The 57671-nt window shown below is 38.0% G+C and carries 55 protein-coding genes, 1 pseudogene and 1 riboswitch (1 of these 57 only partly in view); of the genes and pseudogenes, 15 read left to right on the top strand and 41 right to left on the bottom strand.

Annotated features, from left to right (window positions below):
- Positions 1-604 carry the 5' portion of a macrolide efflux MFS transporter Mef(F) gene (locus CZ487_RS02875; RefSeq protein ID WP_077210738.1) on the bottom strand. 590 nt of this gene lie to the left of the window's left edge, so the window shows 604 of its 1194 coding nt (coding positions 1-604); it begins with the start codon at positions 602-604; its stop codon lies beyond the left edge, outside the window.
- A 659-nt stretch (positions 605-1263) separates the two neighbouring features.
- Complete coding sequence (locus tag CZ487_RS02870; RefSeq protein WP_077210737.1) at positions 1264-2094, bottom strand: nucleotidyltransferase domain-containing protein; 831 nt, start codon at positions 2092-2094, stop codon at positions 1264-1266.
- Between the two features lie 497 nt (positions 2095-2591).
- Between CZ487_RS02870 and CZ487_RS26480 the strand changes: the two genes are divergently transcribed.
- From CZ487_RS26480 to CZ487_RS02855, 6 genes are all read left to right on the top strand, one after another.
- Positions 2592-2732 carry a hypothetical protein gene (locus tag CZ487_RS26480; protein ID WP_154676005.1) on the top strand — a complete coding sequence of 47 codons (141 nt, stop codon included), beginning with the start codon at positions 2592-2594 and terminating at the stop codon, positions 2730-2732.
- A 52-nt stretch (positions 2733-2784) separates the two neighbouring features.
- Complete coding sequence (locus CZ487_RS26475) at positions 2785-2961, top strand: hypothetical protein (RefSeq protein ID WP_154676004.1); 177 nt, start codon at positions 2785-2787, stop codon at positions 2959-2961.
- Positions 2954-4354 (top strand): recombinase family protein, encoded by a 1401-nt coding sequence (locus CZ487_RS02865; protein WP_077210736.1) that lies wholly within the window; start codon positions 2954-2956, stop codon positions 4352-4354. Before CZ487_RS26475 ends, CZ487_RS02865 begins: the two co-directional genes overlap by 8 nt.
- On the top strand, positions 4351-5826 hold the full coding sequence (locus CZ487_RS02860; RefSeq protein WP_077210735.1) for a recombinase family protein: 1476 nt from the start codon (positions 4351-4353) through the stop codon (positions 5824-5826). Before CZ487_RS02865 ends, CZ487_RS02860 begins: the two co-directional genes overlap by 4 nt.
- A gap of 227 nt (positions 5827-6053) precedes the next feature.
- On the top strand, positions 6054-6215 hold the full coding sequence (locus tag CZ487_RS26470) for a hypothetical protein (RefSeq protein WP_154676003.1): 162 nt from the start codon (positions 6054-6056) through the stop codon (positions 6213-6215).
- Positions 6212-7696, top strand: a complete 1485-nt coding sequence (locus tag CZ487_RS02855; protein ID WP_077210734.1) for a recombinase family protein — start codon at positions 6212-6214, stop codon at positions 7694-7696. Before CZ487_RS26470 ends, CZ487_RS02855 begins: the two co-directional genes overlap by 4 nt.
- A gap of 139 nt (positions 7697-7835) precedes the next feature.
- Here CZ487_RS02855 and CZ487_RS02850 read toward each other — a convergent pair whose 3' ends face one another.
- Positions 7836-8714, bottom strand: coding sequence for a DUF6414 family protein (locus CZ487_RS02850; protein ID WP_077210733.1), 879 nt, complete (start codon positions 8712-8714; stop codon positions 7836-7838).
- Between the two features lie 80 nt (positions 8715-8794).
- On the opposite strand from CZ487_RS02850, the gene CZ487_RS02845 reads away from it, so the two are divergent.
- The gene (locus CZ487_RS02845; RefSeq protein ID WP_077210732.1) at positions 8795-9283 is read left to right on the top strand and encodes a hypothetical protein; all 489 of its coding nucleotides are present in this window, start codon (positions 8795-8797) and stop codon (positions 9281-9283) included.
- 160 nt (positions 9284-9443) lie between these two features.
- Here CZ487_RS02845 and CZ487_RS02840 read toward each other — a convergent pair whose 3' ends face one another.
- From CZ487_RS02840 to CZ487_RS02820, 5 genes are all read right to left on the bottom strand, one after another.
- Complete coding sequence (locus CZ487_RS02840) at positions 9444-10025, bottom strand: L-rhamnose mutarotase (protein ID WP_077210731.1); 582 nt, start codon at positions 10023-10025, stop codon at positions 9444-9446.
- A 20-nt stretch (positions 10026-10045) separates the two neighbouring features.
- Positions 10046-11341, bottom strand: a complete 1296-nt coding sequence (locus CZ487_RS02835) for a GIY-YIG nuclease family protein (RefSeq protein ID WP_077210730.1) — start codon at positions 11339-11341, stop codon at positions 10046-10048.
- A gap of 363 nt (positions 11342-11704) precedes the next feature.
- The gene (locus CZ487_RS02830) at positions 11705-12721 is read right to left on the bottom strand and encodes a hypothetical protein (protein WP_077210729.1); all 1017 of its coding nucleotides are present in this window, start codon (positions 12719-12721) and stop codon (positions 11705-11707) included.
- Between the two features lie 525 nt (positions 12722-13246).
- Entirely contained in the window at positions 13247-14188 is a 942-nt protein-coding gene (locus CZ487_RS02825; RefSeq protein WP_077210728.1) for an anti sigma factor C-terminal domain-containing protein, read from the bottom strand.
- A complete protein-coding gene (locus CZ487_RS02820) occupies positions 14181-14687 on the bottom strand; it encodes an RNA polymerase sigma factor (RefSeq protein WP_077210727.1) in 507 nt (168 codons plus the stop codon). The genes CZ487_RS02825 and CZ487_RS02820 overlap by 8 nt, the downstream gene beginning before the upstream one ends.
- A gap of 607 nt (positions 14688-15294) precedes the next feature.
- Between CZ487_RS02820 and CZ487_RS27015 the strand changes: the two genes are divergently transcribed.
- Together CZ487_RS27015 and CZ487_RS02815 are read left to right on the top strand one after the other, a co-directional pair.
- On the top strand, positions 15295-15459 hold the full coding sequence (locus tag CZ487_RS27015) for a hypothetical protein (protein ID WP_202617777.1): 165 nt from the start codon (positions 15295-15297) through the stop codon (positions 15457-15459).
- Positions 15456-16493, top strand: a pseudogene (locus CZ487_RS02815) (recombinase family protein); the annotation flags it as partial. The gene CZ487_RS27015 and the pseudogene CZ487_RS02815, both read left to right, overlap by 4 nt.
- Before the next feature lie 442 nt (positions 16494-16935).
- Here CZ487_RS02815 and rlmD read toward each other — a convergent pair.
- The 6 genes from rlmD to CZ487_RS02785 all read right to left on the bottom strand — a co-directional run bounded on the left by rlmD (position 16936) and on the right by CZ487_RS02785 (position 22529).
- Positions 16936-18309: a 23S rRNA (uracil(1939)-C(5))-methyltransferase RlmD gene (rlmD, locus tag CZ487_RS02810; protein ID WP_077210726.1), complete on the bottom strand. Its 1374-nt coding sequence runs from the start codon at positions 18307-18309 to the stop codon at positions 16936-16938.
- Between the two features lie 100 nt (positions 18310-18409).
- Positions 18410-19357 carry a diacylglycerol kinase gene (locus tag CZ487_RS02805; protein WP_077210725.1) on the bottom strand — a complete coding sequence of 316 codons (948 nt, stop codon included), beginning with the start codon at positions 19355-19357 and terminating at the stop codon, positions 18410-18412.
- Between the two features lie 151 nt (positions 19358-19508).
- On the bottom strand, positions 19509-20471 hold the full coding sequence (locus CZ487_RS02800; RefSeq protein WP_077210724.1) for a hypothetical protein: 963 nt from the start codon (positions 20469-20471) through the stop codon (positions 19509-19511).
- Complete coding sequence (locus CZ487_RS02795) at positions 20468-21538, bottom strand: hypothetical protein (RefSeq protein ID WP_077210723.1); 1071 nt, start codon at positions 21536-21538, stop codon at positions 20468-20470. The genes CZ487_RS02800 and CZ487_RS02795 overlap by 4 nt, the downstream gene beginning before the upstream one ends.
- On the bottom strand, positions 21538-21975 hold the full coding sequence (locus CZ487_RS02790; protein ID WP_077210722.1) for an anti-sigma factor: 438 nt from the start codon (positions 21973-21975) through the stop codon (positions 21538-21540). Before CZ487_RS02790 ends, CZ487_RS02795 begins: the two co-directional genes overlap by 1 nt.
- Positions 21972-22529: an RNA polymerase sigma factor gene (locus CZ487_RS02785; RefSeq protein ID WP_237562788.1), complete on the bottom strand. Its 558-nt coding sequence runs from the start codon at positions 22527-22529 to the stop codon at positions 21972-21974. Before CZ487_RS02785 ends, CZ487_RS02790 begins: the two co-directional genes overlap by 4 nt.
- Before the next feature lie 188 nt (positions 22530-22717).
- On the opposite strand from CZ487_RS02785, the gene plsY reads away from it, so the two are divergent.
- Positions 22718-23332, top strand: a complete 615-nt coding sequence (gene plsY / locus CZ487_RS02780) for a glycerol-3-phosphate 1-O-acyltransferase PlsY (RefSeq protein ID WP_077210721.1) — start codon at positions 22718-22720, stop codon at positions 23330-23332.
- A gap of 27 nt (positions 23333-23359) precedes the next feature.
- Here the strand turns inward: plsY and CZ487_RS02775 are convergent, their stop codons facing one another.
- From CZ487_RS02775 to aceA, 6 genes are all read right to left on the bottom strand, one after another.
- Positions 23360-23911, bottom strand: coding sequence for a thioredoxin family protein (locus CZ487_RS02775; RefSeq protein ID WP_077210720.1), 552 nt, complete (start codon positions 23909-23911; stop codon positions 23360-23362).
- A gap of 308 nt (positions 23912-24219) precedes the next feature.
- Positions 24220-25647, bottom strand: coding sequence for an Asp-tRNA(Asn)/Glu-tRNA(Gln) amidotransferase subunit GatB (gene gatB / locus CZ487_RS02770; RefSeq protein WP_077210719.1), 1428 nt, complete (start codon positions 25645-25647; stop codon positions 24220-24222).
- A 13-nt stretch (positions 25648-25660) separates the two neighbouring features.
- The gene (gatA, locus tag CZ487_RS02765) at positions 25661-27118 is read right to left on the bottom strand and encodes an Asp-tRNA(Asn)/Glu-tRNA(Gln) amidotransferase subunit GatA (protein WP_077210718.1); all 1458 of its coding nucleotides are present in this window, start codon (positions 27116-27118) and stop codon (positions 25661-25663) included.
- A 12-nt stretch (positions 27119-27130) separates the two neighbouring features.
- On the bottom strand, positions 27131-27421 hold the full coding sequence (gene gatC / locus CZ487_RS02760) for an Asp-tRNA(Asn)/Glu-tRNA(Gln) amidotransferase subunit GatC (protein WP_077210717.1): 291 nt from the start codon (positions 27419-27421) through the stop codon (positions 27131-27133).
- Positions 27422-27594: 173 nt separating this feature from the next.
- A complete protein-coding gene (locus tag CZ487_RS02755; protein ID WP_077210716.1) occupies positions 27595-28032 on the bottom strand; it encodes a YueI family protein in 438 nt (145 codons plus the stop codon).
- A gap of 236 nt (positions 28033-28268) precedes the next feature.
- On the bottom strand, positions 28269-29558 hold the full coding sequence (aceA, locus tag CZ487_RS02750; protein ID WP_077210715.1) for an isocitrate lyase: 1290 nt from the start codon (positions 29556-29558) through the stop codon (positions 28269-28271).
- A 249-nt stretch (positions 29559-29807) separates the two neighbouring features.
- On the opposite strand from aceA, the gene CZ487_RS02745 reads away from it, so the two are divergent.
- The 3 genes from CZ487_RS02745 (at position 29808) to putP (ending at position 32741) form a co-directional block, all read left to right on the top strand.
- Positions 29808-30767 carry a calcium/sodium antiporter gene (locus CZ487_RS02745; protein WP_077210714.1) on the top strand — a complete coding sequence of 320 codons (960 nt, stop codon included), beginning with the start codon at positions 29808-29810 and terminating at the stop codon, positions 30765-30767.
- 377 nt (positions 30768-31144) lie between these two features.
- A complete protein-coding gene (locus CZ487_RS27625; protein ID WP_272914183.1) occupies positions 31145-31276 on the top strand; it encodes a hypothetical protein in 132 nt (43 codons plus the stop codon).
- Positions 31266-32741 (top strand): sodium/proline symporter PutP, encoded by a 1476-nt coding sequence (gene putP, locus CZ487_RS02740; RefSeq protein ID WP_077210713.1) that lies wholly within the window; start codon positions 31266-31268, stop codon positions 32739-32741. The genes CZ487_RS27625 and putP overlap by 11 nt, the downstream gene beginning before the upstream one ends.
- 98 nt (positions 32742-32839) lie before the next feature.
- Here the strand turns inward: putP and CZ487_RS02735 are convergent, their stop codons facing one another.
- The 7 genes from CZ487_RS02735 to CZ487_RS02705 form a co-directional block, all read right to left on the bottom strand.
- Positions 32840-34009, bottom strand: coding sequence for a CamS family sex pheromone protein (locus tag CZ487_RS02735; RefSeq protein ID WP_077210712.1), 1170 nt, complete (start codon positions 34007-34009; stop codon positions 32840-32842).
- 15 nt (positions 34010-34024) lie between these two features.
- Positions 34025-36031 carry an NAD-dependent DNA ligase LigA gene (gene ligA / locus CZ487_RS02730; protein ID WP_077210711.1) on the bottom strand — a complete coding sequence of 669 codons (2007 nt, stop codon included), beginning with the start codon at positions 36029-36031 and terminating at the stop codon, positions 34025-34027.
- 18 nt (positions 36032-36049) lie between these two features.
- On the bottom strand, positions 36050-38266 hold the full coding sequence (gene pcrA / locus CZ487_RS02725) for a DNA helicase PcrA (protein WP_077210710.1): 2217 nt from the start codon (positions 38264-38266) through the stop codon (positions 36050-36052).
- Between the two features lie 59 nt (positions 38267-38325).
- Positions 38326-39024, bottom strand: coding sequence for a heptaprenylglyceryl phosphate synthase (pcrB, locus tag CZ487_RS02720; protein ID WP_077210709.1), 699 nt, complete (start codon positions 39022-39024; stop codon positions 38326-38328).
- 183 nt (positions 39025-39207) lie between these two features.
- Entirely contained in the window at positions 39208-39510 is a 303-nt protein-coding gene (locus CZ487_RS02715) for a YerC/YecD family TrpR-related protein (RefSeq protein ID WP_077210708.1), read from the bottom strand.
- A 33-nt stretch (positions 39511-39543) separates the two neighbouring features.
- Complete coding sequence (locus CZ487_RS02710; RefSeq protein ID WP_077210707.1) at positions 39544-40614, bottom strand: DUF3048 domain-containing protein; 1071 nt, start codon at positions 40612-40614, stop codon at positions 39544-39546.
- A gap of 126 nt (positions 40615-40740) precedes the next feature.
- The gene (locus CZ487_RS02705; protein ID WP_202617776.1) at positions 40741-42483 is read right to left on the bottom strand and encodes an adenine deaminase C-terminal domain-containing protein; all 1743 of its coding nucleotides are present in this window, start codon (positions 42481-42483) and stop codon (positions 40741-40743) included.
- 191 nt (positions 42484-42674) lie between these two features.
- On the opposite strand from CZ487_RS02705, the gene CZ487_RS02700 reads away from it, so the two are divergent.
- On the top strand, positions 42675-42983 hold the full coding sequence (locus tag CZ487_RS02700; RefSeq protein WP_077210705.1) for a YgaP family membrane protein: 309 nt from the start codon (positions 42675-42677) through the stop codon (positions 42981-42983).
- An 81-nt stretch (positions 42984-43064) separates the two neighbouring features.
- Complete coding sequence (locus CZ487_RS27835; RefSeq protein WP_337189724.1) at positions 43065-43181, top strand: EYxxD motif small membrane protein; 117 nt, start codon at positions 43065-43067, stop codon at positions 43179-43181.
- On the opposite strand, the gene purD is transcribed toward CZ487_RS27835, so the two are convergent.
- From purD to CZ487_RS02630, 14 genes are all read right to left on the bottom strand, one after another.
- Positions 43174-44430 (bottom strand): phosphoribosylamine--glycine ligase, encoded by a 1257-nt coding sequence (purD, locus tag CZ487_RS02695; RefSeq protein ID WP_077210704.1) that lies wholly within the window; start codon positions 44428-44430, stop codon positions 43174-43176. The genes CZ487_RS27835 and purD overlap by 8 nt on opposite strands.
- Positions 44431-44447: 17 nt before the next feature.
- Positions 44448-45986 (bottom strand): bifunctional phosphoribosylaminoimidazolecarboxamide formyltransferase/IMP cyclohydrolase, encoded by a 1539-nt coding sequence (gene purH, locus CZ487_RS02690; RefSeq protein ID WP_077210703.1) that lies wholly within the window; start codon positions 45984-45986, stop codon positions 44448-44450.
- The gene (purN, locus tag CZ487_RS02685) at positions 45983-46561 is read right to left on the bottom strand and encodes a phosphoribosylglycinamide formyltransferase (protein ID WP_077210702.1); all 579 of its coding nucleotides are present in this window, start codon (positions 46559-46561) and stop codon (positions 45983-45985) included. The genes purH and purN overlap by 4 nt, the downstream gene beginning before the upstream one ends.
- Positions 46558-47601: a phosphoribosylformylglycinamidine cyclo-ligase gene (gene purM / locus CZ487_RS02680; RefSeq protein WP_077210701.1), complete on the bottom strand. Its 1044-nt coding sequence runs from the start codon at positions 47599-47601 to the stop codon at positions 46558-46560. Before purM ends, purN begins: the two co-directional genes overlap by 4 nt.
- A 97-nt stretch (positions 47602-47698) precedes the next feature.
- Positions 47699-49111 (bottom strand): amidophosphoribosyltransferase, encoded by a 1413-nt coding sequence (gene purF / locus CZ487_RS02675; RefSeq protein ID WP_077210700.1) that lies wholly within the window; start codon positions 49109-49111, stop codon positions 47699-47701.
- Complete coding sequence (gene purL / locus CZ487_RS02670; RefSeq protein WP_077210699.1) at positions 49096-51318, bottom strand: phosphoribosylformylglycinamidine synthase subunit PurL; 2223 nt, start codon at positions 51316-51318, stop codon at positions 49096-49098. Before purL ends, purF begins: the two co-directional genes overlap by 16 nt.
- Positions 51299-51985 (bottom strand): phosphoribosylformylglycinamidine synthase subunit PurQ, encoded by a 687-nt coding sequence (gene purQ / locus CZ487_RS02665; protein ID WP_077210698.1) that lies wholly within the window; start codon positions 51983-51985, stop codon positions 51299-51301. Before purQ ends, purL begins: the two co-directional genes overlap by 20 nt.
- On the bottom strand, positions 51982-52236 hold the full coding sequence (gene purS / locus CZ487_RS02660) for a phosphoribosylformylglycinamidine synthase subunit PurS (RefSeq protein ID WP_077210697.1): 255 nt from the start codon (positions 52234-52236) through the stop codon (positions 51982-51984). The genes purQ and purS overlap by 4 nt, the downstream gene beginning before the upstream one ends.
- Positions 52224-52949 (bottom strand): phosphoribosylaminoimidazolesuccinocarboxamide synthase, encoded by a 726-nt coding sequence (gene purC, locus CZ487_RS02655; protein ID WP_077211831.1) that lies wholly within the window; start codon positions 52947-52949, stop codon positions 52224-52226. Before purC ends, purS begins: the two co-directional genes overlap by 13 nt.
- Positions 52950-53083: 134 nt before the next feature.
- On the bottom strand, positions 53084-54376 hold the full coding sequence (gene purB / locus CZ487_RS02650; protein ID WP_077210696.1) for an adenylosuccinate lyase: 1293 nt from the start codon (positions 54374-54376) through the stop codon (positions 53084-53086).
- A 3-nt stretch (positions 54377-54379) separates the two neighbouring features.
- Complete coding sequence (gene purK, locus CZ487_RS02645) at positions 54380-55534, bottom strand: 5-(carboxyamino)imidazole ribonucleotide synthase (protein ID WP_202617775.1); 1155 nt, start codon at positions 55532-55534, stop codon at positions 54380-54382.
- Entirely contained in the window at positions 55521-56009 is a 489-nt protein-coding gene (gene purE, locus CZ487_RS02640; protein ID WP_077210695.1) for a 5-(carboxyamino)imidazole ribonucleotide mutase, read from the bottom strand. Before purE ends, purK begins: the two co-directional genes overlap by 14 nt.
- A gap of 129 nt (positions 56010-56138) precedes the next feature.
- Positions 56139-56239: riboswitch (purine riboswitch) on the bottom strand.
- Positions 56240-56386: 147 nt separating this feature from the next.
- Positions 56387-56593, bottom strand: coding sequence for an NETI motif-containing protein (locus CZ487_RS02635; RefSeq protein WP_077210694.1), 207 nt, complete (start codon positions 56591-56593; stop codon positions 56387-56389).
- Positions 56590-57132 (bottom strand): DUF2179 domain-containing protein, encoded by a 543-nt coding sequence (locus CZ487_RS02630; RefSeq protein ID WP_077210693.1) that lies wholly within the window; start codon positions 57130-57132, stop codon positions 56590-56592. Before CZ487_RS02630 ends, CZ487_RS02635 begins: the two co-directional genes overlap by 4 nt.
- Between the last annotated feature and the right edge of the window lie 539 nt (positions 57133-57671).

Genomic DNA, 57671 nt, shown 5'->3' with positions numbered 1-57671 from the left:
AGGAATCAACAGTTTCTGATCTCTGTACATTTGGAATGTGAATAAATAGCAAAATACTACTAGCAATTACTGCCCCAAAGACATCTAGTAATAGAACCCACTCAATGGAGCTTATCGCTAGTAATGACATCCCCACTGCTGGACCAGCAATATTTGATATAGAAGCCACTGTCTGTCCCCATCCAGAAACTTTTGTCAAATGCTCTTCTGGGGCCATTAGTGGCATGGACGCTTGCATGGCCGGCATATGGAATGCAGTTGCTATGGAACGAATGATTAACACAAGTATGACCAAAAGAATACTTGGTTCCAAAAAATACATCGATACAAATAAAGCGAAACTTCCAAGTGCAACCATCATGTCTGCAGAGAACATGATCCATTTTCGTGAATACCGATCCGTAATAGTTCCTGCAAACGGACCTAACAAGGCTTGTGGCATAAATCCAGCCAGACCTGCCAGCGTTAAAATCAGTGGCGAACCTCCTGTTGTATCTGTTAACCACCAAATGATACTAAATTGAACAGCAGCACTGCTTAATAATGAAAAGAACTGCCCTGTAAAAATCGCTAAAAATTTCCGTTTCCAATTCTTATTTTCCATTTTCCCTACCTCCAAAAATAAAAAAATCACAAGCATCTGCCTGTGATCTTAGAGTAAAGGGAAAGAGACCCATCCTTATTTTTTGTGGCTTGTAGAAAGTCATCACCAAACAAACCTAGCTCTAGCACGAGCATGGCTAAGAAGGTGAAAAAAGATAAAAATAAAGAAAGGCAGAACAAGTCGCCTTTCTCATCATGACATATTTCCATCCCAAATAAATCAAGCAGTATATTGCCTACATCAAAATAGTTAGACAAACCGCAAGTATGGATTGGGTGAATTTTTGAAATGAAGATTATTAAAAAAGGACAGACTATTCCCGTTTACTCTGTATACACAAACAGAGCCTTTGAACGTATTTAATTACTTGTTCAAAGATAGGGAACGTAGTCTCATAGAATGTGTCATTTTTTAATAATCCTCCTAATAGTTTATAAAATACATTATTGATTATATATTTTTAACAAAAAAAAGTCAAGTTAACTAAGACTATTACTTCTTGCACTGTACTGACTACCCTTTGGTATAAGTACCAGTATTTCAAAACTTAATATATATTTTATCATAAATTTCTTCTGTTATGTGTTATTTCGGATAATGGCCCGATTCATGAAGAAAGACGCTCTCCTATTACAGAAAAGCGCCCTTTCGTGGAAGTTTTATAATGCTTCTGTTTCAGAAATTAATTCTTTTAAGTTTTTTACAGCTTCGTTTGTCTTATCGCTATCTGTTGAAAGAAGAGAAACAATTTCATCGATTCGTTTTTTGTAATTCATAGGCTTTATCGGAAAATCTTGAATCATGGCTACAGCCTTCTTTTCATTGATACAGTACACCTCGTTTTTCGCAAAGAGAACTTGATTCAAGCAAGAAATACTTCGAAAACAATGACCCATCACATATGAAATATCATCTTTATTGGCATTAGCCTCCATAAACATAAGGGAAAAAGAAGCTTCAAAAGAAAAATATTGAATCATCGCTTCTTTAAATTTCTCGGGATAGGGTTCCGTTTTCTTTTTTAATTCACCTAATATGCCTTCAGGGTCAGATAAAACATTACAAATAGCTATTTCACCCATATACATGGCATTCAAATAACCATGAGGGTGTCCTGTTTGATAATGAATGGATACTAAACCTGACAGACAGTCATCAATAACTTTACTGACTCGTTTAATATCACGAAAAATAAGATCTACATGGTAACCATGTACAACTAACCAGCCACCACCATTTATCCATTCGCCCCATTCACCTAAGAAAGTGATTAATTGATCACTTTTTACATCATTAAGCTTTAGTGCAGCTTTCTCAATTTCATTAGTGTTAAACCCTTTTGATTCATCATAGTAAATTCCAATATCTATATCAGAATCTGGACTATGAGTTCCCCTTGCCCTAGATCCACCTAAAACAACTCCAATTACACCAGGTAGTCCTTCTAATTCTTTTTTTATGTCTTGAATTGTATCATCGACAGTTACCATTTGTTTCACTCCAATCTTATACAATAAAGTGGCCCGATTGTTGAAAAGGATTTGAAGACGATTCTCCGAGTCTGCCCCGCTAGCCATCCATAAATAAGAAATTTACCCCAAAGACTGAAAGAGCATTACGTTTTTCCTTGATGGCTTAAGTACACCCCTTTACAACTTTACATAATCTTTCTATAAAAAGATAAAGAAATATGCTCCTAACTCGTAAATTTATAAACATAATACACTCGGCTAAAACTAAAATCCTCTCAATTATATTCCCCTCCACATATTACCTATTGATTTTTCTTCTCTAATGGTTACGTTACTTCCTGCCGGTGGATGAACTACCGAAACAAAAAATCAGGAGGAATATTGACCATGACTAATAACAGCAAGAACGAGAACCCTCATCTCAAACAACTCCAACGAACTGTTCGATCAGGTTTACTCTCTGAATTTATTTTTAATAGTTTTCTAGAATTTCAGCAGCAAAGGGGGGATTTACAATGGAACAGAAACATATCAACCACCCCTTCCCCGGACAAGAAACTGGGATAATCCGTATTTTGATTAAACAAAGTGAACACGAGGAGTCCTTCCAATTGAGCTTGGATTTATTTGATGAAGAGCAAAATGAAGATTCTTAAAGTATAAAACTACCATTCTCCCGTCAATGATGATGGGAGGAGGTGGAAAATTATGAGAAGGAAAATACAAGTTCGAACAATTTCTGAAAGTAACGATGCTACGAATGTTTGGATTCAACATCTTGTGAACCGAATTATCATCGAGCAATTGAACCTTCCAAATCGTTTACAAGCAAAGTTGCTATATGAAACATTATTGAAATCCACAAGAGGTGAAAAAAATGAATGAAGTAAAATATCATGTCTTCTTCCGTCGTGTTAGTACGCCTGGACAAGACATTGCTATGCAAGTGGCAGCTGATGCTCCATTTCGTGAAAAACTTTTACCTGAGGAAATTTTAGTTTTTGAAGAAAATGCAGTGTCAGCAAATAAATTATCCATTCAAGAACGACCTGAAATGAAAAAGGTAATTTCCTTAATTAAACAAGACAAGGTTCATACTATCTATGCTTTTGACCGTACTCGTTTGTATCGTGATTCATATGAAGCTCAAGCATTTAATGATTTACGAAAGAAACACAACGTTCAATTACTACTTACATCCACTGATAACGGGAACATTCAAGCTACTGAGGATATTTTCCTTGAAGGTTTATTAAACATTTTTAGTGATATTGAAGGTAAAAACATCGCAAGAAGAACTACAGAGGCTCGGCGAATGTATCCACCGAAAAAGTATGGGTATTTTAAAAATGTAGAAACAAAGCAATATACGAAAGATCCTAACAAACAACAACAATTAGAACAGTTCTTTGTTTCTTTGAACGAAATAACAACTACTGAGGAACTGGCTAAATTCCTTCCTATTTATCGAAAACTTTTTAAACGGCCTAACAAAAAACTGATTGAAATGGCCCGTGATCCTTTTTATGCAGGATACGACTTAAGCAGAGGAAACAATAAGTTACGTCATGTTAATCCCTATATCAGTCTTGAGACTTTTAACCATATACAAGAAACAAAAGGGGAAATTTTCGATTCTTATCTTGAGCAAGTTAGCACGTTAAAAGAACAAAACTCATATGTCCCAATCTGTGGCTATTGTAAAAATCCATTAAACTACAAGATTGATGAAATAAATAATCAAAGCTTTTACTCATGTTCAAAGAAACATAAGAAAGTGTCAGTTACTTCTAGTGAAATGGCAGATATAGTTCGAATGGTACTACATGAAGTAATTACTCATTTTGATTCTAAGAGCCTTCTTAAGCAATCATTTTTAAAATTTGGAGAATTACGAAATGAATTGGTGAGTCAACTTGAAGTATTGGAAAATCAGCTAACTTCCACAATGGAGAAAATTGTACTAAATGCAGGTTACACAACTAACTGGAAAGAACATTCCGAATATCAAAAGATTGTTTTATTAAAAAAGGAGAAAGAAAATCTATTAAATCTTCTTTATGAGAAAAAAACACTATTACAGGAAAACAAAGAGGTTGTTGAAGCTGTAAAGGATTACCTTCATGACTATTCAGACATAAACCCTTCTTTTATGTATTCAATGTTTATTAATAAACTTTATATTTTTCATGAAGAAGTTGCTGTAGAAATTTCCAAATTTGATTATTTAACAGATTTAGAAACTGTACTTATATACAAAGGAGATGCTACTGCATGAAATTAGCATTTGGATATATTCGTCGATCATCTTACAAACAACAAGAAAACAACAGTGTAGAGATTCAGAAATCACATATCCAAGAATTTGCCCACCGCAATGGAATGGAAGTACCTGACGAATTCATTTTTATCGAAGACGTAACAAGTGCCTTTTCTAAAAGAGCAAGTAAAAGAAAAGAATTGATGCGGCTGTTACATCAAATTGTTGAATCAGGTATACCTCGTGTGATTTTTTATGAGGAATCTCGTATGGATCGTACTGGCTATTCTTTCGTTCTCGACTTTTATCGACCGCTTCAAGAAAAACTTCCAAATATCGAAGTTTATACAACAAATGCAAATGAACCATTCAACCCTGGTGATCCAAGAACACAAATCTCTCTACTTTTATACAGACAAGAATCAGAAATAAAGTCAGACCGTGCAATTGGAAGTCTGATAGCAGATCTTCAAAATCCAGAAATATGTCGCCCAGGCTCAAAAGTACCTTATGGCTATGTACAGCATAATAAGAAGCTAATTCCAAACGAAAATGCAGATATCGTGACCTTCATTTTCTATTTACAAAGTTGGGGAATATCTATGTCCAAGATTGCCTCCATATTAAACGAGGCATCTATCCCCTCACCTCAAGGCAAGTCATGGGGATCTAGCACTGTTGAAAGCATTTTAAAGAACCCCGTTTATACGGGAATGCTTGTCTGGAATATCCATAAAGATAAAAAGCAAACATTTGAATTTAGGGACTTTCATAAACCTCTAATTAATCAGTTCTTAGTGTTGCTAAATGAAAACAACATTAAACTTCAACAAAAATTTGGACGGTTAGATACACCATTCATCTTTTTGAATAAACTCTCCTGCGCTCAGTGCCATCAAACCCTTGTTACTCAAAATGGGTCCACAACAAGAAAAGGGAAAAAGTATTACTACCAATATTACGTTTGTAAACATTGTAGTTACAAATTAGACCTTAATGAAGTTCATGAAGACCTGTTACCCAAAATTCTTAAATACGTACAAGAACTTGTATCTAGTGAAAACATCAAAACAACAACAACCGATTATCTTCATAAAATTCAAGTTTTTTTAGAAGAAAATATTAAAGAAATAGAAGATCAGCTTGACAAATTAATATCAAAAGGTTCTATTGCTAATGAACACAACGACAGAGAGTTTGCGCTATATGTTAAAACTGTTGAATCACGATTGGAAACTTCATTAGAATCACTTCTAAATAGTCGCGACATTCTAGAAGAACTTTATGAAGCAGTTCACACAAATTTATTCTTCGACCGATTTAAACAAATTCTTGATTCTGAACTCGGAGAATCTGAAAAACGACTTATCATTCTTTACTTTGTTGACAAAGTATTAGTTCACCAAAATCGACCATTACAACCTGTGTTTCGAGAGAATGTATTTGAAAGCTTTAATCTAGTTCCTACTAGACAAAGTACCGAATCATAAATCAAGTAAACAAGATAAATTACCGAACACTCTACATGAACTCTACATTACTACAATTATACAAATCACAAATCCCTTGATTATAAGGGATTTTAATTAGGACGTGTTCGGTTTTCTATCCAGAATGGTATACCAATATGGATAAAAAACAGAAATCCACTACTATTATTGGACAAACAACCGAATTTTATACAACAACATAGAGAAAACATCAAGGGGGAAATGAAATGAAAGTTGTTCGCACATATGCATCACCAGATAAAGCGGTGAATGTAAAACTGATTCTACAACAGCTAATTGAATTAAACATAGAAAAGAAAGTAAATACTAAAGGGGTAAACCCACCAGCATCTCATAATAAAATTACTCTAGGCGGTGATTGTGCATGAGATGCGCAGTATATGCACGTGTTTCAACAAATCTAGAATCGCAAGCAACATCCATCGAAAACCAAATCGACATCTTTAATAATTACGCTTCCCAAAAGAATTGGGAAATCGTAAAAGTCTATACAGATAAACAGACAGGTACAAAAGAAAACCGTCCTGGTTTGAAATCATTAATCGAAGACGGTAAAAATGGCGTATATGATGTGATCTTAGCAAAAGAATTATCTCGACTCGCTCGAAACGGTAGACTTTCATACGAGCTTCGCGATATCTGTCACTTCAATAACCTTCACATTATTTGCTTAGACAACTCCATAAACACTTTAGAAGGAAACGATCAAAACTTTGGTTTATTCGCTTGGCTGTATGAAACCGAGTCTGCAAATAGTAGTCGTCGTAACAAACAAGCAAAGAAAGTAAAGGCGCAACGCGGGCTTTATATTGGCTCACATCCTCCATACGGTTATCGAGTTGATAACGGTGTTCTAAAATTAAAAGAAGATGACACAACTAATGTTGTGAAACGAATATTCCGTGATTACCTAGATGGTATAGGGATGGAAACAATCGCAAAAAACCTTACAAATGAAAAGGTACCTACGCCCGCGAAAATCGCCAATAAATCAAACGCTTCAAAACAATGGCATGGTTCAACAATCAAACACATTCTATGTAACAGACATTACATCGGGGATCTTGTACAGGGTCGTTCCGAAATGATAACAGTTACCTCATCTCAAAGAAGAGAAGTAGATAAAGAAAATCAAATCATCCATGAAAATACCCATGAAGCAATCATCGAGAAAGAAACTTTCAATAAAGTGCAGGAACTATTACGAAAACGTACGAAAACTGGTACTGCACCACAAAAGCATCTATTCACAAACCTTCTTTACTGCGAGGATTGTCAAAAAGGTATGTGGTACAAGCAAAATCAAAAAGGCTACCGTTGTGGCGGTAACCTAAGACATGGTGAAGTATTCTGCGTTAATAAAACGATAGTACGTGAAAAAGCACTAGTACACGTCATCATGGAAGACTTAAAACCATTATACAATACACTTAAAGAAGAGAGTTTCTTAAAAAGCTTAGTGAAAAAACTCGAAAGTAAAAAACATCAAATTCAAAAAGAGCTTGAAAACGTACAAGCTGAAATTGATAATTTAAAGCAAAACAAATTGAAATACCTCAATTTGTATACTGAGAATGTTATCTCAAAAGATGAATTAATTGAGGCACGTGAACTAACAGATGCAAATATAAATGAATTACAACTAAAGAAAACTCAACTAATTGAAAAAATGAACGAGTGTGATAATGAAAATTATGCCGTTCATATTGGTGAGAAACTAAAGGATGTTATTTCATTAGATGAATTAACTCCACAAGTTCTTCATTCATTAGTTGAGAAAATCACTTGTACTCACGAAGGCGAAATTCATATTCAATACTCCTTCGTGAATCCATTACAAGTTGCATAACGAGGCAACTAACACTGATTAGTTGCCTTCTTTTAAAATGAGTTGCGAGACACACTCAACATGTGTAGAGTGCTAGGTGTAGACAAACCATAGCAAATATTCTTGAGCAGTGGATTTCACCTTTAATTTGAATTACGAATCAAGAATAAACAGCTATAGGTATTACCAACAAAGAAGGTGCAGAGATTTTGGATTCAATATCTGGAAAGTCAAGTTGTTCATCAACTCCGTTATTCATTGTTCTAAACAAGCCATCGAGTGTATTTTGTTTGAACAAATTGAATCCAGTATTTCTGAATAGATTAATATTATCATCTGAGTCATTAACCACCTTAACGACCTTTCCAATAACTGTATAATTCCCATCAATGATTTCATTCAAATTATTATGAACAAAATAATCCATATAGACAGGAATTACGGCCTTTAAATTTTCAGAGGTATTTATCGTACAAATTAAATCTAAAATACCGTTTTCCACCAAGCCTTTCTTCATTACCTTAATCTGTTTAAGAATTTCCTGATCGTTATTCTTTTTACTACCCTTTTTTTCTTGAAAACTCGTTGCCATGACACCTATTTGTTCAACTGAATCCAATAATGAAACTAATGGGTTTTTTTCCAATACACTATTGAACCTTACGAAACTACCTGTTTTTAGTTGTTGTAGATCCTCACTGCTTAATACATCCTTGATTAATTCTTTTTCATTCAAAAATGATACTAACTTTGAAAATAATGACGTTGGGGTATGTACTCTTTCTTCATTAGCACTCTTCTCATCCCTACTATTATTTTCCTTTCCAAATGCAGCTTTAATTTTTGTTTTTACTCCATAAAGCCCAAATCCACCTTCACCATCAACACTACCAGTTGTCTTGCTACCTTTTGTTGTTGAGATGTTTAGATTAGTTACTTGTGCAAATCCATCCTCTATTACCGCCAACAAATCAAAAACAATCTTTTGATTAAGATAGGTTGTAATAGGCAAAACAAATTCCTTTTCGGTTTCTTTCATTGCATTTCCTCCCCGTTGGAATAATAAGACTCTTTCTATCTATAATACTATATCTTCATAAAAGGAAAGGAGTTGTTCACATGGACAAAGACACATTCTTTACAACGAAACCATCAAAAAGAGTAGAAGAAGTGAACCTTCTATTACAAAAGTATGATTTAAAGAAAGTAGCTGAGATGTTCGGTATCCCATACAGCACATTTACAAAAGAAATGAGGGCCGGAGATTACTTTTACCACCAATCGGACAAACAGTATTACCCATTCGTAAGATCAGAAGACGAGCGGTTAAAAGCGGAACAGAAGGATGAATCAGCCGAACTAGCCTTTATCAAGGAACACTTTGACGCTTTAAAAGGTTTGCTCAAAATGTACCAATCCAATAAATTGTTGATGCTTGATGAAAGGATTTACAATAAAGTAGCAAAGTATGAAAATAAGAGCCTCAAAATGAACACAGAGCTTTATGAAGAATTCAAGAAATTCTGTGAGGAATATTACCCTCAATACAAAATCCAAGATTTAATTTGTCAATCTATATTGGATTTTCAGAGCAATTACAGAAGGTAACGAGAAAAGAGCCAGTAGGCTCTTTTTCTAAGGGTTCGGTTTTGAGGTACACTATTTACAAAGAGAATTTAAAGCAAACTATAAATTTGCATAGAAAAAACGCACAGATCGAAGAAACTCAGAATATAGCCTTTTAATGTTTTACTTAACAAAGCCCCTATCAGTTTAATATATACATCTTTAATTTTTGAACTAACTCTTTGTATTTAACAAAAAAGTTTCCAATCGGCAGCACAGCGAAATATGAAGAGACTTGAGCATTAGCCAGTAAACATTCATCATAAATTAAACTAATATTTACTTCCTTTTTTGGTTCTATACCTCTTTGAACTAGCGAGTTCGCCAAATCCCAATATAACTTTTGCCCCATTTCATCGACAGACCTTTCTATTGCAAAACGACCTGCAAAGCTGTTCCACCACACTTTAAATGTTTCATAAATCTCATTAAAATTCATTAAACTATCCTCATCATTTACAAACAGCCATTGAAAAAATAAATTATTTTCTTCATAAAATATCTTTAAATCGTTTTTATTGTCTTCAGATATTCTTTGTGAAATCTCATTCCACAGTTCATCATACTTTAATTCAAAGTCTTCTTTAAACGCTATTCTTGTTGATAAATAAGGAAATCTTAAATCCTCTTCATTTCGATTTTGATTAAGGAAAATATTTTGTATGTAAATCAAAAAGTTCAAAGCAAAGGATGTATCTGTCTTCATTATTAATGAATTTTCCAAGTCTTGCACTCCCTTCCGAATTATTTAGTTTTCTGTTTTAATAAAAGAGCTTTTGCTCGACGTTCCTTATATTTCATTATGAGTACCTCGTTTGTTTTATTTTCTTCTGAATGCAACCGTTCAATCGCTTCATCGATTATCGCAATTTCGTTGTCATAGTCTTTAAGTTTTCGATAGGCCATTGCATACGAATTATATAATGCTGGAGCATTGTAGCCTTTGTATCGTGCTATATCAAATAACTCAATGGCCCGTTCAAGATTGCCATCTTTTCGTTCCTTATCACCATCATCCCAATACGGCTTCCCTTCGTCAAAGCCTTTAGACCAGTCGTGCAAGTTTTTTATATCTTTTAAGGGAGCTCGATTGTGGATTGGATTAATTGTGATTCCTTCTATTGGATCAGGTTCAAGTTCACCAAACTTTTCTTTTAAAAACTTCCAGACATCAATTAAATGATAAGTAGGTATATTTCGTCCGAGCTTTTCTAATGCTTGTTCTTGGTCTAAATTATAATTCGTTACATAATCGTCGCCAATATATATCCAAGCAGTAACCGATTTTGCATACTGGCTTTTAAGTATTTTGTTTTCATTTTTTGACAAAAAAGTTTTTGTTTCACTTTGATACTTGTCTAAATTCCCTCCGAAAATAATGTCAATCTCATTTCGTATATTTCGTGAGATAAAAACTACTGCTTTTAAATTTTCGTACTTAACATCATCAAACGGTCGAGATTTCACTCCAAAGTAATGGTCTTCTATCTCACTTGCATAAAGATGCGGAGCTGTTTCAAATTGTAGCTCAGTCGTATTAGGACTACGATCATGCCCGTTATCTCTCTTAGTGAAAAGTGGGATTATGCGGTTCGTTAGTCTATCATTTGTTTCATTGAGTATTCTAGTCATTTCTTGAGATTCTAACTCTATTGCTTGTTCTTCTGTTAGCCCAGTTCCCACAAAGCGAACATCAGTATCATACATTTTACGGATTTTTTCAGCTTCATATGCTCTTTCGTGAAACTCTTTATAACGATTTCCACGCCCTTTTCCGACATAGAAAATTTCGCTAGTATTTTTAATAAACCATTCATAAACATAAAAGTCTGTTGCTGTACTACCAGTAACAACGCCCACAGGCGATGAGGAAATAGATATTCCATTGCTTTCGTCAGATGAAATATTGAAAGATATACCCATCGGTTGTTTATTAATTTTTTCTCGTTCTTGTGATTCACTAATGTCTTTGTTTTCTTTCTGTTTGTCATTTTGCTTTTCTGATTTTTTATTTCCGAAAAGGTTGCTTAAAAACCCCATTTTGACATCTCCTCTTTGACTTAATAAATAAGAAATTTATATTTAATTAATAATGCAAAGGCAACGCTGGTAACAAAAGAATAATAATTATTTCTTCCGTAACTACATTTTATTAACACTTGCTTTAAATAAATCCCACCCTATATTTAAAAGGGTGGGGGTAATGAATTTGTTCTTAATCACTTACGGATATTTCCCTCGCCAATCAGCTCATCTACCAACTGACTGTTTCATTTATCTAATTGTATCAAAACAAATAAGCGTTTTGTTCAATTTGGTAAGAACATCCAGTTAAAGATTTTTTCTGTTTCGTTTGGAATCTAACTCTATAAGGGATTTTTCATTTGGAATACATTTTGGCATTCAAAGTTTGAATGGGTTTTTCAAGTAACTTGGAAATGTGGTGTGGTTTTGGGTGGAGAGATTTTTCGGGATGAGAACGGGGGATATTCCGATACTTTCAAGATCTCGAAGGTATTTTCGATAAGTGGGTTTAGACATATGTTTCTTAGGCGTATCAATACTGCCTTTGGAGATTTGAACGAGGAATGCTCGAAGGTCATCTTTTTTCTTTTTTGAGAAATGGCTGTTTTCAATGATTTTTTCTGCCTCGGTGATTTTATAGTAATCCCCTCGGTGAACAATAGGCAGAACGTGCTTTTCCATGTACTCTTTCCATAACTGATACGAAAAGTAGCTCCTTAATTCCTTTGGTCTGCTTTTTCCTTTGTCTTTTCTTTTCATGCTATTTAGATGGCTATTCTTCAGTCGCAGTTCGTATCTTACCACATTTTCTTCGTATGATTGAATTTCTTCACCATTTGCGATCCGTTCCACTTCTTTGTCATAAATGTTCAACTCAACACTTTTACATTTGTGGTATTGCGACGTATCGTATTTAATAGGGTTGCCATTTTCATCCTTACCCCATTTAATTTTTTCCTTGTAAGCATATTTAGCTGTGTATTTTTCAAGTAGAAGAAATAACAGCTCCCTGTCCTTTTGGTTTGGCATAGCAACATCCATTTTGTAGTCTATTCTCTTGAGTGCATGGGAGTCAAAGTACATGGAATGCCCAAAGTGGCGGATAAGGAATTTACGAATATTTGATTCTACCAAATCATAATCTTCCTCTAGGATCTCTGATTTGTCCAACAATTTAACAACATCTACCTTCAAATGTAGATTCCAATTACCATCCGCACGACAACTAATCCAGGTAATTGAATAGGCAGGGAATTTCATTTTTACTTCGCCCTTTACTTGTTTAACCGCAGCCCCAAAGTAATCATACTTGTTGAGGTTAACCCCGTACTTGGAAAATAAGTGTTGAATATCGGAATATTCTACGAGCAACATCATTTCAAATGTGTGTATCATTGTAAAACCATCTCCTTTATTTTAGTTCATGGGAACAAGGAAAGCCTTTGTTATCAAGGGTTTACTTAGTTTTGTTTTTCCCGTCCCTAACTAATTTATATGACTTCCCAACACATTGATAAGAACCAATGTAATTGTTAAGTAAAGCATCCTACTGTAGTTGTAAAGAAAATATTCATCAATGTACCCATAAAATCGTTCAACAACATTACAGCATGTGCATAATTGTAAAGGTTCAGTATTTTTCCTTTGTTCCTAGTAATTTATAAATTGTTTACAAGAAAATAACGTAAGGACTACATACATACGGATTCTGATTAGGAAATGGAAATTGTTAATAACACACAAACTAGCAAGAAAATTGACAATAGATTGCAATGAAAAAAGACTAGGTATTTGGAACCCCCCTAGCCTTTCTGCTATAAATATGTTTTATTATTCATTTAAAGCTGCCATCTTTACTTAATAAACAAAAGCATTACCGTTGTTATGGTAATGCCCATTGCTAAACCAATATTGCAATCACTAATAATTCTCAATGACTCCTCCTAGTGAAGAGGCTTTAATGATAGGATTTTTCATTATTTCAACGATTTCATCCTTTGTGCCATAAACGACTACTCCTAACATTTCTACATCTTCTGTCTTGATTTCTTTCATGGTATTATAGGCTTTCTTGTGTTCACTAAACGTACTCGTTTTCAGTAACTTAAGAAACTCATCATACTCATATGTCAAATCTGTCATTGAAGTATAGGAGTTATTTATAGAAAAACCTAATGCTTCACTCTCTCTAATAAACGTTGCAGACCAATCGTATTCCTTTGCTTCTTGTTGAAACGTGTTTAATTGGTTAGTGTTATAGGTATTTATCCAAAACCAAGTCATTTCAGGAAGCTGCATGAAAGGCAGTTCACTTTGCTTGTATGGCTTATCAAAAGAAAGAGCTACCTCATATATTTTATCCCCTTCCATATTTTCAATCAGTTCTTCATCATTTTTATATTTTTTATAATCAACCTTTGGATGAAAAAACAGCATTTCTCTCCAACCGTTTTCTTTATAGGAGAATTGCCAATCCTCTCCTGTAACTCCGATGCTACCACCTGAACCTCTTGAAACCAATACAGATGGATTCAGTCCGAATGAATATTGTTTTTGCTCAATTACAATTGATTTAATTTTCATGTCCTTTGAAATTTTATAATGGCTCATTCCTCCTAATATACCTCTTGAATCCACTGTTTCACTGATATAACCATTCGGTGTGCTTAGTCGTACATAAGCATCCCATTGCTTAAATGCTTTTTGACTAAAATATGCTGAAATAGCGAAATTGGCTATGTTAAGAATAACGAATACGATAATAGAAATGAAAACAATTGTTAGCAACGACTTCCTTTTACCTTTTTTAATAGCCTTTTTTATTTTCTTCTCATCAAAAATATCCTCAGAGTGTTCATTCATGTAGATTCCTCCATTTCTTTTGAAATTCTTTTCTTGCCCGAAATAAATACGTCCTAATCGTTTCTTCCTTCATTCCTAGTAATAATGAAATTTCCTTATAACTAAGTTCAAATTCATATTTTAATAGGAGAAGCTGTTTATAGATTTCTTGGATGCTTTCTAATGTAATGGTTATTTCGTGATTTTTTTCAATATTTAAGACGCTAGATTCCGTATCTTGGTCATTCGCAAAATTATTCCAGAAACGAATATCATCTATCGAAATCACTTGTTCCTTTCCTTTTTTCTTTAACATTTTTTTAAATTCATTCATGGAAATAGTGAAAATATATGAAAGAGCTTTATCCGAAGGAACACCACTACTATAAGCGATATATTTCATATAGCTTTCTTGAACAATATCTTCTGCATCTTCATGGCTACAACCGTTCTTTTTTAAATAAAAATAAATCATTTTTGCTTGTTTATTGTATATTTCCAACAAAAGCTGAGAATCCATAGCTCCTCCTTTCTAATGTCCTTCAATAATAAAGAGTCATATCCCCTAGAAAAGTTTACAGCAAAACTTAAAAATTTCGAAAAGTTTTTAATTGTAATGACATTGCAGTCAGCAAAACTTGGATTTCAACAAACTCTTCATCAGTAATTATTACCTTACCTGTTTTCACTTTTCATTTCCATTCAGTTTGGTTCCTAACATAATAGGATAAAAACTGACTTTATCTACATGATTCCTCTCATTCATTCCAATCCTTTTTGAAGCATTTGCCTTTTATATTCAAAAGTTAATAAGTCCTTTTCGTCAGGCATTGGATTTGGTCAACCCTCAGAAAGTATTACAGAAAAAGGTGCATCTACTTTGGACTGTTGATTATTTATTTTTAGATACAACCTCGAACTTAAAAACTTTGATTTTTGTAATTATCCTAATTATGATAGAAACATAGCAAGATTTTCATGATGAAAGGCAGTGATTCTATCTCAAAAGGTAAAACACCAATTATCATTCCCTCAAACACCCTCAAACCATATGACTTTGAAATTCTCCACTCAATTATTTTAAAATGAAAATCTACAATAAATAAAAACAACAGGAGGAAAACATCATGACCCTCGAAAGAATCTTCAATAATCAATCCCCCATTACCCTCGAAGACATTTTCCAATCCATCTTGAATGAAAAAATTGACGCACTCATTAAGGAATTCTATGATAATACTAAGGTGAATTCCACTGACTCTTCTAACAAGAAAGGAGAGGATGTGGCATGAGATCAGCAATTTACATTCGTGTCTCAACGAACAAAGAAGAACAAAAACAGTCCCTTGAAAATCAAAAAGAATTGTTTATGAATCTATTATCCGAGAAGGGATGGGACTTATTTGATATTTACTTAGACATTGAATCTGGAACGAAGTCAAATAAACGTCCTGCTCTAAAACGGATGATTGAAGATGCAAAAATGAAGAAGTTCGACATTATTTTGGCAAAGGAATTATCCAGATTAGCCAGAAATGGACAATTATCTTATGAAATAAAAAATCTAGCAGAAATTCAAGGTATACACATCCTTACCATGGATGGTGCAATTGACACACTTTCAGGAAATACTCAGATGTTTGGACTATACGCTTGGATGTATGAACAAGAATCCCAAAGAACAAGTGAACGTGTGAAAACTGCTCTACAAATCAGAGCAAAGATTGGTAAATTTAAGGGTTCCATTCCACCCTACGGATACTATGTCGAAAATGGAATTTTAAAGGTCAGAGTTGATTCTACTCCTGATGTCGTACGTCGAATATTCAACTCTTACCTTTTAGGTAAAGGATTTGATAGAATTGCACGGGAACTGTTAGAAGATGATTTACCGACTCCTTCTGAAATTGCAGGAAAGAGAAATGCAAGTTCACTTTGGCATGGATCTACAGTTAGAAAAATACTAGAAAATCAGCATTACATTGGTAATCTAGTTCAACAAAAGGAAACTTCTATTAGTGTAACAACTGAAAAACGCAAAAAGATTGATCCAGCAAATTATGTTGTCATCGAAAACACGCATGAGCCTATTATCTCCAAAGATGATTTTCATGTTGTTCAACAACTAATCTCTGAAAGAAAACGTAAACGTCCCTATGCTAAAAAGCATCTATTCACAAATATTTCGTTTTGTGCTGACTGTGGTAAGAGTATGCACTATAAAGCCAATCGTAAGGGATATATTTGTGGGTCATACAACAAGTATGGTCATACAAAATGTTCAGATCACCATGTAAGAGAAGATGGACTGATTGAAGCAATTTCAAATGATATAAAGCAAATGTTTTCAGCACTCTCAACAAAATCTATTCAAAAGGATATTGAGAAAAAGATTGCAAACTTCATTAACCGTGATCAAAAACAACTCACTAACATTCTCAAGGAGATAGAAAACATAAAGAAAGACAAAACGGCTGCACTTCGCATGAAAATACGGGGTGAAATCCAAGATGAAGAATACAGATTGCTCATTGAGGATAATGGTATCCAACTCGCTAAACTGAATGAGGATAAGATAAAATTAGAAAAGGGATTACTTCAACAAAAGCAAACGATTGATTTTACAAAACTAATCAAACAAATTGAACAGTTTGTTCAAAACCCTGTTCTTGACGAGGAAATGCTTCACAAACTAATAGAAAGAATTGAAATAAAAGAAGATGGGAGTCCGAGAATCCACTACCGATTCTCGGACCCTTATATATCTTCTATTTTTTTACGAGCAACACACAGCACTCCACGTGCGTCGTATGCGGAAACATATCAACAGGCTGTACTTCTTGCGTTTGGTAGCCGCCATCTTCCAGGATTCGCAAGTCCCGTGCTAATGTGGCTGGGTTACATGATACATAGACAACTCTTTTTGGTTTCATGTCAAGAATGGTCTTTAATAATGATTCATCACAGCCTTTGCGGGGCGGGTCGACTACAAGGACTTCTGCGGTGATGCCTTGCTCATACCATTTAGGAATGACCGTTTCTGCTTCACCAACAGCAAATTCCACATTCTCTATTCCATTTAACTCGGCATTCCTCTTTGCATCTTCAATCGCTTCAGGTACGATTTCAACTCCGTACACCTTCTTCGCCTTCTTTGCTAAAAACAAAGAGATCGTCCCAATCCCGCAATAAGCATCAATAACTTCCTCTTCCCCAGTCAAATCAGCATACGATAAGGCTTGCTCATAAAGGACCTTGGTTTGCTCAGGATTTACTTGGTAAAAAGAGCGAGATGAAATGGCGAATTTAACATCGCCAATGTAATCGTAAATGACTTCTTCTCCCCATAAAACCCTCGTCTCATCACCTAAAATCACATTGGTCTTTTTCGTATTCACATTTTGAATCACTGACTTTACACCATTTATACGCGAAACGATTTCCTCGACTATTCTCTTTCCATGGGGGAGGTCTGGGGTTCTCGTCACAATCACTACCATCACTTCACCTGTCACTAGCCCATGACGTGCCATGATATGGCGAATCGTACCCTTGTGACGTTTCTCATCATAAGCAGATACTCCATATTTTTCACATACTTCTTTAACCGTTTGAACGACTTCGTCATTAATATCCTGCTGGATGAGACAAGCGCGCATATCAATGATTTCATGACTTCTTTTTTGATAAAATCCCGCAATCAATCCACCTTCTCGTTCTCCGACAGGAACTTGCGCCTTATTCCGATAACGCCATGGATCCTCCATGCCGAGAACCGGATGAACCAACACATCATTAAGCTTCCCAATTCTCGTTAGAACATCACGAACTTGTTTTTCTTTCGCTTTTAGCTGCCCTTCATAGCTTAAGTGCTGCAGTTGACAGCCTCCGCATTCCTTGTAAATAGGACACGGTGCATCTACCCTGTCAGCACTTTTTTCATATATTTCAATGAGGCGCCCAAAGCTGTAGCCTTTATTTACTTTCGTAATTTTAATTTTAGCCTTCTCTCCTGGCAGGCCATTCGGTACAAAAATGGGGTATCCTTCCACCTTAGCGACTCCAGCACCATCATGTGTTAAATCTTCGAATTGTATATCATAGTATTCATTTTTTTGAACAGGTAAAGTTTGATTCATCATTTTCTTCCTTTTCATCGATATCCGTATTCTTTTTGACTAGAGAAATTGTATCACAATCCCTTTTAAAATCGAAATAACGCGACACAAAAAAAGAACTGAGCTATTCCAGTTCTTTTGATTTCTCTTCTAGTATTATTTTCGGCCGGTCTTCTTCCCGGATTTTATCAAGGGGAACAAATACCTCGATATGACGATACAGGTTAACGAATTCAGCCGGCAGCATACCGCCGAATTCACCATCTAAGTTTAATTGTACTTTCTCTTCTGAATGTACTTTAATCCGGTTAGCCTGTGTATAAATCACATGTGGATCGTGAATATGTTCGCCTCTTAAAGCTAATGTCGCAATCCGCACGAAATCTGCCAAGTTCGTCTTTTTCAAAATTAATAATGAGAACATCCCATCATTGATGGATGAATTCGGAGCAAGTTTTTCAAAGCCGCCAACAGAGTTGGTTAAACCGACTAAGAACAACAGTGCTTCCCCTTCAAAAAGCTTTCCATCATATTCAATACTCAATTCTGTTGCACGAAAGGATGGCAGCATTTCAATTCCTTTTAAATAATAAGCAAGCTGCCCAAGAACGGTTTTGAGTTTGCTGGGAACTTCATAGGTTAACTCAGTAATTCTTCCGCCGCCGCCAATGTTGATAAAATATTTATCATTCATACGTCCAATATCAACGGGAATGGTTTCTCCCTTAGCGATAATATCAGCAGCCGCTTCAATATCTCTCGGAATTTGCAATGCCCTAGCGAAGTCATTGGTGGTACCAGACGGAATAATGCCAAGTTTTGGTCTATATTCCTGCTCTGCTAAACCATTTACTACCTCGTTAATGGTACCATCGCCCCCGGCAGCGACTACCAGATCATACTTTCTCTCAACCGCAATTTTTGCTGCGGCTGTTGCATCTCCCGCCCCAGTTGTCGCATGACAAGAAGTTTCATAACCTGCAACTTCAAGCTTTTGTAATACTTCAGGTAAATGCTTTTTAAATATTTCTCTTCCAGAGGTTGGATTATAGATTATTCTCGCTCTTTTCATACCCATCATCCTATTTCAAAAAATACTAGCGCATCTTAATGTCCATAAAAAGTTTCTATTAGGAGTTTATTCCAACTCAATCATATCCTAAAGGTTATTGACTTGCAATTTTATCGTAACGATTTTGTTACTTGTTATTAAGAGGATGTCCTCAATTCACAGTGTTCAGGCTGACCTCATAGGCATCCACGATTGTAATATTATGTGTGCCTTTTCCCATTTTAAAACTACCGGTTTTAGGATTAACCACTATTGCATCTTCCTGATTTGCCTCTTCTGTTGTTTGATCACTATAATCCCATGTACCAGTCTGTCCAAGTAATTCGTGAACACCAATTGCAGAAACATGAACATCTGCATCATTATCTATGTACAAAGAAACATCAGATGCTCTTTCTACATACCAATCATTTCCTAGTGCTCTCGGCTTCATGATAATAGGATTGCCATTACTAATTATCTCGAGTTTCACATTCGTTGGGACAATGAGCGTTGCTTCCATTGATGCATAGCTATCCAATATCCCTATCGACTGGCTAGGTAATTTCTTCATGTTCAAATATAAAGTGTCCCCTTTTTTCTCATAACCAATATAGTCCTCTGCCTCTTGTACCAACTTTTCACCTTTGCCTATTGTGGCTGTGTACGTTCCAAACATTGAAACCTCTTTTTCAGATGTTCCTTCCACGATCATCGGGTAATGTTCTGTATGGACGACAACTCGTTTTATTCCTTCGGTTACAGGCTGCGTGAGATTAGGCAAGTCAAATGTCCTTTCCTCTCTAGACAAGCCTTTATCAATGATGTCCAGTAAACCGCTAGAGCTTAAAAATGAAAATCCGATTCCCATCATTCCGATAATGCCGACGAAGAAAATACTTAAGAAATCATATTTTAAAACGGGATTCTCTCGTTTTGCAAAAAATAGATAGAGGAGAATCTCTAAACCTAGCACAACAAATATAATTGGCCACCATGAAATCAACATATGTGCAAAATCTAACCCGATAAACTGCGACAATAGTAGAAAGATTCCTAAAAGGAGAAGAGCTCCGCCCATGGAGAATGTTCCCACACGCCAAGATCTCGTATTCATTTCTTTATCACTTGTCATTCTGTACTTTCTCCTCTCTTACTCCTATTTCCTAATAGAAGTTTGATTCCCCCAAAGATCAACAGGATTGAAACAATTGCTGTTTGGAAATAGCGGTCAAACCAGTATCTTAAGTCAATGTTAATGACTTCTGCCAGCATCGGTGAAACGGCAGGAATAATGATGTTTGTTGTCATATAATACAAACCTACTAAAATTAACCCAATCCCTACCCATTTCTGATGGTTAATTAAATAAGAAATAATCGGGATGTCTTCAATTGGCTCCTGACCATATTTTGAAGCTTTTTGAAGTCCATCAAAAAAGCTGTAAAACCAAATGATCGGGATTAAAAAGAGAAAGATTCCTAACCGTAGAATATCAAGAATATAAATAGAGAATAGAAACGCTGCCATTAATTGGATTCCACGGCGTTGGTAACCAAGATATAAATGTCCTGCACCAGGGAATATCGATAAGAAAGTTGCAATTGACTTACTCTTTTTCCCATCTTCTCTTTTCATTTCAATATCTTCTAAAATGGAACGATCCACTAACTCTTCTCCACGCTGCCTCTTATTTAATTGCTGCACAACATCAAAAAACCCATACAACCAAAGAACTGGCAAAATCGCTAGGAAAATTAAAAATTCTTCTCTCGAAGTTAATATTGAGACAAACAATACCATGATCGCGAGGCCAAGAAATGATGTTAACAGTGTAATTCCTCGATTCATTAGACCCAGCTGAAAATGCCCTACACCTGGAATAAAGGACAAGACAATCGTATAAAAACGTTCCTGCTCTTGTGTTTGATTCTTTTCAGAAACAATCACTTCTCCTTTTTGAAGAGTTCGCGACGCTGTAATTGCCGTATCGATTAGGTTTACGATGTAAAGAATCACTCCAAAAATGACTATCGCAAAAGCAATTCCTCTTGTTTGATATGATTGTACTAGTAAAAAAAATAACGCAATTAAACCAAACTCTCCCAGCATATAAGCAAAACCGCGAAGAGTTTTATTCAAATACAGCAAACCTCCTCCAGGGAAGAACGCTAATAAAAATGCTAAAATAGGATTTTTCATTACTTATTATCCTCCTTATTATTAAGCTCCAATGAATCCATCCAGGCAAACGTTTTGTTGATGATCCCATCTGTAAGTGTCGGAGCTTCTTCCTGTAACGTTGGTGTGTGGACAAGATCTGTATAACTCGTAATCGACTGAAACACACCCGTACTTATAAACAAAATCGTCATGGCAGCAGCCACTGCATAATGGAAAAGTGTACTGTGATAAAAAGGTACTCTCTGCGGCTGTACAACCTTTTCCATAATCAAGTTAGTAAACTCATCTTGATCCCCGAGCATCGGAAGTTCATTTTCAAGTTGAGCTACCGCATCCAGATAGACCTCCAAACATTGGTCGCAGCTGTATAAATGACTATCGTACTTATCACGAACATTCTCATCTACTTCATTTTTTACGTATTGCAGCCACTGTTCATAAGAGTAATGATTCACAAAAAATCGTCCTCCTTCCAACGTTTTTTCATCCAATTACGAGCTCGATATAGGCGAGTCTCGATTGTCTTCACCCCAACTTGCTTTTCCTCAGCCATTTCCTGATAGCTTTTTTCAGCTATATAAAAATCATAGATCGCTTCACGATAGTTATCTGGAAGCTCATGAAGTCTTTCATGAACCAGTCTGCGCTGTTCCTTACTTAGCACATCCTTTTCGAGATTCTTGCTTTTGGAAACCGGCAAATCAGCCGCTTCCATTACTTCCTCTCTCCGGCGATCCCGCTTACGTTTCACATCAATGGCATGATTTACTGCAATCCTTGTCATCCATGTTTTGAGTCCTTGGTTTTCATATTGAGGGAGAGAATAATAAATTTTAATAAAAGCTTCTTGCGCAGCATCTTCTGCATCCTTTTGATCTCGCAGCACAGCATAGATTGTCTTGAATAAATCATTTCGATATCTCTCAACTAATAGCCGAAATGCATGATCATTGCCGTTTAAAATTTTCTTTATAAGAATCTGATCGCTAATCTCTCTCCCCCCTTTCAAACAACTTCCACACTAATAGACGAACACTTCTTAATAAAACACTACACTTTTTTTATTTTTTTTTTAAAACTATAAATAAAAAGCTTTTGTTCAGATTTTAAAGAAACTTTTTCTTTGGTAGCAACGTCTAATAATTGTCTGATTATTCTAATTCTAGGATAGTGTACTTTACACCAAAGGATGATGTTATGGTTTTGTTATCATTTCTAGCAGCCTATTTAATTGGATCTATTCCGACCGCTTTAATCATTGGAAAACTCTTCTTTCATGTGGATATACGTGATCATGGAAGCAACAACCCAGGGGCTACCAATACATTAAGAGTGCTTGGAAAAAGGGCTGGAATTGCGGTATTGCTTGTAGATGTTGGAAAAGGGGCATTTGCAGCATCTCTACCATTCCTGTTAAACATTCAGCTTGATCCACTATATTTAGGACTCACGGCAGTAATTGGCCATTGTTTCTCTGTTTTCACAAAATTCCGAGGAGGCAAGGCGATTGCGACAACAGCAGGAGCCCTGCTAATTGCTAATCCTTGGATGCTATTGGTTTCTTACATTACATTTTTTGCTGTTATCTTCATTTCTAAGTATGTTTTTTTTGGATCAATATCAGTGGGAGTGGCTCTATTATTATTTTCCTTTTTTGAACCGGGCTATAAACATGAAATCATCTTTACTTTATTCTTGTTCCTATTAATCTTCCTTCACCGGTCCAACATTTCAAACTTTATATCTAATCAGGAGCCTAAAGTTAACGATAAGAAGTTAAAAAACGACCGCATCCCACCCAACAAAAAATAACGAGAAACATCTCGTTATTTTTTGTTGTTATATTAACTTTTTAATGATGCTGGTACTTACAGCTCTCCAAAGCTTCACATCTTCCTGGTATGCTTTAGTTAAAGTCTTAAACATTTCCTTTTGTTTTTCTCCAAAACTCTCTGAATCTTTAGGAGGTAATTGTTCTGTTAGGGAATCCACTAACCTTTGCACTTCTTCCGCTCTTGGACCCCAAACCGCTCTTTCCTGACCTTCGCTATCAATAAACACAAAAATAGGGATAGATCGCGATGTACCATTTGTTAAGTATTGATCCATTAATTCCAAGTTAGAATCTCTCAGCAGGAACCGAACCTCCATATTCATTTCTTCTGCTATTTTTAAAAGAATAGGGATATTTAACATCGCATCCCCGCACCAATCCTCTGTTAAGACAATAACCTTCATATCGGAAAGGCTTAATGGTGAGAGTTCTTTCTTTTCACCCTCATTGAGTTGAAACCGATCATATATAGAATCCATTTTATCGCCATTTACCTTCATTCCATTTCTGTATTGCTCCAACGTTAAGCCTTTACCAAACCAGTCAAGTAAGTCCATTTAATATTCCTCCCTTGATTTTCGACAAATGATGATCATTGTATTGTTACAATCTATCTTTTCCTAGGAAATAATCCATGATTATGTCGATATTTCACTTTATCGCAGGTTAACGGGCAGTAAGACCCCCACCTCAAGATTCTGTGTTCACATACGAAGATAGGCGGGGGATCAACTGCCCGTAAAAGCCCGATTAGTTCAACTAACCATCAGTGGGGATAAAGCCCGCCACTGATGGAAGTTTCACTTTATACAAAAAGCCGACAGGTACTGTATCTACCTATCAGCTTTTTTGTTAAGTATTGATTTTATCGCTTCTGAATCTCCTGCTGTAGAAGTTTGTTAACAATTTGAGGATTTGCTTGGCCTTTTGTTGCTTTCATTAGCTGTCCTACAAGGAAGCCAATGGCCTTATTTTTACCATTCTTAAAGTCCTCAATCGATTGTGGATTGTTATCAAGTACTTCTGTCACAATCTCAAGCAAAGCACCTTCATCCGAGATTTGAACAAGACCTTTATCTTTAACAATCTGTTCTGCATCTCCACCATTTTCGATCAGTTCCTTAAAGACCGTTTTAGCGATTTTAGATGAAATCGTACCATTTTCGATTAACTTAATCATCCCTGCTAATCCTTCTGGTGTCAGTGCAACTTCCTCAAGCTCTTTTTGCTCAGCATTCAAGTATCCTGAAACCTCGCCCATTAACCAGTTCGAAGCTTGCTTAGCTTCCGCACCTGCCGCAACGGTTGCTTCAAAGAAATCGGACATTTCTTTCGTGATCGTTAAGACAGCCGCATCATAAGCAGGCAAACCAAGTTCTTCGACATAACGCTGCTTACGTACATCTGGCAGCTCAGGAATCTCTGCTCGAACTCTATCCTTCCATTCCTCATCAATATAAAGATCCAATAAATCCGGTTCTGGGAAATAGCGGTAATCATCTGACCCTTCTTTTACACGCATTAGGATCGTTGTTCCTGTTGTTTCATCAAACCGGCGTGTTTCTTGTTCAATCACGCCGCCTGTCATCACAACAGATCTTTGACGCTTTTCTTCATACTCAAGACCTTTACGGACAAAATTGAAAGAGTTCAAGTTCTTTAACTCTGTTTTCGTTCCGAATTCTTCTTGTCCCACAGGTCTGATGGAGATGTTGGCGTCACAACGAAGGGAACCTTCTTCCATCTTACAATCAGAAACTCCTGTATATTGAATGATGGATTTCAACTTTTCAAGATAAGCATATGCTTCATTAGGAGTACGAATATCTGGTTCAGATACAATTTCAATTAAAGGTGTTCCTTGGCGGTTGTAATCACATAGAGAATAACCTTTGCCATGGTTCAACTTGCCTGCATCCTCTTCCATATGGATGCGGGTAATCCCAATTTTCTTTTTATAACCGTCCACTTCAATTTCAATCCAGCCGTGCTCCCCGATCGGTTTATCAAATTGCGAAATCTGATATGCCTTAGGATTATCCGGATAGAAATAGTTTTTACGGTCAAACTTCGTTTCTGTTGCTACTTGGCAGTTTAAGGCCATGGATGCTTTCATGGCATAGTCTACTACCTTTTTATTTAAAACAGGCAATACTCCCGGATAGCCTAAGTCAATTACACTTGTATTTGAATTCGGTTCAGCCCCAAAATGGTTTGGGCTTGAAGAGAATATTTTCGATTCTGTCTTTAATTCAACGTGGACTTCAAGTCCGATCACTGTTTCAAATTCCATTGTTTCTCACCCCTTACAATTGTGGTTTTTGTTTATGAAAATCAGTCGCTTGTTCAAATGCATGAGCCACACGATATACTGTACTTTCATCGAAATGTTTCCCGATTATTTGTAACCCAAGCGGCAGTCCATTTGATAAACCACACGGAACAGAAATTCCTGGTACACCTGCAAGGTTAACAGGAATCGTCAGGATATCGTTCATGTACATCGTTAATGGATCAGACGTCTTCTCGCCAATTTTAAAAGCAGGTGTAGGTGTAGTAGGCCCAACAATGACATCATACTTTTCAAACACATCTTCAAAGTCTTTTTTAATTAACGTTCTGACCTTCTGAGCTTTCTTATAGTAAGCATCATAGTATCCTGAGCTTAGCGCGAACGTACCAAGCATGATTCTTCTTTTTACTTCATCCCCAAAGCCTTCTGCTCTTGTATTTTTATAAAGATCCATCAAGTTGTCAGCATTAGGAGTACGGTAACCATAACGAACACCGTCAAAGCGCGCCAGGTTGGCAGACGCCTCTGATGAAGAAAGTAAATAATAGGTAGCTAAAGCATATTTAGAGTGCGGAAGTGATACTTCTTCCCAAGTTGCTCCTAGACTTTCAAGCACCTTAAGTGAGGCAAGCACAGATTGTTTAACTTCCTCATTAACGCCTTCTCCAAGATATTCTTTTGGTACGGCAATTTTCAGCCCTTTTACATCACCTGTTAAGGCTTGTACAAAATTAGGCACTTCAACATTCGCAGATGTTGAATCCATTGGATCAAGTCCTGAAATAGCCTGAAGTAAATAAGCATTATCTTCTACAGTACGTGTTACAGGACCAATTTGGTCTAATGAAGAAGCGAATGCTACTAAGCCAAAACGTGATACTCGGCCATAGGTTGGCTTTAGTCCAACGACTCCACAGAAGGAAGCTGGTTGACGGATTGATCCGCCTGTATCAGAACCAAGCGAAAATGGCACCTCTCCCGCTGCAACGGCTGCTGCAGATCCCCCTGATGAACCTCCAGGAACTGTATCAAGATTCCATGGGTTTTTCGTTTTCTTGAAACCTGAGTTTTCTGTTGAAGAACCCATCGCAAACTCATCCATATTTAACTTTCCAATTGTGATGGTTTCAGCTTGCTGAAGCTTTTGAACAACTGTAGCATCATAAATAGGATCAAAGTTTTCAAGAATTTTACTCGCACAAGTCGTACGTAAATCCCTTGTCACAATATTATCCTTAATCCCGATCGGCATTCCAAATAGAAGACCTTTTGATTCGTCGGTACCAAGCTTTTCATCCAATTTCTTAGCTGTGCTGCGTGCTTTTTCTTCATCTAGAGTCAGAAAGGCTTGAACTTGGGAATCAACCTGTCCAATCCGTTTATAGGATTCTTCAACGAGGTCAGAAACCTTAACCTCTTTTTTATGTAATAATTCATGTAAATCACTTAATTTATGATCGAATAAACTCATCTTTTCCCCTCCTTATTCGATGATTGATGGAACTCTAATTTGCCCGTCGACATGATCTGGTGCATTCTTCAGAACATCTTCACGAGGCAGTCCTTCCTTCGGTACATCTTCTCGCATAACATTTTTCATATCTAGTACGTGTGATGTTGGTTCCACATTATCTGTATCTAATTCATTTAGCTGTTCAGCAAATGTAATAATGGCATCAAGATGCTTTGTGAAATTTTGTGCTTCATCCTCTGTTATAGAAAGCCGTGCTAAGTTGGCAACATGCTTTACTTGATCTGTTGAAATCCTTGACATATACGTCACCTCCACTTTTGTTCGAACAATTACACAATAATTTGATAATATCAAATTTTACTGGAATAAAGCAACATAGATGAGGTTCTTTCGCTGTGAAAAATACACAATAAAATAAACAATTTTATTTCAGGGTTCTAATACACATAAAAAAGCGATATCCATCGATACCGCTATTTTTTAAAAAGACCAGTAAACTTCGAAAAAATCCCTTTTTTCTCTTCTTTCTGAGGTTGAATTATTTTTTTCTCCACATAAATATCTTCCTTATCAATCGCTTCATCTACTGCTAAAACAAGCCCTAATTCTGAATTATATTCCTTATTGGTAACCATTGTATACTCAATATCATATTTACTGCATATTTTTGTATATTTCGATAAATATTGATAGTTCATGTTTCCATTCAAAAACACTTGAGCATTCGGGTATTTCTTCATCTGCTCTTCCACCTGACTATAAGTTCCAGTTTCTCTAACCTGTCCCTGTGTAAGAGCAATCACGACCCTCTCCCGTAATGTGCCTAAAAATTTTCTTCTTTCATCAGGCTTTATTTCTTTTTGTCCATATATCCCTTCTTTTAAGTAATCTTCAACATTTGGACCGGCCATATTTTCTGCCTCCTCAGTTATGTTTACTACTATTTATGTATTAATGATGGAATCGGTGTTAAAAATGCATCTTTTCACTTTAGATCAAACGTTTGATCTAATCATATTAACAGCTTCCTATTTATACTTTCCTTAAATAAGCAAAAAAAGTCCTTCTCTTCTTAATGAAGAGAAGGATAAATAATTTGGAGATGATCGGTGAAATATTACAATCCTAGAATGATGTGATGGTAGAACTATTTTACTGTAGCAGCAGTAAATTGTTCTTCTTCAGTTGAACCTTTAAGTGCTGTTGTAGAAGATGTACCACCAGATACCACCATTGAAACCTGGTCAAAGTATCCTGTACCAACTTCTCTTTGGTGACGAGTAGCAGTGTACCCGTCCTTTTCACTTGCAAATTCAGCTTGTTGTAATTCTGAATATGCAGCCATACCACGATCTTTATAGCCAAGAGCAAGGTTGAACATGCTGTGGTTGAGAGCATGGAATCCAGCTAATGTAACGAACTGGAACTTGTAGCCCATTTTTCCAAGTTCAATTTGGAACTTAGCGATTGTTTCATCATCAAGCTTTGCTTTCCAGTTGAATGATGGAGAGCAGTTATAAGCAAGCAGTTTGCCTGGGAATTGCTCATGAATGGCATCTGCAAAACGCTGTGCCTCGTCAAGATTTGGTTCTGAAGTTTCACACCAGATTAGGTCAGCGTAAGGAGCATAAGCTAAACCGCGTGCAATCGCCTGATCCAAACCAGATTTTGTACGGAAGAATCCTTCCGGAGTACGTTCTCCTGTAATAAATGGTGCATCATAAGGGTCCACATCACTTGTAATTAAGTCAGCAGCGTTCGCATCTGTACGTGCGATTAATACAGTTGGAGTTCCCATTACGTCTGCAGCAAGACGAGCAGAAATTAAGTTTTTAACAGCTGTTTGCGTTGGAAGCAGTACTTTCCCTCCTAAATGTCCGCATTTCTTCTCTGAAGAAAGCTGATCTTCAAAGTGAACACCTGCAGCACCTGCTTCAATCATACCTTTCATTAATTCGAAAACGTTTAGCTGACCGCCAAATCCAGCTTCAGCATCCGCTACGATTGGAGCAAACCAATCAATGGAGTTATCCCCTTCCATGTGATGAATTTGGTCTGCACGCTGTAATGCTTGGTTAATGCGTTTTACAACACTTGGAACGCTGTTTGCAGGGTATAAGCTTTGATCCGGATACATATGTCCAGAAAGGTTTGCATCAGCCGCTACTTGCCAGCCGCTTAGGTAAATCGCTTTTAAACCAGCTTTTACTTGTTGAACCGCCTGGTTACCAGTTAATGCTCCAAGTGCATTAATAAAGTCTTCTGTATTAATGTAGTTCCATAATTTTTCCGAACCGCGTTTTGCTAATGTATGTTCAATATCAATTGATCCTCTTAATTTAATTACATCTTCTGCTGTGTAAGGTCTAGTAATCCCGTTCCAGCGTGAATCATTTTCCCAGCTCTCTTGTAACTTTTGAATTCTTTCTTGTGTCATTTTCCATTCTCCTCTCAAACTGTTAAAATAGTTAAATTTTTTATATGTCGTTCACTCAGTTGTTATAAAACACTAACGTTGTCTACATTTCGTATTATATAACAGTAATTTGAATAATGGAACCTCTTTTTTAAAATTTTTTAAAAAATTTTAAAGTTTGCTAAAAAGAGTGTATTTATGGGTAAAACTTATTTATTATTTCGTTTCATTTGTTCTATACTATTGAATAGAAAAGAGGTTGATATTTGAATGTTATCTTATGTTTTATTGATTGTAGGTTTGGCCTTATTAATTAAAGGTGCTGACTTTTTTGTTGAAGGTGCCTCTAAGATTGCAGCCTCCTTACATATCCCGCCCATTCTAATTGGTTTAACGATTGTTGCATTTGGAACTAGTTCACCCGAGGCAGCTGTTAGTATAGTTGCAGCGATGGAGGAGAATGCAGGAGTTGCTTTAGGAAATGTTTTGGGGAGCAATATCTTTAATATCACGTTAGTTATTGGCTTAACTGCTTTAATTAATCCTTTAAAAGTGGAAAGTGCAACCATTAAGAAGGAAATTCCTTTTACCCTTCTGGCAAGCGTTGCTTTACTTGTCCTAATGAGTGATGTCGCCCTTCAATTCATTGGTAATAATGCGATCACTCGCAGTGATGGATTGATCTTCTTACTGTTTTTTGCGATATTTATGTACTATGTTTTTGAAGTGGCAAGGAATAGCCGGGAACAGGCCCCAGATGAAAATTCTAATAAAGGCCAAGGAACTTGGGGCAAAAATATTGTTATGACAGTTGGCGGTCTTGTTGGGATTATTTTTGGCGGAGAATTGGTCGTTGACAGCAGTACGAAAATCGCGATTTCTCTAGGGATGAGTGAAACATTGGTAGGCTTAACGATTGTTGCTGTTGGTACATCGCTGCCTGAACTCATTACTTCAGTAACAGCAGCCATTAAGAAGCATAGTGAAATTGCGTTAGGCAATATCGTAGGAAGCAACATATTTAACATCTTATTTGTTCTTGGAGCTTCTTCCTTGATCTCTCCTTTGCCGGTAGATTCTAAGCTATTCTTCGATGTCATTTTGATGATCTTTTTTACAATTGTTCTCTTTTTCTTTTCAAGATCTCACTACAGGATCGGAAAATTTGAAGGGATATCACTCGTAATTGCCTATATTGCCTATATGGTATTTATCATCATCAGAAATTAAAAAAAGCTGCCCTCCTGCTCAGAATTGACTATTGAGCAGGTTTTTTAATCCATTTTTTCTAAAAATCTGGATAATTCATATTTTCTAAGATAAATATGACAGTTTTGTGAACACTTGAGCAAAATTAATTTTATGAATCTCAATGAATAGATATAACCTATATGAGCATATTAGGCAATTTTAATACGAAAATTTGAATTTTTATTCACTTATCAAAATAAAACCGAATAGTTTTTATATTCTAATAATTATTATGTGTTATGATATTTAACATGTCGTCCCGCTTTCGGTTGTCTGTAACGAATCTTTGAATAATCATATAATTGTATAGAACTGCATATCCATCTTACTAATTTCAATTTAAGGAGGTGATTACTGTGGATGTCGGCTTTAGTTTAACTGCTGCTACATGGGCATGGCTTTTAATTCCAATGCCACTATTAATTGTTTTATCACTCATTACGTATTTCACTGAAAAAGGAGAGGGTGTAAAGGAAAATGGATATTAACTTACCCACGTTAATTGCGATTATCATTTATCTAGTAGGAATGATCATCATTGGTGTTATGGCTGCTAGAATGACTAGTAACTTATCAGACTATGTTCTAGGAGGAAGACGCCTTGGTGCAGGAGTGGCCGCTTTAAGTGCCGGTGCATCAGATATGAGTAGTTGGCTCATGCTCGGTTTGCCTGGAGCTGTCTATGTAGGCGGAATGGGCGAAATTTGGCTGCCTATCGGGCTTGCCGTCGGTGCTTATCTCAACTGGCAATTTGTTGCCAAACCATTACGCGTCTATACAGAAGTAGCTAGTGACTCTATTACAGTACCAGACTACTTTGAAAACAGATTTCACGACACGTCAAAAATCCTTCGTGTAGTTTCCGCTGTCGTTATCCTGCTATTTTTCACATTCTACACATCATCTAGTTTAGTCGGTGGAGCGATTCTTTTAGAAAATTCATTTGGAATGGACTATACGGCTGCATTATGGATAGGAGCACTCATCATTGTAGCTTACACTTTCTTTGGTGGATTCTTGGCAGCGAGCTGGACAGATTTCATCCAAGGGATTTTAATGTTCTTAGCACTGATTATCATCCCAGTTGTCGCGATTCAAGAGCTTGGCGGATGGAATGAAACGGTGCAGAAAATTGGTAGCATTGATACCTCTTACTTAAATGTATACTCTGGGGCATCAACAATTGGCGTTATTTCTTTATTAGCATGGGGTCTTGGTTATTTTGGCCAGCCGCATATCCTTGTCCGCTTTATGGGGATTAAATCAACAAAGGATATCCCAAAAGCTCGTTTAATTGGGATGACGTGGATGGTACTTTCATTATTCGGTGCAGTCTTTGTTGGTTTTGCCGGAATTGCTTATTTTTCTGATTCACCGCTGGCAAATTCAGAAACAGTCTTTATTATGTTTTCACAAGTCCTATTTAATCCATGGGTAGCTGGATTTTTACTTGCAGCCATTCTCTCAGCAATCATGAGCACAGTCGATTCACAATTGCTCGTTTCTTCAAGTGCCTTAGCGCAAGACTTTTATAAGTCAATCTTTAGAAAGAACGCTTCCAAAAAGGAAGAAATGATTGTTGGCAGAATTGCTGTTCTTGGTATCGCCATCGTTGCGATTTTATTAGGATATAATCCTGAAAGTAAAGTATTAGAGCTTGTAAGTTACGCTTGGGCCGGATTTGGTGCTGCCTTCGGACCTGTCATTATCCTAAGCTTATTCTGGAAACGTATGACCAGAAACGGAGCATTAGCAGGAATTATTGTTGGAGCCGTAACGGTAATCGTATGGGCTCAATTATCAGGCGGTATATTCGATTTATATGAACTTGCCCCCGGCTTCTTATTTGGTGCAATTGCTATCTACATCGTCAGTCTTCTTGGCAAAGCTCCATCAAAAGAAGTATTGGAACAATTTGATTCCTATAAAGAAAAAACAAAACAAGGTTTATAATCTCTACAAAGCATCCTTCTTACTAAGAGGGATGCTTTTCTTTTTAGAACAGCCCGACCGATGACGTGAAAAAAAGGCAGAGACTCGTCTCTGCCTTATCATTCATATATGTGAACAAATGGTTCCTTTTGGTCAACATCCCGTACAATAAGTGATTCAGGTCCATTCACAGAGGTTACATTGACTTCAACGGCAATATAGTTTGGAAAGTGCTCCATGACCAGCCCTGTTATATATTGCGTGAACCCTATCGCTTCTGCCTTACCATAAAACTGTATAGGAATATTGATTTGAAGTTTTTGAAGCTCATTTTCCACATAGTAAGCCTCACCGATTACTCCATTAAAGTTCGGAAAATAATCTTCAACATCCTGTTTAAAATTCAAAAAGGTCGTTTCATTGTCTCGATGCTTTTCACGCGCTTCTGTTGAAGGGAATAGAATATACTCTTCGTTGACATTTTGCCAGCCGCCTAATTTAGCTGAACCCTTATCTGCGTGTGCGTAAGCGAAATAATTACCCGGAACAATCGCAGACTGACTTTCAAGCTCAAACAAAGCAATCGTAATCGGAACTTGTGATAAACCTTCCATTTGCCTTAAACGCTTAATTACCTCGTCAGCAATTTTCTTTCCTTCTTTTTCCAATGTTGCATGATCGATCTTTTTCTCATATGTTGGACCGTATTGTATTTCTTGAAAATAGTAAACAGAATTCAATGCAAGTCCAATGACGACCCCTTCAAGACGTGCTGTCCCTTCCGCATCTTTTAGTAAGTAGTTATGTTCAAGAATATGTGCTAAATAGATCGGATTCTCTTGGTGCCTCGTCTTAATATCACCCACGCCAGGATCTGCCGGATTTAAGCCAATGTTCTTATCCGCACTTAGTCCCTTTTCCTTTAACTGTTCATCTGTATACTTACGATTTAACCATAACCCTACTGTTTCTCGGTCTAAGTATTGTCCCTCTTGAAACAAATACTTTTGAGGATCAAAGTTACGCTGGGCAATTCTCATCAGCCCTGTTTCAAACTCATCAATATCATATCTTGTATTTATGTTTCCAACAATCATACCTCTTGCTTCAGAAGGTTTAAATGGCAAGATCGTCCGATAAAATTGATCGGAGATTTGATATTTGGGAATAATCGCTTTTTCCGTAGATTCATCCTGTTCTTGGACAATCTCCTGATCCTCTTGAAAATTAGGTGCACAACCTGTTAACAGAAGAAGAAAAGTTAAAACGACCATTGAGATTTTTCTCATGGTACTTTACACCTCTTACTTATTTAATTCTTCAAGCAGTTTCTCCTCGTTCCATACCTCTATACCCAATTCTTGTGCCTTTGTTAATTTTGATCCTGCCTCTTCGCCAGCAATGACAAGATCCGTTTTTTTACTGACACTTCCTGAGATTTTACCGCCTAACAGCTCAATCTTTTCTTTTGCATCATTTCTAGTCAATTGTTCCAGCTTTCCAGTTAGGACGACCGTTTTCCCCGCAAAAATAGAATCAGATTCTTCAGCAGATACTGGCTTAGGACCTTTATATCCCATATTAACACCAGCAAGTTTCAGTTCTTCAATCAATTCTTTTACTTCTTCAAGTTCAAAATAAGTTACGATTGAATCAGCCATTTTGTCCCCGATTTCATTAATTGCTATCAGATGCTCAAAGGTGGCTGCCGAGAGATGATCGATATGGTCAAATTCCTGTGCTAATGTTTTCGCTGCTTTAGCTCCAACATGGCGGATGCCAAGTCCGAAAAGGAGTTTTTCAAGTGAATTTTCTTTAGAAGCTTCAATGGCCTTCAGGAGATTATTAACAGATTTTTCTCCCATTCGTTCTAATCCGATCAACTGTTCATAAGTCAGCTTATAGAGATCAGCCACATCCTCAATTAGTTTTTCAGCAAATAGCTGACTAATCACCTTTTCTCCTAATCCATCAATATTCATCGCATCTCTTGAGACGAAATGAATCAGGCCTTCTCGAATTTGTGCTGGACACTTTGGATTGATACACCGCAGTGCCACTTCACCCTCTATTCGCACTAATTCACTATCGCATTCAGGGCAATGAGTAGGCATAGCAAAGTCTTTCTCCTCACCTGTACGCCTATCCTCCAACACCTTAACAACCTCAGGAATAATATCCCCGGCCTTTTTAATGACAACAATGTCCCCGATTTTGATATCTTTTTCCCGAATGAGATCTTCATTATGTAATGAGGCTCTTCCAACCGTTGATCCAGCAACTTTCACCGGTTCTAAAATCGCCGTTGGTGTGACAACACCCGTTCTGCCGATACTAAGTTCAATATCCACCAGCTTAGTAACGACTTCTTCAGCGGGAAATTTAAAAGCAATGGCCCAGCGCGGACTTTTCGCTGTTGTTCCAAGTGACCTCTGCTGATCAAAAGAATCCACTTTTATAACAATTCCATCAATCTCATATGGCAAACTAGGTCTTTTTTCAACCCAGCTCTCCACAAATTCAATGACTTCCTCAATATTTCCACATTTCTTTCGTTCCTTGTTCGATTTAAACCCTAGATGATCTAGGAAATCCAGCCCTTCACTATGGGAAGCCACTCCTGTTTCCTCTGGATTAGCAATGGCATATAAGAATATATCTAAATTTCTCGATGCTGCAATACGAGGATCAAGCTGCCTTAAGGATCCTGCAGCTGCATTTCGAGGATTTGCAAACGGCTCTTCTCCCTTATCCTCTTTGACCTTATTTAATGCTTCAAAAGAACGCTTCGGCATAAAAGCTTCGCCGCGAACCTCGATCGAAACATTTTCATTTAGGCGCAAAGGAATTGAACGAATGGTACGAAGGTTCGAAGTGATATCCTCACCTGTTGTTCCATCCCCGCGGGTTGCACCTTGTACAAAAACCCCCTCCCGGTAGCGCAGCGATACCGCTAACCCATCTATCTTCAATTCGCACACATAGGAAAAATCATCACCGACAGCTTGCCTTATACGGCGGTCAAAATCCCTCAAATCCTGTTCATTGAAGGCATTCCCTAGACTAAGCATAGGGATTTCATGCTGAACTTTCTCAAATGCATCTAACACTGATCCGCCAACTCTCTGAGAAGGCGAATCAGGTGTCTTCAATTGAGGAAATTGTTCTTCAATCTCTAGTAATTTTTGCATTAATTTATCATATTCGGCATCTGGAACCGAGGGATTATCTAATACATGATATTCATAGTTGTATTGATTTAGTAAATTATGAAGTTCTTTCACTTCTTTTTCAGCTGTTTGCAGGTCCATTACCTCAGCCCTTTCAATTTACACTTTTTTAATCGGAGCAAACTTAGCTAGTAATCGTTTTATGCCAGTCGGACTTGGGAAAGCAATATCTAACTCGGTGCCTTCTCCTGAACCTTTCACACTGACAACCGTGCCAGTTCCCCATTTTCCATGCTCGGCTTTGTCTCCAACTTTCCATTCGTTTTCATCGCCGCCAGTTGAAGCCGCAATTGGTCTAGTTACTGCTGGTCTTCGAGCAGGTCTTGAAGGCGAACCGAGGGTTGTTGATGCAGCTCTTTTATGCGTCTTTGGCTGCACTCCTTCAAGCAGATGTTCTGGAATTTCTTTAATGAAGCGTGATGGAGGATTCATATTAGTACGGCCGAACAAAGTCCTCATTTGGGCATTTGTTATATAAAGTTCCTCTTCTGCTCTTGTAATACCTACGTAGGCTAGACGTCTTTCTTCTTCCATTTCCGCTTCTTCCATTAGCGAACGGCTATGAGGAAATACCCCTTCTTCCATTCCCATTAAGAAGACAACTGGAAATTCAAGACCCTTTGCAGAATGAAGTGTCATTAACACGACTGTATCTGTTTTTTCACCATCATCATCCAATTTATCAATATCAGCCACAAGTGCTAAATCTGTTAAAAAGGCTATTAAGCTTTTGTCTTCACTAGCATCTTCAAAAGCCTTCGTAACAGATAAGAACTCGTCCAAGTTTTCAAGACGGCTCTCTGATTCAATTGACTTCTCTGCTTTTAGCATATCTTTGTAGCCTGTTTTATCCAGAACTTGTTCTACTAATTCAGTTACCGATAGATATTCCTGCATGTTCGAATAGCCTTCAATCAACTTACGAAATTCAGCTGCTGCTTTTGTGATTTTCGGACTTAGCCCAATTAACTCCACCGAAGCAAGGGCATCATACATCGAAATATCATGCAAAATGGCAAAGTTAGCAATTTTGTCAACCGAACTTGATCCGATGCCTCGTTTCGGAACATTGATGACCCTTTGCAGACTAATGTCATCGTCAGGATTTGCAATTAGACGCAGGTAAGCGAGCATATCCTTGATTTCTTTACGATCATAGAATTTAATTCCCCCGACAATGGAATACTCTATGTTCGATTTCAGTAATACTTCTTCCATTACACGGGATTGGGCATTTGTGCGATAAAGAATAGCAATCTCCGAGTACTTTCTTTTGCCGCTATCAACCAATTCTTTTATTTTACCTGTAACAAATTGAGCTTCTGACTGTTCACTATCGCCACGATAATAGAATATTTTATTGCCTTCTGAATTCTCTGTCCACAGATTCTTAGGTTTTCTATTGAGGTTATTTTTAATAACTTCGTTCGCTGCGAATAGAATGGTCTTTGTTGAACGATAGTTTTGCTCAAGTAGTATAACATTTGCCCTAGGATAGTCTTTTTCAAATGATAAGATATTAGCGATATCTGCTCCACGCCAGCGGTAGATCGATTGATCCGAGTCACCGACAACACAAAGATTTTGAAACCGATTAGCCAGAAGCTTAACTAGCATATATTGTGCACGGTTTGTATCCTGGTACTCATCAACGTGAATATACTGAAATTTACGCTGATAGTATTCCAATACTTCAGGAACACGTTGAAATAACTGAATTGTAACCATAATTAAGTCATCAAAATCAAGCGCCTGATTCTTTTGGAGCCGTTTTTGATAGTAACCATAGACATCACTAACGACTTGATCGTAGTAACCCCCTGCCGTTTTTGCATAATCCTCAGGTGTCCTTAATTCATTTTTGGCAGAACTAATCGATCCTAGAATGGCACGAGGATCAAACTTTTTCGGGTCAATATTTTTTTCTTTTAGGATGCTTTTAATGACCGATTGCTGGTCTGTGGAATCTAAGATAGTAAAGTTCCGATTATAACCGATTCGATCAATATCTCTTCTAAGAATTCTTACACACATGGAATGGAAGGTTGAAATCCATATTTCATCCGCAACCCCGCCCATCATCTTATAAATCCGTTCTTTCATTTCGCGGGCCGCTTTATTGGTAAAAGTAATTGCAAGAATATTATATGGGTTCACTTGCTTTTCCACCATTAAATACGCAATGCGATGTGTTAAAACCCTAGTCTTGCCACTCCCTGCTCCTGCCATTAATAATAGCGGACCTTCTGTTGTTTTAACCGCCCTTTGCTGTTCAGGGTTAAGGCCGTTCAGTAATTTATCTGTTAAATATTGCATTTCTTTCCACCACCATACAAACAAATGTTCTTATTTTTATTGTAAACTGTTCTGCTTAATCAATCAATCGTTGATAGAGATTTTATTTTTACCGTTTCCAGTGCTTTCTCCATGTTTGTATAAACCGAGTTGCCAACGATAATTACGTCAGCATAGGCTGCCATCTCTTTGGCTTGATCATAATCTTCTATGCCGCCTCCATAAAACATGGTCGTATTTTTCAATACTTTCTTCGCTCTTGAGACTATATTAGGATCTCCGTATGTACCGCTGTACTCTAAGTAAAATATCGGAAGGTGGAACATCTCTTCAGCAATCATCGCATATGCCGCAACATCCTCATCAGTCAGATCTGTTTTAGCATTCGTTAGTTTTGCTGCTTTACATTCCTCGTTTAGAATGCAATATCCTTGAACAAGAATCTCATCCCAGTTCATAATTTCTCCAAATTCTTTGACTGCTTTATGGTGAAGATCGATAATCCATTTGGGATCCGTACTATTTAAGACAGAGGGAATGAAATAAAGGTCAAACCCGGGGGTAATACAATCTATATTGGATACTTCTAATACGCATGGCACGGTATAACGCCGTATTCTTGCCATCAAATCTAAGACTTTCTCTAACGTCACATCGTCGGTACCTCCGACAATAATGGCATCTGTACCCGACTCACATATTTTTTCTAAATTTTTTTCAGTAATTTCTTTATTTGGATCAAGTTTGAAAGCATGGCGCCATTCGCGAACATCGTACATGCTGAATTTCCTCCATTCAAGTATTACATTCCACCATTATAACATTTGTTAAATGGAATCTAAAATGAAAATACGGTATGCGGGAATGAGGTGAAAGATTTTAAAGCTAAAGGACTACTCCTCTGTTCCTGAAAAAAAACAAATAAAAAACCGAAAGATTAACGAATCTCTCGGTTTTCCAATTTATTCAGTCGCTTCATTCTTTAATCGCTCTAGAACAAGCTCATATGCGTCATTTCCATAATTCAAGCAGCGTTTCACCCTTGAAATCGTTGCTGTACTCGCACCCGTTTCAGTTTCAATCTTATGGTACGTATTCCCTTCACGAAGCATTCGTGCTACTTCTAAGCGTTGAGCTAGTGATTGAATTTCATTTACCGTACATAAATCATCAAAGAAACGATAACACTCTTCAAGATCTTTGAGTGACAAGATTGAATTAAAGAGCTGATCCAGTTCTTTCCCTCTTAACTTATCAATTTGCATATCTTTACCCCTTTAAAAATAGAAATAATAGCGTCATCGGCTTTTTTCATTAATTGATACTGATTCCGTTAAACCCGGACTCGACGGTATGACATTAATCCATGTCTTACCCGGCACAAGCCCAACTGCTTGTCCGTTTGAAACAGGAAGGATCTTTCCATCAACATTTTCCCATTGGACTTCCCTCTTCAAACCTTTTTGGATTAAATACGCATTTCCGCCAGAAGTTAAGTCAATATCCCTTCTTCCAACATTATCAATAATACGATGATTTGTTTCAACAATAAATAGATTATCTAATAGAACTGGTTCACCTGAATCAGCATCTATCGTTAATTCCCCGCCAGAAAAGCGCTTATATTTTTGAAGATCTTCGTCATATTGATATTCAACATGAAAGGATGATGAATTGTAGTACGATACAGACAATGAATTCGCCACATCGCCAGAAAGCAGTTCTATCTCATCCTCTAATAGAAACTTTAATGCATCCGGAGCTTGCTCCATATCATATCCTTCTTTTTCAGCGCCCTGTAGAATAGCGTCAGCTGTAATGTATGAATTATGAGGAGCTACTCTATCTTTTGATCTCTTAAACAAAGTCCCATCATACACCATACCATTAATATTATCGACATATCTATTCTCTAGCATTTCCTTTGCTTCAGGACTATAACCATGCGCCACATAAAGCGCATCATATCCTTTTGCCAGCTCAATATAATAATCCCTTGCACTGCGGACAGGACCGATCCTTTCAGGATGTTCACTTTGGAATATCGCTAAAAACCTTGTGACGTTTCCCTCAGCAAGCAATTCATAAATAACATCAGCCTTGTTGATACCGGATTGAGGTCTAGCTTTTGTGTGGTTATTAATCATAACAGCATAAGCTCGTCCCGTAATCTCCTCTTCACTTCCTACACCTGAAACAGGATAAGCATAAGGCAGTTCTTCAACTACCTCCTCTTCCACTGCTTCTTCTACTTTTACTACTTCTTCTGTATCTACTTCTTCATGCTCTTTCATCGTTTCTTCATCATTTCCGCAGCCCGATAGAAGCATCATTGCTGAAATAGACCCAGCCAGCCATTTTCTAATCATCGTGCACCCCTTATTACAAAGCGGATTCGCCAAAAAGAGAGAACGTCAAAGGTTAGGCCCAAAAGAACTGGTGACCGATGACGTTAGCGAATACCCGTATATGATTATTTATCACTCTTTTATATTTTAACGCATTATCGTTGGAAAGAGTACCATTTTATTCATAACATCGTATACTCCTTGTTGCGTTACACGAATATAAGGCAAATGTGTTGATGTTAAAAACAATAATGAATAAACAGGATCATGGAAACGATACCCTTTTTCTTTAAGATATTCAAAGAGCTTTTTCTCATTTTCAATTAAATATTGTATTGGACGATTTGACATTACACCTTTAAGCGGAAGAGCAAGTTCATACACAATCTCATTTCTCTCACTAATGACGATTCCCCCGCCGATTTCCTTCATACGATTAAAGGCATTTAACATTTCAGTCTTGTTTTTTCCAATCAAAATAATGTCACCTGTATTGGAATATGAGCAGGCGAGACCTTGGAGTTTATTGGCAAACCCTTTAAGAACAGTGTTGATCCTCCACTGACCATTTTTATCTAATAGCATAAAGAAGCATTCATCATGATCTTCAGACAATTCCTCATTGTTCATTTCAATGGAGATCGAATAAGGCTTTGTGATAACCGAGCTTTCCATCTGAACCCCAAAGGCCATTGAAAACTGCATGTCATCATTTGTTAAATCATAATCTAGTTTCAGAGGTTCGAAGCCTAATTGATCCCACTTTAAATCTTCATAATTATTAATCTCTTTACCTTCTTTTTTCACCCATTTTCCTTTCGCTAATACAGATACAGGTGTTGGGTTTTTCTCGTCGGTTAAGAAATTAATATTGGCTACTCTTCCGGTGGCGATATTGCCGTGCAAATGCTCAAAATTATAGTATCTTGCCACATTTATCGTTGCCATATTATAAGCATCGATGACAGGAACTCCTTTTTCAATAGCGATGCGGATCATATGGTCCGTCATTCCCTGCTCATAAAACGATGCAGAAGATCCATCTGTATTAAAAATAAACTTATCATAGTGATTGATTCCTAGTTCATGAATCTCATCAAGGAGTACAGGTAAATCAGGACGAATCGATGAATTCCTTAAGGATACGGTATACCCCTGCATAAGCCGGTCATATACCTCTTTACCGGAAATCGCCTCATGATCACAATCAGCACCAAGCAGCGTCATTTTTGCAAGCGTTCTTTCTGAAGCTCCTGGGAAGTGGCCTTCAATCTTCTTTCCAAGTCTTTTCGCTTCTTGAATCCAATGAAGCATCAAGTCATCACCAGCTAACAGCTTTGGCCAGCCTGTCAGTTCTCCTCCTTGCACAACCGCATCATGCTCAAGCCATGATTTAACATCACTATGCGAAAAAGTTAACTCTTCCCGCTGAATTTCTGTTTGAGCATCGAATCGGCACCACCAATAGACTGTTGTAGGAATATTCTGCATTTCTTTCAGAAACGAAAACGCTTTCTTTTTTCCTAATTGCAAAACAAGAACCATATTGTCATTTATTAAGGTTGTCGTTCCAAATTGAGATGCATAACGAGCTAATGAATGGGGATTATATAACTGAAATGGATGACTATGTGGTTCTATATAGCCTGGAACAAGAAGCAAATCAGTACAATCAATTACTTCACAATTGCTAATATTTTGTGGCAGCATATCACCAACATATACAATGCGGTCCTCATATATCCAGATATTAGCTGTGACCCATTTGCGGAATGTCTGATTCAAATAACGGGCATTTCTTAGAAGCAGCGTAGGTGATAGTTTACCGTCTAAAACGGATACATGTTCACGAATGTGTTTATTCTTCCAACGGTAACGTTGTTCCAGCACAATGCTTTCCTCCTTTGATAGCTATGATGATTTGTTACATTGGCTATATTTTCAATGAAATCTTAGTTTCTAAGTTTTTTACAGTAAATGTAAGCATTTTCAAGTTCTTCTATATATAGTACCACATATCACGGTTTACCGCATTAAAGAAATCTGAAAAATATTTATTATTTTGTGAAGGAGTGAACAGTATGAATATCAAACCGAATATTGGAATTTTAAACAGTCTAATTCGCATTACCTGCGGGCTTACGATGCTCGCTTGGAGTACAGCAAAAATGGTGAAACAGCCATGGAGAGACTCTAACCTATTGATCGCAATCCTTGGGGCCATGAAAGTAGGCGAAGGAATTGTCCGTTATTGCCCTATTACAGCATTATTTGAACAAGTTTTTTTTCAAAATGGCAGCAACAACAAAGAACAACAAAGCGGCTTTCAGTCTAGTCTGAAAGACGAATCAAAAGAACAAACTGACCGGCCTGTCATCCCTGAAATGTAATGATTAAGGGTTGAACCAAGTCTTATATATTAATGTGTCCCCCCTTAAAATAGGGAGGACACCATAAAAGGAGCTGATCAAATGTTTTGGGAATACGTTTCAGATTTATCTTTTGTCTTAATCATCTTAATAGGAAGTATTGTCGCGCTGTTATATGCGTACATGAAAAGAACAAATAAAAGACGCGGAGCTAGATAGCTTTAAATCCGATATCTTTTCGATAAAACACACCATCACAGTTTAACTTTTCTAATTCTTTATAAGCCTTAGACTGGGCATCCTTTAAAGTAGCTGCCTTAGCGCCAACTAATAGTACACGCCCGCCATTTGTAACATAATCGTCCTGTTCATTTTTCATTGTGCCAGCATGGAATACATATTGCTCTGAGCCAATTTCTTGCAGTCCAGATAGAACAGCACCTTTTTCATAGCTTTCAGGGTACCCTTTTGATGCAACAACCACACCGATCATAGATTGTTCATCCCACTTAATTTGTGGTGTCTCACCGTTTATAACATCAAGCATTACTTGAACTAAGTCCGAATCCATTCGCGGCAGCACCACTTGCGTTTCTGGATCGCCAAAACGAGCATTAAATTCGATAACCTTTGGTCCCTGTTCTGTTTTAATAAGACCAGCATACAATACGCCGCAGAAACTTCTTCCCTCTTGAACCATTGCCTTAGCGGTTGGTTTTAAAACTGTTTCAATCGCGATTTGCACTGTTTCGTTACCAATTTGCGGAACAGGTGAATACGCACCCATACCCCCTGTATTCGGACCTTCATCCCCATCAAATGCTCTCTTGTGATCTTGGGCAATTTCCAGTGGATAGACATTTTCACCATTTACAAATGCCATAAGTGAAAACTCTTCTCCGCTTAAAAACTCTTCCACAACAACGGTCGATGAAGCTTCTCCAAACTTTGCATTTACCATCATATCTTCAAGGCTTTTTAATGCTTCATCCAATTCAAGAGCAACCGTTACGCCTTTTCCTGCAGCAAGTCCATCCGCTTTAATAACAATCGGTGCTCCCTTTTGTTCTACGTAAGCTTTTGCAGCTTCATAATCCGAGAACACTTCAAATTCAGCAGTCGGGATTTTGTATTTTTTCATCAAATCCTTTGCAAAGGATTTGCTTCCCTCGATTTCTGCGGCCTTTTGATTTGGACCAAAAACAGCTAACCCTGCTTCTTGAAAACGATCTGCTAGTCCTTCCAGCAATGGAACTTCAGGACCAATGATTGTTAAACCAACTTCCTTAGTACGGGCAAATTCTAGCAGTTGTTCTTGTTCGTTTTCAGCAATATTCACAATTTCAGCAAAGTCGATCATCCCGTCATTACCAGGTGCAGCAAATACATGTTCTACTTGAGGACTTTCACTGACTTTTCGACAAATCGCATGTTCACGTCCGCCGCGGCCAATCACTAATACATTCATCATGATACCTCCGGAAATTAATGTTTGAAATGTCTTACGCCAGTAAATACCATCGCAATTCCATACTCGTCTGCTTTCTTGATTGAGTCTTCATCACGGATCGATCCACCAGGCTGGATAATAGCCGTAATCCCAGCTTTTGCAGCCGCTTCAACCGTATCATCCATTGGGAAGAATGCATCTGAAGCCAAGGCAGCTCCATTTGCCTTTTCTCCAGCTTGTTCAAGAGCAATCTTAGCTGCTCCAACACGATTCATTTGTCCTGCACCAATTCCAAGCGTTTTATCTCCATCATTCACGACAATGGCATTTGATTTTACATGCTTTACGATGCTCCATCCAAGCTTCAGTGCTTTCCATTCTTCTTCAGTCGGCTCTCTCTTTGTTGGAACGGTAATATCAGCATCTTCGTAAGAATACGCATCACGATCTTGTACGAGAAGACCGCCTTCAATTGAAGTTAGCTTATCTTCAGGCTTTTGTTCTTGATCAAATGGAATTGTCAACAGACGAATATTCTTCTTTCCTGTTAAAATAGCAACTGCTTTTTCTGAGAAAGATGGGGCAATGACAATTTCCAAGAAAATTTCATGGAGTTTTTCAGCAGTTGCCTCGTCCACTTCACGATTTAATGCAACAATTCCTCCGAAAATAGATACAGGATCTGCTTCAAATGCTTTGTTAAAAGCGTTAAAAATATCTTCTCCTGTACCAACTCCACACGGGTTCATATGCTTCACTGCAACTGCTGCAGGCTCATCAAATTCTTTAACAATCTGCAATGCTGCATCCGCATCATTGATATTATTGTATGATAATTCTTTTCCATGCAGCTGCGTTGCGTTCGCAATTGAAAAAACAGAGCCTAGTGGTTTACGATAAAATGCCGCTTTTTGATGTGGATTTTCGCCATAACGCAGCGTTTGTTTTAACTCATACGTAACCGTCAATTTTTCTGGAGTATCCTCGCCAGCTAAGTCTGTCATATATTCTGCGATCACAGCATCGTATGCAGCGGTATGACGGAATACTTTTGCAGCAAGCTTGCGGCGTGTTTCTTTTTGAACTTCACCAGCTGCTTTCAACTCGTCAATCACCACTCCGTAGTCCGCAGGGTCAACAACAACTGTTACATATTCATGGTTTTTAGCAGAAGAACGAAGCATAGTTGGTCCGCCGATATCGATGTTTTCAATTGCATCCTCAACCGTCACATCAGGCTTTGCAATTGTCTGTTGGAAAGGATATAAGTTAACACAAACTAATTGAATCGGTTCAATATTATGCTCCGCCATTTGTTTGATGTGGCTTTCTTCAGAAAACTTTGCCAATAAACCGCCATGTACCAACGGGTTCAGCGTCTTTACACGGCCTTCGAGAATTTCTGGAAACCCTGTTACATCACTAACACCGATAACTGGGATACCATTTTCCTCAAGTGCTTTTTTCGTTCCGCCTGTACTAATCAATTCAAATCCAAGTTCATGAAGCTGCTTCGCAAATTCTGCCACTCCACTCTTATCAGATACACTAATTAATGCTCGTTTTTTTGTCATGATAATCCCCCTGCATTTAATAGGTTTTGTAACACTGTTGGATAAAGCTCATGTTCAATGGCATGAATTTTTGCTTGTAAACTTTCCTTTGTTTCTGAGGCATCGATTTCAATCGCCTTCTGTGCGATGATCGGGCCTGTATCCATCCCCTCATCCACAAAATGTACGGTCACACCGCTGACTTTCACCTTTGCCGCTAAAGCTTGACCAATGGCATCCTTTCCAGGGAATGCCGGGAGCAAAGACGGGTGAATGTTCACAATGCGCCCCTCATAGCTTCTAAGTAAGGTAGTGCCAATTAATCTCATATATCCAGCTAAGACAATGAAATCAACACCAAGTCCTTCAAGTTCACGCAAAATAGCTCTTTCATAATCTGCTTTATCAGCATAATTCTTAGCCGTAAAGACAAACTGAGGAATACCAGCCTGCCCGGCACGTTCTATACAAAAGGCTTCACGCTTGTCACATACTAACAAGCTAATTTCAGCATGAAGCTTACTTTCTTTAACCGCATCAATAATCGCCTGAAAATTACTGCCGCTGCCTGAAGCGAAAACAGCTATTTTCTTCATTTTTTGCCTCCAGCGTTTTCGATCTGTACTCCATCCTCTTTACATACAACACCGATTTTGTAGGCCTTTTCTCCGGATTGATTAAAATGATCGATTACTACTTGTGCTAATTCAGGTTTTACAGCGACTACCATGCCCGTACCCATATTAAAAATATTATACATTTCTTTACGATCCAACTCACCTAGTTTTTCCATAAGTTCAAATACCGGGGGAACAGTCCAGTTGCTTTCATCCAGATGCGCACCAAGTCCTTCTGGCAGCATTCTAGGAATATTTTCTACGAATCCGCCTCCAGTAATATGGGCCATGCCTTTAATTTCATACCTTCTTAAAGCTTCCAGAATAGGCTTCACATAAATCTTTGTAGGACGGAGAAGTTCTTCTCCAAGTGTGCAGCCCAACTCATCAACATAGTCAGTTAAAGACATCTTGGCTCCATCAAAAAATATTTTACGAACTAAAGAGTATCCATTACTGTGGATTCCACTTGATGCTAATCCGATCAGAACATCTCCCTCTTGAATGTTCTCTCCTGTTACAATCGCTGACTTCTCGACAGCACCTACAGAAAAACCTGCTAAATCGTATTCTTCTTCACTGTACATTCCAGGCATTTCTGCTGTTTCTCCGCCGACTAAAGCGCATCCCGCCTGTTCACAGCCATCAGCAATTCCCTTTACAATATCTTCAATCTTGGAAGGTTCCGCTTTGCCACATGCAATATAATCTAAGAAATAGATTGGTTCAGCACCTTGAACAACAATATCGTTCACGCACATTGCAACAGCATCGATTCCAATCGTATCATGCTTATCCATCATAAAGGCAAGCATCAGCTTCGTTCCGACTCCATCCGTGCCTGATACAAGCACAGGCTCTTTTAAATTAAGAGAAGAAAGATCAAACATTCCCCCAAATCCGCCTAGTCCTCCAAGAACTCCTGGACGCATCGTTTTTTGGACATGCTTCTTCATTCTTGAAACTGCCTCATAGCCTGCTTCAATATTTACTCCTGCCTGTTTATAAGCGTTGGCCAAAATATTTCCTCCTCTATCATGTGAGCTATTCACGTATCTTTTATAGGAAAGAATAGCGACATCATAAATATGCCGCTATCCCATTTATTGCACTTCCTTATACTTTTTCATATGGATGAATTGTACTTGGGTAAATTTCCGTTGGATATTTACCAGTAAAGCAGGCCAGACATTGTCCGCAATTTTCATCCGTGCTTTGATTTCCGATTGCTTCAAGCATTCCTTCAACGCTTAGAAAAGTCAGTGTGTCAGCACCAATTTCTTCTCTCATTTCCTCAACAGAGTGGCTCGCCGCCATTAACTCTTCTTTCGTCGATGTATCGATTCCATAGAAGCAAGGATTTTTGATAGGAGGTGAACTGATAACAACGTGAACCTCCGTTGCACCCGCTTGTTTTAACATCCTCACAATTCTTCGGCTTGTCGTACCTCGAACGATGGAATCATCTACCATAACGACTCGTTTTCCCTCTACAACACCGCGAACAGCTGAAAGCTTCATTTTCACACCCTGTTCTCGCAGGGATTGGGATGGCTGAATAAACGTTCTGCCAACATATTTATTTTTAATTAGTCCCATCTCGTATGGAATTCCAGACGCTTCTGCATAACCGATCGCGGCTGATATACTAGAATCCGGCACGCCTGTGACAACATCCGCTTCAATCTGTACTTCCTGCGCTAGTTTTTTCCCCATATTCTTACGTGCTGTATGAACATTAATTCCAAGAATATTGCTATCTGGGCGAGAGAAGTATACATATTCCATTGTACACATCGCTTGATTGGAAGGCAGTGCATATAGTTCAGATCTGATTCCCTCATCATTGATAATGACCAATTCACCCGCAGTAACATCACGAACGAACTCAGCACCGATGATATCCAGCGCGCATGTTTCAGAAGCAACTACATAAGAACCGCCGAGCATACCAATCGATAAAGGGCGCATTCCATTGGGATCTAGTGCAACCATTAATTCATTTTCGGTCAGAATTAAGAATGCATAAGCACCTTTTATCATTGATAAGGCGTTTTTCACCTGATCCTTTAATTGAGGAAAGCCAGCACGTCTAATTAAATGCGCTAAAACTTCCGTATCAGAACTTGTTTGAAAAATACTTCCCTGCGCTTCAAGCTGATGCTTTAATGCTGTTGCATTCACAAGATTACCATTATGTGCTAAAGCAAGGCTTCCTGTTTGGAAGTTAAATTGTAATGGCTGTACATTCTCATAACCGCTTCCGCCTGCTGTCGCATAACGAACATGGCCGATTGCTGCTTTACCAGATAGTTGTTCCATTGCCTCAGAAGTGAAAATCTCAGAAACTAGTCCTTCCCCTTTTACTGTTTTAAGATTTTCACCGTCTGTCACAACCATACCGGTGCCCTCTTGACCTCTGTGCTGTAAGCTATGAAGACCGTAGTAGGTTAATTGGGCTGCTTCAGGATGTCCCCAAACACCAAAAATCCCACACTCTTCATTTAAACCTCTTATTTCAGCAAGCATGGAATAGCTCCTTTCCAAGCACTTCTTAGTTCCTCTACTTGAAGGTTAATCACGTCTTCTTGATCAGAAGAGATAAGAAGTGAACCATTATTCGTTACTTCTCCAATTAAACTTGCATCTACTAAACTTTCAAACTGCTGTCTGTCTTCTTTCTTCACAGAAACTAGGAAACGTGATTGTGATTCGCTGAATAAAGCAGATGTTGAATTTCCAGATACTTTAACCTTGGCACCGAGGGTTTTGCTTCCCATTAAGCTTTCTGCTAATGCCACACCAAGACCGCCTTCAGCAAGGTCATGTGCAGAAGCAACCAAACCTCTTTGAATTGCAGTTAACACTTGTTTTTGAACTTTTTCTTCTTTTTCCAAATTCAATTCAGGAGCTTTTCCAAAAATTCTTCCGTACGTCATTTTCTGAAGCTCACTGCCGCCAAATTCATCTTTTGTTTCTCCTACTAGATAAATAAGGTCACCCTCAGCTTTAAAGTCTTGAGTTGTTATATGGTTGAGATGCTCAACTAAGCCCATCATACCGACAACAGGAGTTGGGTAGACAGCTGTTCCGTTTGTTTCGTTATATAATGATACGTTTCCTCCAATTACAGGAGTATTCAGCACCGAGCATGCGGCACTCATTCCTTCAGCCGCTTTCTCAAACTGCCAGAAAACTTCAGGTTTTTCAGGGTTACCGAAGTTTAAGCAATCTGTAATCGCCAGCGGTTTACCACCGGAAGCGACGATATTTCTTGCTGCTTCAGCAACAGCGATTTTCCCGCCTGTTTCTGGATCTAGGAAAACGTAGCGAGAGTTACAGTCTGTTGTCATCGCTAATGCCTTCTCCGTACCGCGAATGCGCACAACAGCTGCATCAGAACCAGGTGCTACAACTGTATTCGTACGTACCATATAGTCATATTGATCGTAAACCCATTCCTTGCTTGCGATAGTAGGCTGTTTTAATAAATTTACTAATGTTTCATTATAATCATCAACCGCTGGAATATCATTATCCATTGCTTGGAACTCACCAAAGTATTGAGGCTCTCTTGATGGCTTATGATATACAGGTGCATCTTCAGCAAGTGCATCTGCTGGTACATTCGCCACTACTTCACCGTTGTGTACAAGGCGAAGCATTTTGTCCTCTGTAACTTGACCAATCGCTACCGCCTCTAAATCATATTTAGAGAATAAATCAACGATTTCTTGCTCTCTGCCTTTTTTCACAACAATCAGCATGCGTTCTTGCGATTCTGAAAGCATCATTTCATAAGCTGTCATGCCTGTTTCGCGCTGTGGAACTAAGTCTAAATTCATTTCAATACCAGATCCAGCTTTACTCGCCATCTCAGCAGAAGAGCTTGTAAGTCCTGCCGCTCCCATATCCTGAATACCAACAAGCGCATCAGATTGGATTAACTCTAAGCAAGCTTCGATTAATAATTTTTCCATGAAAGGATCGCCAACTTGAACGGCTGGACGCTTTTCATCAGAAGCTTCTGTTAGTTCTTCTGAAGCAAAGGTTGCCCCGTGGATTCCGTCACGGCCTGTTTTCGCCCCAACGTACATCACTGTATTTCCGACACCGTGCGCCTGGCCTTTTTTAATATCCTTATGATCGATTAAGCCGACACACATGGCATTGACAAGTGGATTTCCTTCATAGCATGGGTCAAATTGAATTTCTCCACCCACTGTTGGGATTCCGATGCAGTTTCCGTAACCAGCAATTCCCGCCACTACTTCTTTAAAAAGATAGCGGACGCGTGCTGATGCATCAAGTTCTCCAAAGCGTAGAGAGTTTAATAGAGCAATTGGTCTTGCCCCCATTGAGAATACATCACGGATGATACCGCCGACACCTGTTGCCGCACCCTGGTATGGTTCAATTGCAGATGGGTGGTTGTGACTTTCGATTTTAAAAACAACGGCTTGCTCATCACCGATATCAACAATTCCAGCACCCTCACCAGGACCTTGAAGAACATGTTCTCCTTTTGTCGGGAACTTCTTTAGAACTGGCTTTGAATTTTTATAAGAGCAGTGCTCAGACCACATAACAGAGAATAATCCTGTTTCTGTGTAATTAGGAGTTCGGCCTAGTGTCTTCTCGACCATCGCAAATTCTTCATCGGACAAACCCATCTCTTGGTAGATTTTTTCTTTTTTAATTTGTTCTGGACTTGGCTCAAGCATTAGTGATGACATTTGCTTCCCTCCATTGTTTAACGATTGATCGGAATAATTTCAAACCATCTGCTCCTCCTAAAAGTTCATCTACTGCTCTTTCAGGATGGGGCATCATGCCTAGGACATTTCCATTTTCATTGATGATCCCAGCAATATTTTCTAAGCTTCCATTTGGGTTATTTTCATACGTAAAGACAATTTGATTGTTCTCTTTTAGCTGCTGTAGTGTCTCTTCGTCACAATAATAGTTTCCTTCACCATGAGCAATTGGAACTGTGATAACTTCACCTTCCTGGTACTCGGAGCTGAACATTGTATTATTGTTTTGAACTTTTAATGCCGTTGGACGGCAGATGAACTTTAAGCTTTCATTTCGTCTCATTGCACCTGGAAGCAAGCCGCTTTCCAAGAGAACCTGAAAACCGTTGCAAACACCTAGTACCGGTTTGCCTGCTTCCGCAGCTTTAATTACCTCTTTCATAACGTTGCTGAAACGGGCTATCGCACCAGATCGTAAGTAGTCTCCATAAGAGAATCCTCCTGGTAAAAGAATTCCGTCAAAGCCTTCTAAACTATCAGCATCATGCCAAACGTATTCGACTTCTTCACCTAACTCGTCTTTGATGGCGTGATACATGTCGATATCACAGTTGGAACCTGGGAATACAATGACCGCGAACTTCACTGTGCAACAACCTCCTCGATTTCGTATCGATAGTCTTCAATGACAGGGTTTGCTAGTAATCGGTCACACACTTCCTTCACCACATCTTCTACATTACGTTCTGACTTTTCTATTGTTAATTCCATATATTTACCGATACGCACCTCAGATACTTCATTATAGTTGAGTGATTGTAATGAATGCTTTACTGCTGCTCCTTGTGGATCTAGAACACTTTCTCTTAAAGTCACGTAAACTTTTACTTTGAACATGCTGGACTTCCTCCTAGTCTAGTTAAAATATTTTCGTAAGCCTCTGTTAAGTTCCCTAAATCGCGGCGGAATACATCCTTATCAAGCTTCTCATTCGTCTCTTTATCCCATAGGCGGCAAGTGTCCGGTGAAATCTCATCTGCAAGCAGCACTTCACCTTGCTCATCTTTCCCAAACTCAAGCTTGAAATCGACTAGGAGAATTCCTAACCCATCAAAAAATTCACTTAGTACTTCATTGACTTGAAGTGCTTTTTGTTTTAGCAGTGCTACCTCTTCTTCTGTAGCTAACTTTAGTTCATATACAATATCATCTGTAATGAACGGATCCCCTAAGGCATCATCTTTATAGTAAAATTCCACAATCGGCTTTGTTAATGGTTTCCCTTCTTGTATCCCCAATCGCTTAGAAAAGCTGCCTGCAGCAACATTTCTGACTACTGTTTCCAAAGGAATAATCGATACTTTTTTTACAATCTGCTCTGTTTCGGAAAGTTTTTCTACGAAGTGTGATGAAATTCCCTCTTCTTGGAGCTTTGAAAATAACAAACTAGTAATTTCATTATTCAAGCGCCCCTTTCCAGTAATTTCAGCTTTCTTTTCACCATTAAAGGCTGTAGCAGAGTCCTTGTACTCTAACCAAACTAAATTTTCATCGTTTGTTGCGTACACCTTTTTCGCTTTTCCTTCATATAACAATGCTCCTTGCTCCACCATAAGAGAGCCTCCTTATTACGAAAATCGGGAATCATCTATATACAAAGCGCCCTCGATGGTACCCCAATGGTACCTGGTACCATCAAAAGACACTGTCTTCCCGGTATGGACACTTAATAGTTTTTTGGCAATTACAGTCCTAAGCGGTCAAAAATTGTATCAACATGTTTTAAGTGATAGTTATAGTCGAAGCAATCTTCAATCTCTGCTGGTGAAAGCTTAGCAGTGATTGTCTCATCGGCCTCAATTAAGCTTCTGAAAGGTACTTGTTTTTCCCATGCTTCCATTGCTCTAGGCTGAACCGTATCGTATGCTTCTTCACGTGGTAAGCCTTTATCGATCAGTGCTAAAAGAACACGTTGAGAATAGATAAGACCTAGCGTACGATCCATATTGCGCTTCATATTTTCAGGGAACACCGTTAGGTTCTTCACGATATTTCCAAAGCGATTTAACATGTAATTTAATGCAATTGTCGCATCAGGTAAGATGATTCTTTCTGCAGAAGAGTGGGATATATCACGTTCATGCCATAATGGAACATTTTCATAAGCTGTTAACATATGACCGCGAATCACACGTGCAAGCCCCGTCATATTTTCAGAACCGATTGGATTTCGCTTATGAGGCATTGCAGATGAACCTTTTTGACCTTTCGCAAAGAATTCTTCCACCTCACGTGTTTCACTCTTTTGAAGACCGCGAATTTCGACAGCAAATTTCTCAATTGAAGTCGCAATTAATGCAATCGTCGACATATAATGGGCATGACGATCACGCTGTAATGTTTGTGTAGAAATCGGCGCTGGCTGGATTCCAAGCTTTTCACATACATATTTTTCTACAAATGGGTTAATATTTGCATACGTTCCTACCGCACCGGAGATTTTTCCGAATTCCACTCCTGCCGCAGCTGCTTTAAATCTCTCAAGATTTCGTTTCATTTCTTCATACCAAAGAGCCAGTTTCAAACCAAAAGTAGTCGGTTCTGCATGAACCCCATGGGTACGCCCCATCATTACGGTATACTTATGTTCTTGCGCTTTATTTTTTAAGATTTCAACAAAGTTCTCTATGTCTGTTAAAAGAATTCCATTAGCTTGCTTGATTAAATAAGAAAGGGCTGTGTCAACTACATCTGTAGAAGTTAAACCGTAATGAACCCACTTTCTTTCCTCGCCTAGTGTTTCAGAAACTGCACGAGTAAACGCCACTACATCATGTCTTGTTTCTTCCTCGATTTCTTTAATGCGGTTAATGTCGAAAGAAGCATTTTCACGAAGCTTTTTTACATCTTCTTTCGGAATATCTCCAAGCTCACTCCATGCCTCACAGGCTAAAATTTCAACCTCTAACCAAGCTTTAAACCGATTCTCTTCCGTCCAAATCGCACCCATTTCAGGTCTTGTATAGCGTTCAATCATAACTTATCCCCCGATCTTTTCTTTAGATGTTTCCCAAATTCCACTTTGCTCTATTTCTTCAAGCGCGTCTTCAATCGACTCTTTTAAAATGGTGATGTGCCCCATTTTTCTTTTTACCTTTGGTTCCGCTTTTCCATAAAAATGGATTTTCCAATCTTTTGCCTTTGGAAGGTAATTTAGTACATCTTCCTGGTGTTCACCAAGGATGTTGACCATCACTACCGGCTTTAATAAATCGGTGCTTCCAAGCGGCCAATTGCACACAGCTCGAACATGCTGCTCAAACTGAGAGGTCTCGCAAGCTTCAATTGAATAATGCCCTGAATTATGCGGTCTTGGCGCTAATTCGTTAACAAAAATTGCTCCTTCAGCCGTTAAGAACATTTCTACTGCCAGTGTTCCCACCAGCTGGAATGAACCAGCGAGCCTTTTGGCTATACCTATAGCTTTCTCTTTTGCCGCTTCATCCACTCGTGCAGGAACAATAGTTTCGTGAAGAATATTATCCCTATGAATGTTCTCCCCTACTGGAAAAACAGCTGTTTCTCCATCTGGATTACGTGTGACAATTACCGAAATTTCTTTTTCAAAAGGAACCCATTTCTCAAGGACACATGGCCCGCGGTTGATTAATTCTTCGCCTTCGGGAATATCCTTCTCTGACTTTATGACGAGCTGGCCTTTTCCATCATATCCTCCAGTTGCTGTTTTCAAAACTGCTGGATAACCTAGATCATCAATATGACGATAAACATCGTCTATGCTATCAATCACAGCATAAGGCGCCACCTCAACACCCGCGCTTCTAATTGCCTCTTTCTCTGTAATTCGATTTTGAGTAGAAGCTAATAACTTTGTTCCTTGAGGTACGTACGCATTTTGATACAGCCACGCCAAACATTCTGCATCTATATTTTCGAATTCATATGTGATAACGTCACTGATTTCAGCTAACCTTTTGATTGCATCTAAATCATTATACGGTGCCACTATTTTATAATCAGATACTTGACCGCAAGGAGAGTCCTCTGTCGGATCAAGAACAGCGATTCGAAATCCTTGTGCTTTAGCAACAAGAGCCATCATTTTCCCAAGCTGTCCTCCGCCGATGATGCCAATCGTTTGTCCAGGTAGTATAACTTTATTAGTCAAGCTCATCACTACTTTCTAATACAGCCTTTTTCGTTTCCTCTCTCATGGCTTCAAGCCTTTGTGAAACCTGTTCATCGAAAGCTCCCAAAATTTGAGCAGCCAAGAGGCCCGCATTCGTAGCTCCTGCTTTGCCGATTGCTACAGTTGCGACCGGAACGCCGCCAGGCATTTGAACAATAGATAACAAAGAATCTAGACCATTCAACGCCTTTGATTGAACTGGCACCCCTATTACTGGGAGGGTTGTTTTAGCCGCAACCATACCGGGCAAATGGGCAGCTCCGCCAGCACCGGCGATAATTACTTTGATGCCCCGCCCTTTTGCTTCTTCGGCAAATTGAAACATAAGGTCTGGTGTTCGATGTGCAGATACGACTTTCTTTTCATATGAAATTTCTAGTTTTTCTAAGATGTCACATGCATGCTTCATTGTTTCCCAATCAGACTTGCTCCCCATGATGACTGCTATTTGTGGCTTCATTTTTCTCCTCCACTTTTCAACGTATTAAAAAACCCGGACAGACTGCATTTCTTTATGAGAGAAAGCAATCTGTCCGGGCATTTATCCGGTGTTTGGCTTTTTAAAAAACACAAACACACTCGCTTTTCCGGTCATATTTACTTTCCTCATAGTCCGACAATTTATGGTTGCCGGGTAGAAACTTATGGGCCATATTCCCATTATATATGAGGAATTATTTAATTTTTAATTATTCCAGCTATTATATCTGACAATTTCGTTAATGCCTAATATCTCGTTTCTGTTTATCCTTCTACATCTTACAATGGTTGCACTATGGTGTCAACAGTAAAATCGAACGATGCTAAAAGTGACCTCTAGCATCGTTCGGTTTTTACCTATTCTATTTTCTTGGCTTCAAAGACAATCTGTCTCCCTGCCGGTTCATAATTTGTCTCAGAGCCTTCTTTTACTTCCTTAAAAATTGGCTTTTCAGTTCTCCTTACAGGAAAATATCCCGCCTTTTTAATTCGATCTAAGCACTGATCAATTGTTTCATTTTCTTCGACTTCAAACAAGCATTTTTTTGGCGCAGATTTGCTCATGAAAATAATTTCCCCCTCTTAATGGATTTAACCCAGAATCCACCATAAATGGTTTTCGGTTCATAAGCGATAATAAATGCCTTTGGATCAAGTTCTTTAATTTTTGTATATAACTTGAGTTCGTACTTTCTTGGCGTTAAAATTTGCAATGCCATCCGGTCTCCTTCAAGTCCATGTGCCGCCCAATTGGTAACCCCATAACCTTCCGCCCGTAGAGCCTTGGGCAGGTCTCTGTCATATTCTTTTGTAATCACATTTACAGTAATATAGCCTAACGCCAACTTCTCTTCAATCTTCATTCCTACTAATACACCAATACCATATCCCACTGCATAAGCAATTAAGTTTTGAATTTGATCCAAGTTATCTAGGACAAGACCTAAACCAATAACATAAATGACCACTTCCACCATACTAAGTAAGGCAGCTAGATATCTTTGTCCTTTTAATGTTAAAATCATACGCATCGTAAAAAAAGAGACATATACGATGTTAATCACTAAAATAATGAGAACCATCATTAATCCATTCTCTAGCAAAAAAATTCCCCCTTATTCATCATGAAAGCCCATTGTAACAGGAAAAAAATAGAATTTCCATCATGCAGTCTTTGTTTATATTTACTTTTTCCTTGTTTGCTGAAGCAATACGCAGTTTGGTGATTTTTTGAATTGGTGTAGTTTATGGAGTTTTTCTCTATCGTGGCTATCTTGTTGCGATGACAGATTGAGGTTTTAGGGGAGCTGACCGATATACATCGAAAAGTGACCGATATAATTAAAATCTGACCGATATATTGAAAAAGTGGCCGATATATTCTAAATCTGACCGATATATATGGAAAAGCAGCAGATTCATTAGGCAAAGGTACCTTTTATGGGAAAAATAGAGTCTAATATAAAGAGATATCCGTAACTTCTTGGGCTTTATCCGTAAGAATTTAAATATATCCGCAACTTTACCCAGTTTATCCGTAAGAATCGGATTATATCCGTAACTTACCGATACATCCGCAACTCCATTCTTAAGCACAAAAAAGAGCATCTAAAAATAGATACTCTCTCTGCCTGGCGACGTC

The organism is Robertmurraya dakarensis (genome assembly GCF_900156875.1).
Lineage (GTDB): Bacteria > Bacillota > Bacilli > Bacillales > Cytobacillaceae > Robertmurraya > Robertmurraya dakarensis.
Note: the sequence above shows the minus strand (reverse complement) of the source record. Positions and strands in the feature narration are given on the sequence as shown.

Coding starts and splice junctions, on each gene's coding strand:
- CZ487_RS02715 (WP_077210708.1), bottom strand. CDS start 39,510: ATGCAAATTGATAAGTTAAGAGGGAAAGAACTGGATCAGCTCTTTAAT.
- CZ487_RS02735 (WP_077210712.1), bottom strand. CDS start 34,009: ATGAGAAAAATCTCAATGGTCGTTTTAACTTTTCTTCTTCTGTTAACA.
- aceA (WP_077210715.1), bottom strand. CDS start 29,558: ATGACACAAGAAAGAATTCAAAAGTTACAAGAGAGCTGGGAAAATGAT.
- rlmD (WP_077210726.1), bottom strand. CDS start 18,309: ATGATGAATCAAACTTTACCTGTTCAAAAAAATGAATACTATGATATA.
- plsY (WP_077210721.1), top strand. CDS start 22,718: ATGGTTTTGTTATCATTTCTAGCAGCCTATTTAATTGGATCTATTCCG.
- ligA (WP_077210711.1), bottom strand. CDS start 36,031: ATGGACCTGCAAACAGCTGAAAAAGAAGTGAAAGAACTTCATAATTTA.
- purE (WP_077210695.1), bottom strand. CDS start 56,009: ATGAAGCCACAAATAGCAGTCATCATGGGGAGCAAGTCTGATTGGGAA.
- CZ487_RS02745 (WP_077210714.1), top strand. CDS start 29,808: ATGTTATCTTATGTTTTATTGATTGTAGGTTTGGCCTTATTAATTAAA.
- CZ487_RS02855 (WP_077210734.1), top strand. CDS start 6,212: ATGAGATGCGCAGTATATGCACGTGTTTCAACAAATCTAGAATCGCAA.
- purN (WP_077210702.1), bottom strand. CDS start 46,561: ATGAAGAAAATAGCTGTTTTCGCTTCAGGCAGCGGCAGTAATTTTCAG.
- CZ487_RS02870 (WP_077210737.1), bottom strand. CDS start 2,094: ATGGTAACTGTCGATGATACAATTCAAGACATAAAAAAAGAATTAGAA.
- CZ487_RS02775 (WP_077210720.1), bottom strand. CDS start 23,911: ATGGACTTACTTGACTGGTTTGGTAAAGGCTTAACGTTGGAGCAATAC.
- putP (WP_077210713.1), top strand. CDS start 31,266: ATGGATATTAACTTACCCACGTTAATTGCGATTATCATTTATCTAGTA.
- CZ487_RS02825 (WP_077210728.1), bottom strand. CDS start 14,188: ATGAATGAACACTCTGAGGATATTTTTGATGAGAAGAAAATAAAAAAG.
- CZ487_RS26475 (WP_154676004.1), top strand. CDS start 2,785: ATGAGAAGGAAAATACAAGTTCGAACAATTTCTGAAAGTAACGATGCT.
- CZ487_RS02835 (WP_077210730.1), bottom strand. CDS start 11,341: ATGGGGTTTTTAAGCAACCTTTTCGGAAATAAAAAATCAGAAAAGCAA.
- CZ487_RS02845 (WP_077210732.1), top strand. CDS start 8,795: ATGGACAAAGACACATTCTTTACAACGAAACCATCAAAAAGAGTAGAA.
- pcrB (WP_077210709.1), bottom strand. CDS start 39,024: ATGTACGATGTTCGCGAATGGCGCCATGCTTTCAAACTTGATCCAAAT.
- CZ487_RS26470 (WP_154676003.1), top strand. CDS start 6,054: ATGAAAGTTGTTCGCACATATGCATCACCAGATAAAGCGGTGAATGTA.
- CZ487_RS02710 (WP_077210707.1), bottom strand. CDS start 40,614: ATGATTAGAAAATGGCTGGCTGGGTCTATTTCAGCAATGATGCTTCTA.
- purK (WP_202617775.1), bottom strand. CDS start 55,534: ATGAGCTTGACTAATAAAGTTATACTACCTGGACAAACGATTGGCATC.
- CZ487_RS02865 (WP_077210736.1), top strand. CDS start 2,954: ATGAATGAAGTAAAATATCATGTCTTCTTCCGTCGTGTTAGTACGCCT.
- CZ487_RS02860 (WP_077210735.1), top strand. CDS start 4,351: ATGAAATTAGCATTTGGATATATTCGTCGATCATCTTACAAACAACAA.
- CZ487_RS27835 (WP_337189724.1), top strand. CDS start 43,065: ATGTTTTGGGAATACGTTTCAGATTTATCTTTTGTCTTAATCATCTTA.
- purF (WP_077210700.1), bottom strand. CDS start 49,111: ATGCTTGCTGAAATAAGAGGTTTAAATGAAGAGTGTGGGATTTTTGGT.
- purL (WP_077210699.1), bottom strand. CDS start 51,318: ATGTCATCACTAATGCTTGAGCCAAGTCCAGAACAAATTAAAAAAGAA.
- CZ487_RS02755 (WP_077210716.1), bottom strand. CDS start 28,032: ATGGCCGGTCCAAATGTTGAAGATTACTTAAAAGAAGGGATATATGGA.
- gatA (WP_077210718.1), bottom strand. CDS start 27,118: ATGAGTTTATTCGATCATAAATTAAGTGATTTACATGAATTATTACAT.
- CZ487_RS02800 (WP_077210724.1), bottom strand. CDS start 20,471: ATGACAAGTGATAAAGAAATGAATACGAGATCTTGGCGTGTGGGAACA.
- purD (WP_077210704.1), bottom strand. CDS start 44,430: ATGAATGTATTAGTGATTGGCCGCGGCGGACGTGAACATGCGATTTGT.
- CZ487_RS26480 (WP_154676005.1), top strand. CDS start 2,592: ATGGAACAGAAACATATCAACCACCCCTTCCCCGGACAAGAAACTGGG.
- purS (WP_077210697.1), bottom strand. CDS start 52,236: ATGTTCAAAGTAAAAGTTTACGTGACTTTAAGAGAAAGTGTTCTAGAT.
- CZ487_RS02700 (WP_077210705.1), top strand. CDS start 42,675: ATGAATATCAAACCGAATATTGGAATTTTAAACAGTCTAATTCGCATT.
- CZ487_RS02850 (WP_077210733.1), bottom strand. CDS start 8,714: ATGAAAGAAACCGAAAAGGAATTTGTTTTGCCTATTACAACCTATCTT.
- purB (WP_077210696.1), bottom strand. CDS start 54,376: ATGATTGAACGCTATACAAGACCTGAAATGGGTGCGATTTGGACGGAA.
- CZ487_RS02820 (WP_077210727.1), bottom strand. CDS start 14,687: ATGGATTCTCAGCTTTTGTTGGAAATATACAATAAACAAGCAAAAATG.
- CZ487_RS02635 (WP_077210694.1), bottom strand. CDS start 56,593: ATGAGCAAATCTGCGCCAAAAAAATGCTTGTTTGAAGTCGAAGAAAAT.
- CZ487_RS02805 (WP_077210725.1), bottom strand. CDS start 19,357: ATGAAAAGAGCGAGAATAATCTATAATCCAACCTCTGGAAGAGAAATA.
- gatC (WP_077210717.1), bottom strand. CDS start 27,421: ATGTCAAGGATTTCAACAGATCAAGTAAAGCATGTTGCCAACTTAGCA.
- CZ487_RS02795 (WP_077210723.1), bottom strand. CDS start 21,538: ATGAAAAATCCTATTTTAGCATTTTTATTAGCGTTCTTCCCTGGAGGA.
- pcrA (WP_077210710.1), bottom strand. CDS start 38,266: ATGCAATATTTAACAGATAAATTACTGAACGGCCTTAACCCTGAACAG.
- CZ487_RS27015 (WP_202617777.1), top strand. CDS start 15,295: ATGACCCTCGAAAGAATCTTCAATAATCAATCCCCCATTACCCTCGAA.
- gatB (WP_077210719.1), bottom strand. CDS start 25,647: ATGGAATTTGAAACAGTGATCGGACTTGAAGTCCACGTTGAATTAAAG.
- CZ487_RS02830 (WP_077210729.1), bottom strand. CDS start 12,721: ATGATACACACATTTGAAATGATGTTGCTCGTAGAATATTCCGATATT.
- purH (WP_077210703.1), bottom strand. CDS start 45,986: ATGACAAAAAAACGAGCATTAATTAGTGTATCTGATAAGAGTGGAGTG.